The sequence below is a fragment of the Kitasatospora sp. NPDC056273 genome (assembly GCF_042268845.1).
Taxonomy (GTDB): Bacteria; Actinomycetota; Actinomycetes; order Streptomycetales; family Streptomycetaceae; genus Kitasatospora.
Window position 1 is genome coordinate 1 of the sequence record NZ_JBHJSJ010000023.1, and the last position, 57,671, is coordinate 57,671.

Consider the following 57,671-nt stretch of genomic DNA (forward strand, 5'->3'; position numbering starts at 1 on the left):
GCCCTGCCGTTCCCCGGGAAACTCCGGGAACGGCAGGGCCTCACGGCGTTCCGGCCCGTGTCCGGGCCGGCCGAGGTGTCAGCCCCGCGCGGTGTCAGCCCAGCGCGAGGTTGCGCAGCACCAGCCCGGTGGCCGGCTTCGGCCCGAAGGAGGTGGACTTGCGCGGCATGGTGACGCCCTGCTCGGCCAGCCGTCGCACCACGGACTCCCGGACCGGGTGCAGCAGGACGGCGGTGCCGCCGGTGCGCGCGGCCTCCTGTTCGGCGGCCACGGCGGTGTGCAGGTAGCCGATGTCGTCCGGGCCGTCGGGGACGTGCCAGGTGCGGTCCAGCAGGGTGGCGTGCAGGACGGTGGCGTCCAGGTGGCGCCACTCCTCGGGCCGGCCGTGCGGCACGGTGGCGTCGAGCAGGGACTCCTCGGGCTCGCCGAGCAGCCAGTAGACGCCGTCGCCGCCGGTCAGGACGAAGCCGTTGCCGCCGTGCCGCTTCTGCTCGGCGAGGGCCTGGAGCGCGGCGGACAGCGGCCCGGGGACCTCCTTGACCTTCCACTGGTCGCCGAGCCGCTCCAGCGCCTCGGCCACCGGCAGCCGGTACAGCACGCGGTGGATGGCACGGACCCGCAGCGGGTAGCGGGCGGTGTCCACCAGGAGCACCATGCCGCGGTCCCAGGGGCTGCGCGGCAGGTGGCGGTGCTCGCGCTGGAGGCGGAGGTACATCTCCCAGCGGTGGTGGCCGTCGGCGATCAGCGCCCGGCAGGTGGCCAGGTCGCGGCTGATCTCGGCGATCTCGGCCGGGGCGGTGACCGCCCACAGGCGGTGGTGGGTGCCGTCGCTGGTGGCGGTGGAGAGCAGCGGCTCGCGTTCGACCGTCCGCTCGATCACGCCGGAGGCGCCGCCGCCGCCCCGGTAGGTGAGCAGCAGCGGTTCCAGGTTGGCCCGGGTGGTGCGCATCAGGCCGACCCGGTCGGCGACCGGCCGGGGCATCACGTCCTCGTGCGGGAGCACCACGCCGCCCTCCCGACCGCTCACCGCGAGGGCGCCGATCAGGCCGCGCTGGAGCAGCTCGGGGGAGTCGGCGGTGGCCGGGAGCCGCTGCTCGTAGACGTAGATCGCGGGCTCGGGGTCGGCGGCCAGGACGCCCTCGCGCTGCCAGGCGGCCAGCAGCCGGGCGGCGTGCCGGTAGCGGGTGTCGCGGTCGGGGCGGTCGCCGGCGTCCTCGGGCTCGGGCCTGGGCAGGATCAGCCGGACCACGTTGTGCGGGTCGGCGGTCTCCAGGTCGAGCCGGCGGCCCGGGTCCACGACGTCGTACGGCGGGGACGTCACGGCGGCCAGGGTGCCGACCCGGTCGGGGACGTAGCGCAGGCCGCGGAAGGGGGACAGGGACAGGCCGGCGGTGGCGACGTGCCCGGGATCGCCGGGGCCGCCCTCGGGAGTCTCGACTCCGTCTTCTGCACTGGGTGTGCTCATTCTGGGCATCGTAACCGGGTACGCGTTGTTGAGAGATCGGAATACCCGTGCCGATCTGTGGGGCGGGTGTGCGACCGAGGGCGAGGTACGGCATGGACGACGGGCAGGAACGGGTGGACGGCGGCGGCCCGGCCGAGTCGGGCGGGCCGGTCGGTGCCACCCGCGGGGACGCTCCGGCCGACGGCGTGCCGGGCCGCGTGCCGGGCGACGGTTCGACGGCCGGTGCGGTGCCGGTCGGTTCGGAGGCGGGTCCGGAGAACGGTGTGGAGTCCGGCGCGGTGCCGGTCGGCGGGGTGCCGCGGCAGAGCCGCTCCGGGGAGCCCACCGGGGACGTCTACGACTGGTTCCGCCGGGGCGCCCAGCTGCTGGCGCAGGGGCACCCGGCGGCCGCCGAGCAGCTGCTCGCCCGGGCGGTGGCGGCCGAGCCGCACTCGCGCAGCATCCGGGAGGCGCTGGCGCGGGCCCAGTTCGACGCGGGCTCGTACGCGGCGGCGCTGGCGAACTTCCGTGCCGTGGCGCTCGCCGATCCGGCGGACGACTACGCTCAGTTCGGATGGGGCGTCTCGGCGGCCCGGCTGGGCGACTTCGAGACCTCCGCCGAGCACCTGGCGCTGGCCGTGGCGATGCGGCCGGAGTCCGACCACTACCGGCAGGCGTTGCGGCAGACCAGGGCGACCCTGGCGGCCCGCGCCGGGGCGTACGGCCCGCTGCTGCCGGGAGCCCCCGGGTACGTGGAGCCCCCGGCGGGCGCCGAGGGCCCGGCCGGCGGAACGGCGGGCACCGCCGGTGCCGACGGCGGCGCCTGACCGGTGGGCGCCGCGACCCGGCCGGACGCGGTACGAGGCGCCGGGCCGGAGGCCGTACCGGACGCCCTGACACCCTGACGCACGAGGACGTGCGACACGGACGACGCAGTGAACGACGACGCAGTGAATGAGGTAGCGCAGCCATGACCGAGACGGCCACCCCCGTGCGACGGACCGCCCCCGGAGGCAGCGAGCGGCCACTGACCGACGCGTACGACACCGCGCTGCTCGACCTGGACGGCGTGGTCTACGCCGGCGCGCACGCGATCGAGCACGCGGTGGACGCCCTGGACGCGGCCCGGACGGCCGGGATGCGGCTCGCGTACGTGACCAACAACGCCTCCCGCCCGCCGCGGGTGGTCGCCGAGCACCTGACCGAGCTGGGCGTCCCGGCCGAGCCGGCCGACGTGATCAACTCGGCCCAGGCCGCCGCCCGGCTGGTCGCCGAGAAGGTGCCGGCCGGCTCGAAGGTGCTGGTCGTGGGCGGTCTCGGGCTGGAGGAGGCGCTGGCCGAGCTGGGGCTGGTCGCGGTCCGCTCGCTGGCCGACGGGCCGCTCGCGGTGGTCCAGGGCTTCGACCCCTCGGTGGGGTGGACGGACCTCGCGGAGGCCGCGTACGCGGTGCAGAGCGGCCTGCCCTGGGTGGCGTCCAACCTGGACCTGACGGTGCCGAGGGCCCGCGGCATCGCGCCCGGCAACGGCACCCTGGTGGCGGCCGTCAGGGCGGCGACCGGGGTGGAGCCGGAGGTGGCGGGCAAGCCGCTGCCGCCGATGCACCGGGAGACCGTGCTGCGCACCGGCGCGGAGCGGCCGCTGGTGGTCGGGGACCGGCTGGACACCGACATCGAGGGCGCGTTCAACGGCGGGGTGGACAGCCTGCTGGTGTTCACCGGCGTGACCACCCCGGAGCTGCTGCTGGCGGCCCCGGTCGAGCACCGGCCGACCTACCTGGCGGCGGACCTGCGCGGACTGCTCGTCCCGCACCCGGCGGTGACGCCGGTGGACGGCGGCTTCGGGTGCGGCGGCTGGGTCGCGGGCGTCGAGGCCGGGGTGCTGCGGCTGTCCGGGGCCGGGGACCGCTGGGACGGCCTGCGGGCGCTGTGCGCGGCCGCGTGGACGGTGCTGGACGCGGGCGGCGCGCCGGTGGACGGCCGGAAGGCGCTGGCCGACCTGGGGTTCTGAGGACGGTCCGGCGGTCGGCGGGTACGGCGGCCGGGGTCAGAGCAGGGTGCGCAGCCGCAGCAGGTCGCGGAAGCCCGCCTCCAGCCTGACCCGGCCGCTCGCCCACGCGGAGGCGAAGTTGAGCCGCCCGCCGACCAGCGCGACCAGGTCGTCGCTGCTCATGGTGAGCCGGATCTCCGCCTTCCCGGCCGGGGCGCCGGGGGCCACCACCACGTCCTGGATCCGGCCGTCGCGCAGCCGCCCGGTGAAGGTCAGGTCGAGGTCGGTGATCCGGCAGCTGAGCGAGCGGTCGAGGGCCGCGGCCTTGCGGACGTCGCCGGTGGACTTCGTCATGTTCCGGCTGAGCTGCTCCAGCGCCTCCCGGCACTCCTCGGCGTTCGCCACGGGCCGGCTCCCTCCCCCGGTCGCTACGGTGCTGACTGCGGGCCACGGTACCTCAGGCGGGTTTTGGCGGTAGCGTCGTCGGTGGGGTGCCCGGAACGGCGCCCGGGTACTGAGGGCGACGGAGCGACGCCCAGAGGCGATTGGGAGGCACCCGGATGCTGCCGAGGACGGTTCGGGGAGTGGTGGAGACCGCCGCCGGCGTGGTCGAGGAGGTCGGCAAGCTGGTCGTCGGGACGGCGAGCTCGATCCTGGAGAAGGCCGGGGTCGACGTCGCCGGGGTCGAGCGCAGGCTGGGCGGCCAGTTCCCGCCGTCGGTGGAGACCCTGCAGACCCTCGCCGGGGAGGCGGTCACCGCCGGGCGGGCCGGGGTGGACCTGGCCGTCGGCGTGGCGCGCAACGAGGCGGAGAAGGTCTTCGAGAAGGTCGGCGACCAGGTGACCAAGGTCGGCGTGGTGCTGGCGTACCTGGAGACCAAGCTGCGCGAGGTCGAGGAGGAGGCCCCGGCGGCCGCGTCCGGGCCGGGGGCGTACGGGGCCGAGGAGCCGGTGCCGGCGCCGCGGGCCGGCGACCTCTTCGGGCGCGGGTGGGAGGCCGAGGAGGAGCGGTCGGCCGCCCGGACGGTGGGTGAGCCGATAGTCGCCGAGCGGGTGGAGGTGGACGAGCCGGTCGAGGTCGACCCGCCGGTCCCGCCCGTTTCGTCCGTCCCGCGGGTGTCCGCGGTCGCCCCGGCCCCGCGGGAGGAGCCCGCGGCGGAGGAGAGCGCCGCCGGGAAGAGCTCCGCCGGGAAGGCCGCCGCCGAGAAGAGCACGGCGAAGAAGGCCACCCCGGCGAAGAAGACGCCGGCGAAGAAGACATCGGCCAAGACGACGCAGGCCGGGAAGGCCGCCGCGAAGCGGACGACGACCGTCAAGAAGTCCGCCACCCCCCGGCAGGCCGAGGCCGGAACCGAGCCCGGGACGCCCGCGAAGCGTGCGGCGACCAGGAAGACCACCGTCCGCAAGGCCACCAGCACGAAGAAGCCCGGCGACCCGAAGAAGTCCGACGACGCGAAGAAGCCCGATGCCCGAGACGAGTGAACCGCCCCGGTCCGTCCGGCACGCCGGGCCGCCGGCACCGCTCGACGCGGTGCTCCCCGCCGAGCCGCTCGGCGTCGAGCTGCTCCCCACCGGCCACCCCGGGGTGGACGCCGGACTGGCCCGGCTGGAGGCCCTGGACGGGGTCCCCGCCGAGGCACACGTCGCGGTGTACGAAGATGTTCACCAGCGGCTCGTCGACACACTGGCCGCGCTCGACCAGGAATGACCCGCAGGATCCGTAGGAGCTGAAACACCAGTGGCAGTGGCACGACGTCGACTCGACGCGGAATTGGTCCGCCGCAAGCTGGCCCGATCGCGTGAGCACGCGTCCGAGCTGATCGCCGCCGGCCGGGTGACGGTCGGCGGCGCCACCGCGACCAAGCCGGCCACCCAGGTGGAGACCTCGGCGGCGGTCGTGGTGGCGAAGGACGAGAACGACCCCGACTACGTCTCGCGCGGCGGCCACAAGCTCGCCGGCGCGTTCGCGGCCTTCGTGCCGCAGGGCCTGGTCGTCGAGGGCCGCCGGGCGCTGGACGCGGGCGCGTCCACCGGCGGGTTCACCGATGTGCTGCTGCGGGCCGGCGCCGCGCACGTGCTGGCGGTGGACGTCGGCTACGGGCAGCTCGCCTGGTCGCTGCAGAGCGACGAGCGGGTCACCGTGATGGACCGCACCAATGTGCGCGAGCTGACGCCGGAGCTGATCGGCGGCACCCGGGTCGACCTGGTGGTGGGCGACCTGTCGTTCATCTCGCTCGGCCTGGTGCTCCCGGCCCTCGCCTCCTGCGCGGCCGAGGACGCGGACCTGGTGCTGATGGTCAAGCCCCAGTTCGAGATCGGCAAGGAGCGGCTGGGCAGCGGCGGGGTGGTGCGCAGCCCGCAGCTGCGCGCCGAGATGGTGCGCCAGGTCGCGGGGCAGGCGTGGGAGCTCGGGCTGGGCGTGCGCGCGGTCACCGCGAGCCCCCTGCCGGGGCCGTCCGGCAACGTCGAGTACTTCCTCTGGCTGCGCCGTGACGCTCCGCGGCTGGACCCCGCGGACGCGGACCGGGCCGTGGCGGAGGGGCCCCGGTAGGGTGCCTTGCGAGCGTCCGGCCCGTCATGTCGTATGGCGCGGCCGCCCCGGGACCAAGGGCGACCCGGCAGGCGTTAGGGAGAGGGCAGCGGCATGAGCGATGAAGAACGTACGGTCTTCCTGATCGCGCACACCGGCCGGGAGACGGCGCTGCGCAGCGTCGAGGCCCTGGTGCACGGGCTGCTGAAGGTGGGGCTCCGGATCAGACTGCTGGAAGCCGAGGCGGTGGACCTGGACCTGCCGGAGGGCGTCGAGAAGGTCACCGAGGGCCCCGGGGCGGCGGACGGCTGCGAGCTGATCCTGGTGGCCGGCGGGGACGGGACGCTGCTGCGCGGGGCGGAGCTGGCGCGCTCCCACGGGCTGCCGATGCTCGGGATCAACCTGGGCCGGGTGGGCTTCCTCGCCGAGGCCGAGCGGGACGACCTGGCCGTGGTCGTCGAGCGGGTGGTCGACGCCGACTACGAGGTCGAGGAGCGGATGACGATCGACGTCATCGTCCGCACCAACGGCGACGTGGTGCACGAGGACTGGGCGCTGAACGAGGCCTCGATCGAGAAGGCGTCCCGGGAACGGATGCTGGAGGTGGTGACCGAGGTGGACGGCCGCCCGGTCTCCAACTTCGGCTGCGACGGCGTGGTGTGCGCGACGCCGACCGGGTCCACCGCGTACGCGTTCTCCGGCGGCGGGCCGGTGGTGTGGCCGGAGGTGGAGGCGCTGCTGATGGTGCCGATCTCCGCGCACGCGCTGTTCGCCCGCCCGCTGGTGACCTCGCCGGAGTCGGTGCTGGCGGTCGAGGTGCAGCCCAAGACCCCGCACGGGGTGCTCTGGTGCGACGGGCGGCGTTCGGTCGAACTGCCCGCCGGGGCGCGGGTGGAGGTCCGCCGGGGCCGGACGCCGGTGCGGCTGGCCAGACTGCACCGGGCGCCGTTCACCGACCGGCTGGTGGCCAAGTTCGCGCTGCCGGTGACGGGTTGGCGCGGCCGGGCCGACCACCAGTAGCCGCAGTCGGCTGCGGCACGGCCGACCGCGGCCCGTACAGACACGGTTCGTCCGACTGCGGCACGGCCGGCCGCGGCCCGCGCGAACGCGCCAAAGTTCCCGCGCGCCAAGGGACTTGCCCCGCCGGGCGGCCGTCAGACCGCCAGCGGCTGGGACTCGTCCGCCGGTTCGAGGCGTCCGCCGGCCGCCGCCTGGGCGGCCAGGTCGGCGAGGCGCTCGACGGCGGCGGGGACGGTCGCGGCGGGCACGGTGACCGGGAGGCGGATGTGGTGCTCGAAGGCGCCGTCCGAACCGAAGCGGTTGCCGGAGGCGATCCGCACCCCGCTGCGCTCCCCGGCCCGGGCCAGCGCCGCGCCGGACAGGCCGTCGGTGGAGACCCACAGTGAGAGCCCGCCCGACGGCATGGTGAAGCTCCACCCGGGCAGCCGTTCGGGCAGGGCGGCGGCGAAGGCCCGCGCGGTGGCCCGCAGCCGGGTCAGCTGGTGCTCCCGCACGTCGGGCAGCGGATCGCCCAGCAGCTCGGCGGCGATCAGCTGGTCCAGCACCGGGGTGCCGACGTCGCTGTAGACCCGTTCGGTGGCCAGCCGGCGTACCAGCGCGGGCGCGGCCCGGACCCAGCCGATCCGCAGGCCGCCCCAGAGCAGCTTGCCCGCCGAGCCGACGGTGACCACCTGGGCGGCGCGGTCCAGGGCCGCCGTCGGGCGCGGCAGCGGCGTGGACGGCGGTACGCCCCAGCCGAGTTCGGCGGTGGTCTCGTCGGCCAGCACGATGCTCCCGGCGGCCCTGGCGGCGGCCAGCAGTTCGCGGCGCTGCTCCTCGTCGATCAGCGCGCCGGTCGGGTTGTGGAAGTCCGGGATCACGTACGCGACCCGGGGGCCGGCCCCGCGCAGCACCCGCCGCCACTCGTCGAGGTCCCAGGTGGGCCGCGGCGTCCAGGTGTACGGCACCGGGACCAGGCGGGCGCCGGCCAGCCGCAGCGCCTGCAGGGTGTGGGCGTAGCTGGGCGCCTCGACGGCGACCCGGTCGCCGCGGCCGACCAGCGCCCGCTGGAGCAGGTGCAGGCCGCCCATCGCGCCGGTGGTGATCAGGATCTGGTCGGGGGTGGTGGGCAGTCCGCGCTCGGTGAAGCGGCGGGCGACGGCCTCGCGCAGCACCGGGACGCCGGTGGGGTAGTGGCCGTGCCCGGCGGCGTAGTACGGCAGCTGTTCGACGGCCCGGGCGGCGGCCTGGCCGACCCAGGGCTGGGGGGCGGGCGGGGCGGCGACGCCGAGGTCGAGGATGCGGCCCTGCTCGTCCGGCGGGACGGGGTGCAGGGCCTCGCCGGGCGGCGGGGCGCCCTCGGGCAGGGCGGTCCAGCTGCCCGCGCCGCGCCGGCTGCGCAGGTAGCCGTCGCCGCGCAGGGTCTCGTACGCGGTGGCGACGGTGGTGCGGCTCATCGCCAGTGCGGTGGCCAGCTCGCGTTCGGCGGGCAGCCGGGCGCCGACCGGCAGCCGGCCCTCGGTGACCAGCAGCCGGATCTGTCCGGCCAGGGTGCGGTAGGCGGGGCGGCGGGCGGCGGCCGGCTCGGGGAGCCGGGCGGTGGTGAGCAGCCGCGCGAGTGCGGGCGGGGTGACGGTGGTGTGCCAGTCGACCATGGCTGAAAAGTCCACTTGCTCGGGATTGGCCCTGGAGCGGGCAGCTTTGGACTGGCCATCATGGCAGGGCGGCCATGCCGGCCGCCACCACCGGGCGCCCCGGTGGTGCAGCACCACCGCAGGAGCAGGCCTTGGCCACCACGACCACACCAGGATCAGCCACCCCCACCAGACCCGGACCGGCCGCCGGGCGGACGCTCGCCGTCCGGGTGTTCGGCGACACCCACGCCCTCGGCCGCCGGATACCGCAGCTGTTCGTCGGCCTCGCCCTGTACGGCGTGAGCATGGCGCTGATGCTCCGCGCCGGCCTCGGCCTCGACCCCTGGGACGTCCTGCACCAGGGCCTGCAGCGCACCATCGGCCTCTCGGTCGGCACCTGGGTGACGATCTGCGGCGCCCTCGTCCTGCTGCTGTGGATCCCGCTGCGCCAGCGCCCGGGCCTGGGCACCGTCGCCAACGTGCTGGTGATCGGCGCGGCCATGGACCTCACCCTGCGGGTCGTCGACGGCCCCGGCGCCCTGCCCGCCAGGATCGCGCTGACGGCCGCGGCGATCGCCCTCAACGGCCTGGCCAGCGGCCTCTACATCGGCGCCCGGCTCGGCCCCGGCCCGCGCGACGGCCTGATGACCGGCCTGCACCGGCGCACCGGCCGTTCGCTGCGGCTGATCCGCACCGGCATCGAGGTGACGGTCCTCACCGCCGGGCTGCTGCTCGGCGGCACCGCCGGGGCCGGCACCGTCGCGTACGCGCTGGCCATCGGCCCGCTGGTGCAGCTCCTGCTGCCCTGGTGCACCGTCCCGGTGCCCGCCGAGGACGCCCGGAAGGGATGAACTTCCGGGCACGGAGTTGCCGCGCGCCGTTGTCGCTCGTCGCGCGCCGGGGGCGGAACCTCGTAAGGTCGTCTCCGTGTTGGACGAGATGCGGATACGGGATCTTGGGGTCATCGACGACGCGGTGGTCGAACTCGCCCCCGGCTTCACCGCCGTGACCGGTGAGACCGGCGCCGGGAAGACCATGGTCGTGACCAGCCTCGGCCTGCTGCTGGGGGGACGTGCCGACCCGGGCCTGGTGCGCAACGGCACCGGACGCGCCGTCGTGGAGGGCCGCCTGGAGCTGCCCCCCGGCTCCCCGGCGGCGGTCCGCGCGCTCGAGGCCGGGGCCGAACTGGACGACGGCGCGCTGCTGATCAGCCGGACCGTCTCCGCCGAGGGCCGCTCCCGGGCGCACGTCGGCGGCCGGTCCGTCCCGGTCGGGCTGCTCGCCGAACTCGGCGAGGACCTGATCGCCGTGCACGGCCAGACCGACCAGCAGCGCCTGCTGCGCCCGGCCCGCCAGCGCGGCGCGCTGGACCGGTACGCGGGCGCCTCGGTGGCCGGGCCGCTGGCCCGCTACCGGGAGACCTACCGCGTCCTGCGGGAGGTCTCCGCGACCCTGGAGGAGCTGACCACCCGGGCCCGCGAGCGCGCCCAGGAGGCCGACCTGCTGCGCTTCGGCCTGGACGAGATCGCCGCCGCCGAGCCGGTGGCCGGCGAGGACGCCGAGCTGGCCGCCGAGGCCGAGCGGCTCGGCCACGCCGACGCGCTGTCCTCCGCCGCGACCCTCGCCCACGCGGCGCTGGCCGGCGACCCGGTCGACCCGGAGGCGCTGGACGCGGGCACCCTGCTCGCCCAGTCCCGCCGGGCCCTGGACGCGGTGCGCCACCACGACGAGCGGCTGGCCGCCCTGGCCGACCGCCTCAACGAGGTCGGCTACCTGCTCGCCGACGTGGCCGGCGACCTGGCCGGCTACGCGGACGACCTGGACGCCGACCCGGTGCGCCTGGCCGCCGTCGAGGACCGCCGGGCCGTCCTGGCCCAGCTGCTGCGCAAGTACGGCGGTGAGGAGAACTCGCTCGCCGAGGTGATCGCCTGGGCCGAGGCCAGTGCGGTGCGGCTCGCCGAGCTCGACGGCGACGACGACCGGATCGACGAGCTCGGCGCCCGGGAGAGCGAGCTGCGGGCCGAGCTGGCCGAGCTGGCCGCCGAGGTGTCGCAGGCCCGGTACGCCGCGGCCGGGCGGTTCGCCGACGCGGTCTCCGCCGAACTCGCCGAACTGGCCATGCCGCACGCCCGGGTGACCTTCGCGATCGGCCAGGTCGACGACCTGGCCGGGATCGAGGTCGGCGGGCGCACCGTCGCGTACGGGCCGCACGGCGTGGACGAGGTCGAGGTGCTGCTCGCCCCGCACCCCGGCGCCCAGCCGCGCCCGATCGCCAAGGGCGCCTCCGGCGGTGAGCTGTCGCGTGTGATGCTCGCCGTCGAGGTGGTCTTCGCGGGCGCCGACCCCGTCCCCACCTACCTGTTCGACGAGGTGGACGCGGGCGTCGGCGGCAAGGCCGCGGTCGAGATCGGCCGCCGGCTGGCCAAGCTCGCCGAGTCCGCCCAGGTCGTGGTCGTCACCCACCTCCCGCAGGTCGCCGCGTTCGCCGACCGGCACCTGGTGGTGGAGAAGACCAACGACGGCACCGTGACCCGCAGCGGTGTCAAGGTGCTGAACGACGAGGAGCGGGTGCGCGAACTCTCCCGGATGCTGGCCGGCCTGGAGGACTCGGAACTGGGCCGCGCCCACGCCGAGGAACTGCTGGCCGCGGCCCGGGCCCCGCGCCGCCGCTAGCCGGGGCCGGCGGCCCCCCGGACGTCGGCGACGCGCCCCCGTGGCGCCGACTGTCCAAGAGGGCCGCCGACCTGGCATCGTGGCGGCTGGACACTGGCTTCCCAGCCCCGAGCGCCGCCGGGCGGGCAATCCTCGCGAAGCGGCGCGCGAACCTGATCGAGTCGGATGCGAGACGACGTGGACCATTCCGCCGCCCGGGCCACCGCGGCCGTCCCCGAACCGGGGCAGCTGCACGTGGTACTCGTCCTGGCCGCCAGCACCGGCGGCATCGGTGCGCACGTGCGCTCCCTGGCCCAGGGCCTGGTCGCACACGGAGTGAACGTCACGGTCTGCGCGCCGGCCGGCACGGACGCGCTGTTCGGCTTCTCCCGTACGGGCGCCAGGTTCCACACCGTCGACATCACCCCCACCGCGGGAGCCCGCAGCGACGCCACCGCGATCGGCGAGCTGCGCCGGGCCTTCACCGGCGCCGACGTGGTGCACGCCCACGGGCTGCGCGCCGGGCTGCTGTCCGACCTGGCGCTGCGCACCGCGGGCCGCTTCCCGGGCCTGCGCCCCGAGACCCCGCTGGTGGTCACCTCGCACCACGCGCTGCTGGCCACCGGCATGGAGCGCCGGCTGCAGCGGCTGATGGAGCGCCGGGTGGCGCGCGCCGCCGACCTGGTCCTCGGCGCCTCCTCCGACCTGGTCGCCCGGGCCCGCGAACTGGGAGCCACCGACGCCCGGCTGGGCCCGGTCGCGGCGCCGCCGATGCCCGAGGGCCTGCTCGGCCGCGCCGAGGCGCGCGCCGCGCTGCTCGGCGACGGCCCGGACCGTCCGCTGGTGCTGGCGGTCGGCCGGCTCGTCCCGCAGAAGGCCTTCGGGCTGCTGCTGGACGCCACCCGAGAGCTGTCCGCGCTGGACCCGGAGCCGCTCGTGCTGCTCGCCGGGGACGGCCCGGAGGCGGGCGCGCTGCGCGAGCGGGCGGCCGCGGAGAAGCTGCCGGTTCGGCTGCTCGGCTACCGGACGGACGTGCCCGACCTGCTGGCCGCCGCCGACGTGGTGGTGGTCTCCAGCCGTTGGGAGGCCCGCTCGCTGGTGGTGCAGGAGGCGATGCGGGCCGGCGTGCCGGTGGTCGCCACCGCCGTCGGCGGCATCCCCGAACTGGTCGGGGACGCCGCCGAGCTGGTGCCCCCCGGCGACCCGGCGGCGCTCGGCCGCGCGGTGCGCGCCCTGCTGGTCGACCCGGCCCGCCGCGAGCGGCAGGTGGCGGCCGGCCGGCAGCAGGCCGACACCTGGCCGGACGAGGCCGCCACCGTCGCCCAGGTGCTCAGCACCTACGACGAGCTGGTGCAGCGGGGCTAGGTCCGCCCCTAGACCGTGGCCCGCTCGGCCCGGTCGGTGGCCGGCCCGTCCGGCTGGGCGGACAGGTACGCCGCGCCGCAGGCGGTCAGCCGCAGGGCGGTGTCGATCAGCGGGACGTGGCTGAAGGCCTGGGGGAAGTTGCCGACCTGGCGCTTGAGGCGCGGGTCCCACTCCTCGGCGAGCAGGCCGACGTCGTTGCGCAGCGCGAGCAGCCGGTCGAACAGCTCGCGGGCCTCCTGGACCCGGCCGATCATGGCGAGGTCGTCGGCCAGCCAGAACGAGCAGGCCAGGAAGGCGCCCTCGTGGCCGGAGAGGCCGTCCACGTTGTTGCCGGACTCGTCGTGGGTCGGGTAGCGCAGCACGAAGCCGTCCTCGGTGGACAGTTCGCGCTGGATCGCCTCGATGGTGCCGATGACGCGCTTGTCGTCGGCGGGCAGGAAGCCGACCTGGGGGATCAGCAGCAGCGAGGCGTCCAGTTCCTTGCCGCCGTAGTACTGGGTGAAGGTGTTGCGCTCCGGGTCGTAGCCCTTCTCGCAGACGTCGGCGTGGATGGTGTCGCGCAGCGCGCGCCAGCGCTCCAGGTGGCCGCCGGTGGGCTCGTCCTCGGGGGTCTGCTCCAGGAGCTTGATGGTGCGGTCGACGGCGACCCAGGCCATGACCTTGGAGTGGACGAAGTGGCGGCGGGGGCCGCGGACCTCCCAGATGCCCTCGTCGGGGTTCTGCCAGTGGTCCTCGAGGTAGTCGATCAGGCGCAGTTGGAGCTGGTGGGCGTGGTCGTTGCGGACGAGGCCGGTCATGTGGGCGAGGTGGAGGGCTTCGACGACCTCGCCGTAGACGTCGAGTTGGAGTTGTCCGGCGGCGCCGTTGCCGATGCGGACGGGCTGGGAGCCCTCGTAGCCGGGCAGCCAGTCGAGGGAGGACTCGGTGAGCTCGCGTTCGCCGGCGATGCCGTACATGATCTGGAGGTTCTCGGGGTCGCCGGCGACGGCGCGCAGCAGCCATTCGCGCCAGGCCTTGGCCTCGTCGCGGTAGCCGGTGCGCAGCAGGGAGGAGAGGGTGATGGCGGCGTCGCGCAGCCAGGTGTAGCGGTAGTCCCAGTTGCGTTCGCCGCCGATGTCCTCGGGCAGGGAGGTGGTGGGGGCGGCGACGATGCCGCCGGTGGGGGCGTAGGTGAGGCCCTTGAGGGTGATCAGGGAGCGGATCACGGCTTCGCGGTAGGGGCCCTGGTAGGTGCACTGGTCGGCCCAGTCGTGCCAGAAGTCGGCGGTGGCGTCGAGCATGCCCTCGGCGTCCGGGGGCTTGGGCGCGTCGAGGTGGGAGGCCTGCCAGGTGAGGGCGAAGGCGATCCGTTCCCCGGCGGTGACGGTGAAGTCGGCGTAGGTGGTGAGGTCGCGGCCGTAGGTCTCGGCCCTGCCGTCCAGCCAGACCGAGTCGGGGCCGGCCACGGCGACGGTGCGGTGGCCGCCGTCGGCCTGCTCGACGCGGTGCACCCAGGGCACCACTCGGCCGTAGGAGAAGCGCATCCGCAGTGCGGAGCGCATCCGCACGGTGCCGGAGACGCCCTCGACGATCCGGATCACCTGGGGGACGGCGTCCTTGCCGGCCAGCGGGCGCGGCGGCATGAAGTCGATCACCCGGACGGTGCCGCCCTGGGTGTCCCACTCCTGCTCCAGGATCAGCGAGTCGCCCCGGTAGCGGCGGCGGTCGGCGGGCACGGCCGGGGCGGCGGCGGTGGGCGGGGGCACCCGCAGGTCGGCGGTCTCGGCGATGCGGACCCGTGCGGGCGAGGGGGCCGGGGCCGTCGCGGGGAGGGGGACCGAGGTGACGACGGCCTCGGCCGGGCCGATCCGCCAGAAGCCGTGTTCATCGGTGCCGAGCAGGCCGGCGAACACGGCCGGCGAGTCGAAGCGGGGAAGGCAGAGCCAGTCCACCGCCCCGTCCCTGCTGACCAGGGCAGCGGTCTGCATGTCCCCGATGAGTGCGTAGTCCTCGATACGGCCGGCCACGTGGATCTCCAGTTCGCAATGTGGTCAGGGCATCGGCGAGCGGAGGGAGCGAGCGGTCTGCGGGGCCGGAGGTCCACCCCGGGACGTCCGGCCTGCCGGGGGTGGTGGCGGGCCTTGCTGGAGTGTCCGCGGGGCTCGGTCGAGCCCCTGGAGTGGGTGGGGATGAGCGGGAATACGGGGAGGTCCGGTCGCGCATCGGGGACCGGGAGTGTCCTGACCCTCCCACGCCCTCCGCGTGCTCGTGCTGTCGGCGATGCGTCCGAGCAGCTTACGACGGACGAAAGGGGCGAAGCACGCGGACGCAGCCCGTGGTGGCGCCGCAATTCGGCGGAAATGCCGTGCATCGCGAGGGCGCGGCGCAGGATGGTCCGGAAGGATCACCTCCGCCTGGCCCGGCAGGGGGAGCCGGGATGGTCCGGACGGACACCGCGCTCTGGCCCGGTCCGGCGGGTTGTGCGACCGGTGTGAAACCTGTGGCGTGTGATGCGCCGGTCGTGCGCCCCGCGCGCGCTCCCGGCGCGGTGCGCGTGCCTCGATCGGCGTCCGGGTCGCGTCACTGATACCCTGGTATCCCGTGGACCGGCGGGATCAAACGCCCCGGACCAGCCGAACCGACGACCCAGTGAGCGCCGCGCACCGAGCCGGCCTCCCGTCACGGCGAACCCCGAGCCTCCCGCCCACGTCTGCTTCGACACGCGACCCACGGGAGCCCCCTCTTGGCACAGCCCCATTCCGGCAAGGCAGCGAACGGCCGCGCCGTGACGACCAAGCACCTCTTCGTCACCGGGGGTGTCGCCTCTTCGCTCGGAAAGGGGCTGACCGCCTCCAGCCTCGGCGCGCTGCTCAAGGCCCGCGGCCTGCGCGTGACGATGCAGAAGCTCGACCCCTACCTCAACGTGGACCCGGGCACCATGAACCCGTTCCAGCACGGTGAGGTGTTCGTCACCGACGACGGCGCCGAGACCGACCTGGACATCGGTCACTACGAGCGGTTCCTGGACACCAACCTGCACGGCTCGGCGAACGTCACCACCGGCCAGGTGTACTCGACCGTCATCGCCAAGGAGCGCCGCGGCGAGTACCTGGGCGACACCGTCCAGGTCATCCCGCACATCACCAACGAGATCAAGTCCCGGATCCGCCGGATGGCGACCGAGGACGTCGATGTCGTGATCACCGAGGTCGGCGGCACCGTCGGCGACATCGAGTCGCTGCCGTTCCTGGAGGCCGTCCGCCAGGTCCGCCACGAGGTCGGCCGGGACAACGTGTTCTTCGTGCACGTCTCCCTGCTGCCGTACATCGGCCCCTCGGGCGAGCTGAAGACCAAGCCCACCCAGCACTCCGTCGCCGCGCTGCGCAACATCGGCATCCAGCCCGACGCGATCGTGCTGCGCGCCGACCGCGAGGTCCCGCAGGCGATCAAGCGCAAGATCTCGCTGATGTGCGACGTGGACGAGGAGGCCGTGGTCGCGGCCATCGACGCCAAGTCGATCTACGACATCCCCAAGGTGCTGCACGGCGAGGGCCTGGACGCGTACGTGGTGCGCCGCCTGGACCTGCCGTTCCGCGACGTCGACTGGACCACCTGGGACGACCTGCTGCGCCGCGTCCACGAGCCGCAGCACATCGTCAAGGTCGCCCTGGTCGGCAAGTACATCGACCTGCCGGACGCGTACCTGTCGGTGACCGAGGCGCTGCGCGCCGGCGGCTTCGCCAACAACGCCCGGGTCGAGATCAAGTGGGTCACCTCGGACGACTGCGAGACCCCCGAGGGCGCCCGGGCGCAGCTCGGCGACGTCGACGCGATCTGCATCCCCGGCGGCTTCGGCGACCGCGGCGTCAACGGCAAGGTCGGCGCGATCACCTTCGCCCGTGAGAACAAGGTGCCGCTGCTGGGCCTGTGCCTGGGCCTGCAGTGCGTGGTCATCGAGGCGGCCCGCAACCTGGCCGGCCTGCCCGAGGCCAACTCCACCGAGTTCGACGCCGCCGCCAAGCACCCGGTCGTCTCCACGATGGCCGAGCAGCTGGCCATCGTCGACGGCAAGGGCGACCTGGGCGGCACCATGCGCCTGGGCCTGTACCCGGCCAAGCTCGCCGAGGGCTCGATCGTCCGTGAGGTCTACGGCGGCGAGCAGTACGTCGAGGAGCGCCACCGCCACCGCTACGAGGTCAACAACGCCTACCGCGCGGACCTGGAGAAGACCGGCCTGGAGTTCTCCGGCCTCTCTCCCAAGGGCGACCTGGTCGAGTACGTCGAGTACCCGCGCGAGGTGCACCCCTACCTGGTGGCCACCCAGGCCCACCCGGAGCTGAAGTCCCGCCCGACCCGCCCGCACCCGCTGTTCGCGGGCCTGGTCAAGGCGGCCATCGAGATCAAGACCGCGGTCTCCGAGTAGTCCTCCCCGGTCGTTCACCGAACGGCGGCTCCGCGATTCCCGCGGGGCCGCCGTTCGGCGTTAGATTGTGTCGTACTGACGAAAAGGGGAGAGCGATGGACGAGCAGAGCCGCCAGGGGATCGCCGACGTGGCCGAGGAGTGGGAGGTCCGGGCCGGCGGGACGCCCTTCCAGGGCAAGGTCACCGGGGTCCGCAGCGAGGAGGTCCGGATGCCCGACGGCAGCTGGGCCCGCCGCGACTACCAGACCCACCCCGGCTCGGTCTCGGTGCTCGCCCTGGACGACGAGCAGCGGGTGCTGGTGCTGCGCCAGTACCGCCACCCGGTGCGCCAGCGGCTGTGGGAGCTGCCCGCCGGCCTGCTCGACGTGCCCGGCGAGAACCCGTGGCACGCCGCGCAGCGCGAGCTGTACGAGGAGGCGTACTGCAAGGCCGGCACCTGGCGGATCCTCGCCGACTACTACACCTCCCCGGGCGGCACCGACGAGGCGCTGCGGATGTTCCTCGCCACCGACCTGGCGCCGGCCGAGGGCGAGCGCTACGCGGCCCAGGGCGAGGAGCAGGAGATCGAGGTCGCCTGGGTGCCGGTACCGGAGCTGATCCGGCTGATCCAGGCCGGGAAGCTGCACAACCCGACCCTGGTCACCGGCACCCTCGCCGTGCACGCCGCGCTCACCGGCCCGGACGGGCTGGACGCGCTGCGCCCGGCGGACTCGCCCTGGCCGGCCCGCCCCTTCGAGGCCTGAGTCGGCCGCTCGGGGGACGGCCGGCCGCCGGTCGTTGAGTCGTTGGGGTGATTTGCGGATTCGTACGACCGGATGTCACCTCGGCTGAGCCGGACGGTCGAACTACGCTTCGCAGACAGGGCGCCCGTCCCGGGCCGCCTCCGCTGAACTCCGGAGGCCGGGCACCGGAAGCCGGGTGTCGGATGCCGAGCGCGGGATGACGTCGGGAGTGGCACGGGTGGCGAGGAAGACGGCGACGATGGACCCCGGCCCCGGCGCGCCCGCCGGGGCCGTCCCGGGCCTGGAGCGGCTGCCGGCCGCACCCACGCTGTTCGTCGGGCGGCGCGCCGAACTGGCCGCGCTGCGGGCGGCCGCCGCCCGCCCGGCGAGCGGGCGCTGCCCGGTGCTGGTGCTGGCCGGGCGCCCCGGCTCCGGACGGACCGTACTGGCCGCCCGCTTCGCCCGTACCGTCGCCGCCGACTACCCGGACGGCGTGCTGTTCGTCCGGCTGTCCGCCCCGGACGGCGGCCGGGTGCCGCCCGCCCGGGCCGCCCGGCTGCTGCTGGAGCAGCTCGACCCGCAGACCGCCGTGCCGCTGCCCGGGACGGGCGAGGACGGGCGGGACGAGCCGGGCTGCGTGGCGCTGCGCGAGGCGCTCGCCGGGCTGCGGGTGCTGCTCGTCCTGGACGACGTCCGGGACGCCGGGCAGGTGTGGCCGCTGCTCGCCGACGAACCGGGCTGCCTGGTGCTCGCCACCACGGCCGGGCCGCTCACCGGGATCGAGGACATCGACCCGGTGATCCTCGGCGGGCTGGACCGGCAGGCCTCCGGCGAGCTGCTGGCCGACCTGGTCGGCGGCACCCGGATCTCCTGCGACCCGGTCGGCGGGGCGGACCTCGCCGAGGCCTGCGCCTCCCGGCCGGCCGCGCTGCGGCTGATGGCGGGGTGGCTGCGCGGGAACCCGAAGATCGCGGTCACGGAGGCGGCGCGCGAGCTCAACCGGGTGGTGGGGGAGGAGACGGCGGTCACGGGGGCCGTCGCGGAGCCGGCCGCGGGAGGCGAGGCCGCCGCGGTTGCTTCGGCGAAGGAGAAGGAGAAGGAGAAGGGGAGGGCGCCGAAGAAGAAGGAGGGGGAGCGGGCGGCCAAGGCCTCCGGTGCCCCTTCGGCCGGGCCGGGCGGAGCAGCCGGGCCGGGCGGGGCCGCTCGGGGCCCCTCGGGGAAGGCGGCCCCGGGGAAGCCGGCGGAGGGCCGGGCCGGTGAGCCCGCCGCGGCCGCCGCCGCGGTGACCGAGTCGGCCGGTGACCCGGCGGCCTGGGTGAAGCCCGGCCCGGAGCTGGCCGAGCCGGTGCCCGTCCCCGACAACGATCCGCTGCTCGGCGCGTTCAGCCTGCTGTACCGCGGGCTGCCGGCCGCCCAGGCGCGGATGCTGCGCACCCTCACCCTGGCCCCGGCGCAGACCGCCGACCCGCGCACCGCCTCCGCCCTGGTCGGCTGCCCGGTGCCGGACGCGGCCGCGACGCTGGCCGCGCTGGCCGAGCGGGAGCTGCTCGGCGAGGAGGCGCCGACCGCCGACGGCACCCCGCGCTACCGGGTGCCCGGGCGGCTCTACCCCCGACTGGTCCGGCTGCGCGAGCAGGAGGACCGGCCCACCGAGACCGAGCTGGCCCGGGCCCGGTTGCTGGAGCGGCTGGTCCGGCTCACCGAGTCGGCCCGCGCGCTGCTCGACCCGGCGGCCGGCCCGGGCTCCGGTCAGGACCCGCTGCCCGCCCCGCTGCGGCTGCGCTCGGCCGCGCACGCCCGCGAGTGGCTGCTCGGCGAGCGGGAGCTGCTGCTCGGCGCGGTGGCCGACGCGATCGGCCAGGGCGACCTGGACGGATCGGCCGGGCGGCTGGTCACCGCGCTGCTGCGGGCCCTGCCGCTGACCGGAGCCGCCGCCCCCACCGACCTCTACCGGCTGCACGAGCTGGTGCTGACCGTCGCCGAGCGCAACGGCCGGCCCCGCCGGGCCTCGGCCGCGCTGCTCAACCTGGGCGACCTCCAGGCCTCGGCGGGCCGCTGGGAGCAGGCCGCCGCCCACTACCGGGCCGCCCTGGAGCACGCCCGGAGGGCCGACGACGAACCGCTCTGCGCCCGGGCCCTGGAGAGCGCCGCCAACTGCCACCGGGCGCTCGGCGACGCGGTGCGGGCCGCCGACTGGTACGGCCGGGCGCTCGGCCTGCGGCAGGCGCTCGGGGACCACGCGGCCGAGGCCCGGCTGCTCGCCCGGGTGGCCGAGGCGCACACCGCGCAGCGCCGCTTCGACGAGGCCGACCGAGAGTACCGGGCCGCGCTCGCGGTGCTGCGCCGGCTGGGCGACGAGCGGGGCCTGGAGGCCGTCGGGGGAGCCCTCGCGGACCTGCGGGAACGCGTCGACGCCGGGTGGTGATGGGCCTTTCGGAGGTATTGTCGGAAGTGCCCGGTTACGACGTCTTTGGTGGGTAAGTCGCAGGGGAAGCCTACGAATCTGCCAATGTGTTCGGAAAATTTATTCACTTTGGAAGGCTGACACGCCGCCTGGGCTTCATTACACTCGAACTCAGTCGCGCAGCGATCCCGGCCCCGGGCTGTCCCGGAGGCTTCCCCACGTGCGCGTCGCCCACCGGTCTTCTCCGGTCGGGACCCCCATGGCAAGAGGACGTGTTTAGCCGTGAAGGTCGGCATCCCCCGCGAGGTCAAGAACCACGAGTACCGCGTGGCCATCACGCCCGCCGGCGTGCATGAGCTGGTCCGCAACGGACACGAGGTCTACATCGAGGACAACGCCGGTGTCGGCTCCTCGATCCCGAACGAGGAGTACGTGGCCGCCGGCGCCACCATCCTCCCCACCGCCGACGAGGTGTGGGCCACCGCCGACCTGCTGCTGAAGGTCAAGGAGCCCATCGCCTCCGAGTACCACCGGCTGCGCAAGGGCCAGACCCTCTTCACGTACCTCCACCTGGCGGCCGACCGGGCCGGCACCGACGCGCTGATCGCCTCGGGCACCACCGCCATCGCGTACGAGACCGTGCAGCTGTCGAACGGCGCGCTGCCGCTGCTCGCCCCGATGTCCGAGGTCGCGGGCCGCCTGGCCCCGCAGGTCGGCTCGTACCACCTGATGCGTCCGGCCGGCGGCCGCGGCACCCTGCCGGGCGGCGTGCCCGGCACCCACCCGGCCAAGGCCGTCGTCATCGGTGGCGGCGTCTCCGGCTGGCACGCGGCCACCATCGCCGTCGGCATGGGTTACGAGGTGACCCTGCTGGACCGCGACATCAACAAGCTGCGCGAGGCCGACCGCATCTTCGGCACCAAGGTCAAGACCATCGTCTCGAACTCCTTCGAGCTGGAGAAGGCCGTCCTGGAGGCCGACCTGGTGGTCGGCGCCGTGCTGATCCCGGGCGCCAAGGCCCCGAAGCTGGTCACCAACGAGCTGGTCTCCCGCATGAAGCCGGGCTCCGTGCTCGTCGACATCGCCATCGACCAGGGCGGCTGCTTCGAGGACTCGCACGCCACCACGCACGACGACCCGACCTTCAAGGTCCACAACTCGGTCTTCTACTGCGTGGCCAACATGCCGGGCGCCGTCCCGAACACCTCCACCTACGCGCTGACCAACGCCACCATGCCGTACGTGCTGGAGCTGGCCAACCGCGGCTGGAAGGACGCGCTGCGCCGCGACGCCGCGCTCGCCAAGGGCCTGAACGTGCACGAGGGCCAGATCACCTTCCCGGCCGTGGCCGAGGCCTTCGGCCTGGAGTCGGTCTCCCTGGAGAGCGTGCTCGCCTGAACCCCCTGACCGCCCGGCGGTCGTTCGCCCCCGACCCGATCCCTTCGGGCCGGGGGCTTCGCCGTGCCCGTGAACGGCGGGTGGATCGGGTAGGTCGCTCTGTCGTCAATATCTGTCGGTCACGTCACCCGCCCGCAGAAACGTTGGGGCCGGTGACCCGCTCATCCCTTGACAGCAGCCCGCTCGATAGTCGACACATCCTGCCCACTACCGTGGATTGTGTTGCTGCGAACGCCTTGAACGGCCTAGAGTCGCAAACCGTCGGCATGCTGCCACGCTGACGAATCGACATAGAGTCCTGGATGCCCAAGGAGGTAAGACGACTTGTGAATGAGTCGACAATTGCTCCCGGGGGTGGTCAGCCAGGACTGGCGGCGCTCACCGCCGGCCAGCCGAGTGAGGAGCCCGGGGCCCGGCAGCCCTCCGTGGGCTCGGCCGAGGTCGGCTCGGTCGCACTCCGTACTTTCGAAGCACGCCAGAACACAGCACAGGTGACCACGGTGACCGATCACGACGCCGACTTGGCGGCCTACGGCCTGGCCTACGGCGAGTTCGCCTACGGCGCCTACGACGACCCGGACGCCGAGTACGAGCCGGACCCGGAGTACGCCGCCACGCTGGCCCCCGACGCCGCGCGCCAGCGCCGCGAGCGGGTCGGCCCGACCGGCCGTCCGCTGCCGTACTTCCCGATCCCCGCGCCGGTCGCCGAGCACGGCCCCGCCCAGATCATCGCCATGTGCAACCAGAAGGGTGGCGTCGGCAAGACCACGTCGACCATCAACCTGGGCGCGGCGCTGGCCGAGTACGGCCGCCGGGTGCTGCTCGTCGACTTCGACCCGCAGGGCGCGCTCTCGGTCGGCCTCGGCGTCAACCCGATGGAGCTCGACGTCACCGTCTACAACCTGCTCATGGAGCGGGGCCTGACGGCCGACGAGGTGCTGCTGAAGACGGCGGTCCCGGGGATGGATCTGCTGCCCTCCAACATCGACCTCTCCGCCGCCGAGGTGCAGCTGGTCAGCGAGGTGGCCCGGGAGTCCGCGCTGGCGCGCGCCCTGAAGCCGCTGCTGCCCGACTACGACTACGTCATCATCGACTGCCAGCCCTCGCTGGGCCTGCTGACGGTCAATGCGCTGACGGCCGCTCACAGCGTGATCGTCCCGCTGGAGTGCGAGTTCTTCGCGCTGCGCGGTGTCGCACTGCTGACCGAGACCATCGAGAAGGTCTGCGAGCGGCTCAACCCCGACCTGCGCCTGGACGGCATCCTGGCCACCATGTACGACTCGCGCACCGTGCACAGCCGCGAGGTGCTGGCACGCGTCGTCGAGGCGTTCGGCGAGCACGTCTTCCACACCGTCATCGGGCGGACCGTGCGCTTCCCGGAGACCACCGTCGCCGGCGAGCCCATCACGACGTACGCGACCAACTCGGTCGGTGCCGCCGCCTACCGCCAGCTCGCCAGGGAGGTGCTCGACCGGTGCCGCCCCGCCGAGTGAGTCTCCCGGGTGCCGACGAGCTGTTCCGGACCACGGGAGGGATGGCGCTGTCGCCCTCCCTCGCGCCGCGTCCGGCCGCCGAGGCATCCAGACCGGAGACCGCGCGGACCGTCAACGGCCGACCGGACGGCGCCGAGGGCACCGAGGCCGCCCAGGACGACCGGCAGGTGACGCCGGAGCAGCAGGTGGGCGCCTCGGTGCCGGCGCCCGCGCAGCGGTCCGGAGCGGGCGTCGGGCCCGCCGCAGGCGTCGCCGCGGCCGGACAGGCCGTCCAGGGCGGCCGGAGTGCCGCCCCGGCGGCCCGCACCCACCAGGGCGCCGCCGAGGAGCCGTCCGGTGCCGCCGGCCGTGCCCGGCCGCGCGGCCGCGCGCCGCGCCGGCCCAGCGGGCGCGAGCGGCACGACGAGAAGATCACGGTGTACGTGTCCGCCGAGGAGCTCATGGACCTGGAGCACGCCCGGCTGGTGCTGCGCGGCGAGCACGGCCTGGCCGTGGACCGCGGGCGGATCGTCCGGGAGGCCATCGCGGTCGTCCTGGCGGACCTGGAGCAGCGGGGCGAGGCCTCGATCCTGGTGCGGCGGCTGCGCGGCCGGTAGGCGGCGCGGAAGGGCGGCCGGCGGTTGCGCCGGGCGTCGAGGGGGGCCGCGGGCCCGGCGTGGGGAGGCCGCCGGAGCCGTGTCGGGCGCCGCAAGGCGCCGCAAGGGCGGCAGGAGGCCCGTGGGACGCGGGCCGGAGGGCCGGCGACGTCCCGGGTGCCGGAGGGCCGTGTCGGGCGCCGTAGGGGCGTTCCCGGGGCCCGGGGGACCCACCGTGGCCTGTTCGACGGGACGGGTGCGTGCGGAGGGGCTCGTACGGGCCGGTGAGCGCCTGCGGAGCGCCGGGCGGGCGCCGGTCCGGGGCGCGGGTGGCACGGCGTGTCGGTCGGCCCCCGGGCGGGGCCGGAGGCGGCGACGGGTGAAGATGGACCGTCATGCCCAGAACCGCCGGACCAGCCGCCACCGTCACCGCCACCACAGCCGCGAGCGCGACCGAGAACGAGTCGCGGGGCGGCTTCCGGGTACGGCTGGACAACTTCGAAGGCCCCTTCGACCTGCTGCTCAGCCTGATCGCCAAGCACCGGATGGACGTCACCGAGGTGGCGCTGGCCACCGTGACCGACGAGTTCATGGCGCACATCCGGGCGATGGGCCCCGACTGGGACCTGGACGCGGCGACCGAGTTCCTGGTGGTGGCCGCCACCCTGCTCGACCTCAAGGCCGCCCGGCTGCTCCCGGTGGCGGAGGTCGAGGACGAGGCCGACCTGGCCCTGCTGGAGGCCCGTGACCTGCTGTTCGCGCGGCTGCTCCAGTACCGGGCGTACAAGCGGGCGGCGGCGCTGTTCGGCGAACGCTGGGCGGCCGAGCTGCTGCGGCGGCCCCGGACCGCCGCCCTGGAGCCCCGGCACGCGGAGCTGCTGCCGGAGGTCGTCCTCGGCATCGGGCCGCGGCGGCTGGCCGAGCTGGCGGCCAAGGCGATGGAGCCCAGGCCCGCGCCGGTCGTGTACGTGGACCACATCCACACCCCGCCGGTGAGCGTGCGGGAGCAGGCCTCCCTGGTGGTGGGGCTGCTCACCGAGCTGGGCGAGGCCTCGTTCCGGCGGCTGGTGGAGGACGCGCCGGACGACCTGGTGGTGGTCGCCCGCTTCCTGGCGCTGCTGGAGCTGTACCGGGAGCGGGTGCTCGCCTTCGAGCAGCCGGAGGCGCTCGGCGAGCTGCTGGTGCGCTGGGTGGCCGAGGAGGGGCGGAGCGCGGTCGAGGTGACGGACGAGTTCGACCGGCCGGCCGGTGAGGCCGGTGGAGACGGCGGGGTCGGTGGAGACGGCGGGGTCGAGGAGGGTCGGCGGCGATGAGCGGACGGGACGAGGGCGGGCGGCCGGTGCGGCGCCCGCTGGGGATGCCGGGGCGGCCGAGGGCCGAGGAGTGGCTGGAGCCGGCCTTCGCGCTGCTGCCGGACCCGGTGGAGCCCGCGGGGCCGGTCGGGCCGGTGGAGCCGGCCGGGGCGGTCGTCGTGCACCAGAAGTCGGCCCCGCCGGCCTCCGGTGCCGAGGGGCCCGACGACGCCGGGCTGCGGGCCGACCTGGAGGCCGTGCTGATGGTCGTCGACGAGCCGGTGGCGGAGGAGCGGCTGGCCGGGGTGCTGGAGCGGCCCCGGGCCGAGGTGGCGGCCGCGCTGCGCGAGCTGTCCGCCGAGTACACGGCCCAGGGCCGCGGTTTCGACCTGCGGCTGGTCGCGGGCGGCTGGCGGTTCTACAGCCGGGACACCTGTTCCGCGGCCGTCGACCGCTTCCTCCTGGACGGCCGGCAGGCCCGGCTCAGCCAGGCCGCACTGGAGACCCTGGCGGTGATCGCCTACCGGCAGCCGGTGTCCAGATCCCGGGTTTCCGCCGTCCGTGGTGTGAACTGTGACGGCGTGATGCGTACCCTGGTACAGCGAGGACTGGTGGAAGAGGCCGGATCCGAGCCCGAAACAGGTGCGATCCTGTATCGGACGACGAACTACTTCCTGGAACGGATGGGGCTCCGCGGCCTGGACGAGCTGCCGGAGCTCGCTCCCTTCCTGCCCGAGGTCGACGACGTGGAAGCGGAGTCCCTGGAGGGCACGATGATCGCGGAGGCGGTCGCCGCCGCTGCCGCGCAGGCCGCGGACGGCAGTGGCGAGGCCGGTCGGGCCGGGCCCGATCGGTAGGGGGCGGTGAGGTCGGCCGAAACGACCGCACATCCCAGACGGAACGACGTACGGACACTTTGATGCGTAGCAGTGGCAACGGCAGGAACAGCAGCGGCGGCGGTAGCGGTCGCGGCGGACAGGGCGGGGGCCGGGGCGGCGGCTCCTCCTACGGCAGCGGCAGCGGTGGCGGCGGTAGCCGCGGCGGCTCGGGCTCGCGCGGGGGTTCGTACGGCGGCGGCAGCGGTGGCGGCTCCTCGTACGGGGGCGGCCGTGGCGGTTCGGGCTCGGGTTCGAGCGCGGGTTCGCGCGGCGGCTCGTTCGGCCGTGACGACCGGCGCGACGACCGCCGTCGGGACGACCGTCGGGACGACCGCCGCTACCCGGACCGCCCGCTGCGGCCCGAGGAGCGCCGGTACGACCGCCCCGAGTACGGCGGCGGCCCCAACGCCACCCCGGCCCGCGGCGGCTACGCCGGCCGGCGCCCCAGCCCGGCCCCGCGCCCGCGCCGTGAGGGCCAGGGCGCCCCGGGCGACCCGCGCCGTCAGCCGCAGCGCTCCCGCGAGCTCCAGGCCAAGATCGAGGACGCCGTCCTCGCCCGGCACGACAAGCCGGCCGTCAAGCTGCCCAAGACCTTCGGCGAGCCCGAGGGCGAGCGCCTCCAGAAGGTGCTGGCCCGGGCCGGCATCGGCAGCCGCCGCGCCTGCGAGGAGCTGATCGAGCAGGGCCGGGTCGAGGTCAACGGCAAGCGCGTCACCGAGCAGGGCAAGCGGGTCGACCCGCAGAACGACGAGATCAAGGTGGACGGCCTGACCGTCGCCACCCAGTCGTACCTGTTCTTCGCGCTGAACAAGCCGGCCGGCGTGGTCTCCACCATGGAGGACCCGGACGGCCGCCAGTGCCTGGGCGACTACGTGACCAACCGGGAGACCCGGCTGTTCCACGTCGGCCGCCTGGACACCGAGACCGAGGGCATCATCCTGCTCACCAACCACGGCGAGCTGGCCCACCGCCTCACCCACCCGCGCTACGGCGTGACCAAGACCTACCTGGCCGCGATCCAGGGCCCGATCCCGCGCGACCTGGGCAAGCGGCTGGCCCAGGGCGTGGAGCTGGAGGACGGTTACGCGCGCGCCGACAGCTTCAAGGTCATCTCCAACATCGGCAAGAACTACATGGTCGAGGTGACCCTGCACGAGGGCCGCAAGCACATCGTCCGCCGGATGCTGGCCGAGGCCGGCTTCCCGGTCGAGAAGCTGGTGCGCACCCACTTCGGCCCGATCGCCCTGGGCGACCAGAAGTCGGGCTGGCTGCGCCGCCTGACCAACCCGGAGGTCGGCCAGCTGATGCGCGAGGTCGGCCTGTAGGCCCCGTCCGCTCCACCGGAGCCCCCGGTCGCACGTGCTGCGGCCGGGGGCTCCGGCGTTCCCGCGGCGGGGTCGGGTCGGCGCGCGGGCGTCCGTGCGCGGACGCCCGGTGCGGATGTGCTGTGGGGATGTCCGGGGGCGGATGTCCACGTTTCGGACGGGTCGTGTGAGCCGGGACGCAACCGCTGGTCACGGCCTTGTCAGCGCCATGATCCGTGGCCGAGGATGGCCACCGGAGCGCCGCCCCGCCCGGTGGCGGGACTGCGCCAGCACGGGGTGCGCGGGTCGGGGCGGGAGCGGCCGACGGAAACGGGCGAGCAGGGGGAGAGGGCGTCGTGTCCGATGCAGCACTGGGGCGGGCCGGCGGACAGGCCCTCGGCGCGCTGGGACTGGCGGAGCCGGACGGGCAGGTCTACGCGGCCCTGGTGGCCAGCCCGCAGTCCACGGCGGAGGAGCTGGCGGAGAGCTGCGGGCTGACGTTCCAGCAGAGCGTGCGGGCCCTGGACCGGTTGGCGCAGCAGGGCATGGCCACCCGGGCGCCGGTGGACCGGCACCGCTACCTGCCCGTCCCCCCGGACGTCGCGATCGGCACCCTGATCGGCCACCGGGAGTCGGAGCTGCGCTACGCCCGGGCCGAGATGCACCGGCTGATGGACGCCTTCCGGGAGGCCTCGCGGTACACCGACCCGGCGCACTCGGTGGAGGTGCTGACCGGCGGCGAGGCGATCGCCCAGCGGCTGGAGCACATCACCGAGACCAGCCAGTACCAGGTGCGCGGCTTCGACCGCCCGCCGTACATCCAGGACCCGGTGGCGCCGTTGACCCTGCAGCGGCGGCGGCTGCGCGAGGGCGTGAAGTTCCGGACGGTCTACGACCGGGAGGCGGTGGCCTGGCCGGGGCGGCTGGAGAAGAACATCCTGGTCGGCGTCGAGGACGGCGAGGAGGCGCGGGTCCGGCCGACGCTGCCGATGAAGATGATCATCTCGGACGACCGGATGGCGATCATCCCGATCAGCGTCGGCGACAGCGTGCTGGACGCCGCGTACGTGATCCACCCCTCGGCGCTGCTCCAGGCGCTGGACACGCTGTTCGAGGCGGAGTGGGAGCGGGCCGTCCGCCTGCAGGCGGCGGTCGGCACCGAGGACGCCGGGTCGGAGCCGGAGACCGACCACCGCAAGCTGCTGGGCCTGCTGGCGGCCGGGCTCACCGACGAGTCGATCGCCCGGTCGCTCGGCTGGAGCGCCCGGACCACCCAGCGCCGCCTCCAGAGCCTGATGCGCTCGCTGGGCGCCACCACCCGCTTCCAGGCCGGGATGGCGGCCCGGGAGCGGGGGTGGCTGTAGCGGGGACGGGCGGCTCCGTCAGCTCCAGGGGCTGAGCGAGGCCCAGCGGCCGTCCGGGCCGCGCTCGACCTTCTCCAGGCCGACCACGGCGGTGCGGTTCAGCCGCCCGTAGATGTGCGGGAACAGCACGCCCGGAGTGGCACCCGGCGGCGGGGCGCCGTGCGGGGCCTCCCACTTCACCATCGGCTCCACCAGCGACTCCTCGATCAGCAGCGCCATCAGCGGGTCGGGGGTGTCGGAGAAGAAGGCGTTGGCCACCGCGAGCGCCGTCCGCTCGTCCGCCGAGCAGTGGATGAACCCGTCGGTGAGCAGCGACGCGGTGGCGTACGGGCGGCCGGGGTCGGACAGCCAGTCGTCCAGGGGGGCGAGGTGGAGGATCATGGTTCCTTTTCTACCCGTTGTCTCCGGATTGGTCCTGGGGTGCCGCCCGCGGCGGTCAGAGCCCGGCCACCTTGGCGGAGGCGGACACCTCGTACACCAGGGTGAGGGTGCGCCGGGCGCCGGGGGCGAGCGGGACGTCCCAGCGGACGATCCCCTCGGCGTCGAAGGAGTCCGGCGCCGGGGAGCACTCCTCCTTGCGCAGCCGCACCTCGACCGCCGACACCTCGGAGACCGGCACCCGCTCGCGCACCGTGACGATCCGCTCGTCCCGCTCCTCCGGGCCGGAGAAGCGGGACAGGTGCAGCCGGACCGTCCGGGTGGTGGTCTGGCGGCCGGTGAGGCCGGCGGTGGCCTGGCGCTCCTCGCTCTCCCGCACCACCCGGTAGCCGTCCGAACTGCCGAAGGACAGCTCGGCCTCGGCACCGGCGGCGGTGAAGCGCAGCTCGCCGCGGCCGGTGAAGCCGCTGCCGCGGACCAGCTCGACCGGGCCGGACAGCAGCGGGTGCCCGGCCGCGTTGCGGAACCGGACCACCTGGGTGACCAGCGGGGACAGCTCCGGGGCGCAGGCGTACTCGCTGCCCGCCGGGCCGGTGAAGGCGCCCAGCGGCACCCGGTGCGCGCGGCCGTCGGAGGGCACGGTCGCGGGGGCGGGGGCGGGCAGCACCCGGACCTCGCCGCCGTCGTCCACGCCCGGCACCCGGGAGGCCGGGCCCAGGACGGCGACCGCCTCCTCGCGCAGCTCGACCTCGACCGTGCGGCGCTCCTCGTCGGTGCGCTCGCGCAGCACCAGGACGTCCTCGGCCACCGCGGGCGGGGCGGTGGCGAGGGCGGAGCGGGCGGTGGAGAAGGTGAGCCGGGCGTTCGTCCAGTCCTCGCCGGTGCGCTGCCAGACCACCGCCTCCGACTCCAGGCGCAGCTCGCCGCCGTCCAGGGTCGCCCGGTAGGAGGGCCGCCACAGCGCGCAGGGCACCAGGTGGGAGACGGTCAGCTCGGCGGGGCCGGGCCGGGCCGCCTCGACGGTGAGCTCCAGGTGGGCGGTCAGCTCGGCCGGGTCCTCCTCGGCCTCGTCCAGGGCGGTCAGGGCCTGCGAGCGCTCCTCCTCCAGGCGGCGCAGCCGGGAGTGGGTGGCGCGCAGCTCCTCGCCGTAGCGCTCGCGCTCGGCGTCCACCCGGTCGAGCTCCCGGGCCCAGCGGTTGGGTTCGAGCTCGCCGAGGCCCGCCGCCTCGCCGATCTCGCGCAGCAGGTCCGCGGAGAGCTGGGCGAGCAGGGCCAGCCGGGCCTCCAGCCGGGCCCGGGCCTGGTCGGCCAGCCGGCTCTCGGCGTCCAGCCGGTGCAGCCGGTGGCGCAGGTCGGAGTCCTCCGGGCCGGGCGGCAGCGGGGCGCGCGGGGCCCAGCCGCGCACCAGCCGGGACTCCAGCACCCGGACGCCGTCGGTGCCGGACTCGACGCGCAGGGTGCGGTCGACGGCGAGGGCGGTGAGCGGGCCGAGGCGCAGCCGCTGCACGCCCGCGGCGAGCGCGACCGTCGTGCCGCGCTCGACCTGGCCGCGGTCCTCCAGGCAGGTCACGGCGGTGACGGGGAGGGGAAGGGTGACGGGGAGGGGACGGGTCTCGACGGTCATCGCTCAGTTCCTCCGGTTTCCGCCGACGATGGCCTTTCCGGCCGGGATCTTGATCAGGTAGCCGCCGTCCAGTTCGGTGCGTCCGCCCGGCGGCAGGTCGACCCGCCAGAGCCGGGTGCTGGGCGGGCAGTCCGGCGTGGAGACGGTCGGGGCGTGCCAGTCGGCCCGCTCCTCGATCCGGATCTCGGCGTCGGAGCCGACCGGCACCCGCTCGCGGACCTCCACCGTGACGGCGCGTCCGAGCCGGTTGGCCAGCTGGACGTGCACCCGGTGGTCGAGGACGGTGCTGTTGCCCTTCAGCATGCCGGTGGTGGACTCGTGCAGCTCGGTGCGGCGCGCCACCTCGATGCTCTCGGCGACACCGATGCCCAGCCGACGGGTGCCGCCGGGGGCCAGCGTGGGCAGGGCGGCGGTGAGCAGGAACTCGTCGTCCACGGTGACCTCGGCCGGGCCGGCCAGGACGGCCTGGTCGGTGCGGTTGGCGAGCACCAGGGTCGCGTACACCTTCTCCTCGACGGCGGGGACGGTGACGTACTCGGGGCGGACGGCGAGCGGGATCTCACCGACGGTGACGGTGTGCCAGGTGCCGTCGGACGGGATGTCGGCGGGGGCGGCGGCGTCGAAGCGGTGGTCGAAGGAGCCGGCCGACTCGCGGGGCGGGACGGCGTGCCGGGGGAGGGCGAGGGTGCGGAGCTGCGCGGTGCCGCTGCCGCCGGGTGCTGTCCAGGCGGGTTCCTCGTACTCGAATCGCTCGAACTGTGCGGGCCGTGCGATGTGGCCGGTTCGTTCGGGGCGGGGGTGCAGGGTGCCGCGCCGGGTGGCGGGCTCCTCGGGGCCGGCCAGGACGAGGTCGGGGTAGTCGAGCAGGGTGGCGTCCGGGGCGAGGCCGGGTGGCGGCGGGGGCGGGGCGGCGTGGCCGACGCGGCGGCGGGCCTCCCCGGGCGGGAAGCCGCCCGGGCCCTGCGGCGGCGGCGCGGCGGCGGCGACCGGGTAAGGGGTGGGCGGCGGGGCGCCGTAGCCGGCGAAGCCACCGGGGGCGATCGGGGCGCCCGGCTCGATCGGGGCGCCCGGTGGCGCGGGCATCGGCTGGTCGGCGTTCAGCAGGCCGCCTGCGCCGTACGGGACGGTGGGGGCGAACTGCTCCTCGGCCGCGAAGGCCTCGGCCCGGGAGCCGCCCGGACGGACGCCGCCGAGGCGGGCGGAGCGGGGCGCCACGGCGGCCGACACCGCGATCGGGGTCTCGCGTCGCGGGGCGGGGCGGTCGGCGCCGGCCGCGTCGTAGCCGGTGAAGAGGTCGGCCAGGCCGGCCGGGGGCTCGCGCCAGCCGGAGGGCGGCGGGGCGGGCTGGCTGCGGCCGATCCGCAGCGAGGCGAGCCGGGGCAGGTCGGTGCGGCGGTCGAGGTCGGCGGTGGACAGGGCGAGGCGCACGCCCGTCCAGTCCTCGCCGGTGCGCTGGGCGACGGCGGCGCGCAGGACCAGGTGGGCCGTGTCGGCGCCGGTCCGGTAGGACAGCCGGTAGGCCGGGACCCAGCGGGCGGCGGGGACGCCGTACTCCAGTTCCAGCTCCATGGCCTGGACCTGGTCCTGGTCGTGGTCGTGGCCCTGGTCCTGGGCGGGGTGGGTGCTCGCGGTGGTGAGGGTGAGCAGGACGGTGGTGCTGGTGCCGACCGGTTCGGTCCGGTCGGCGGTGGACGCCCGCTCCAGCCGGTCGGCGGCCAGGTCGCGCTCGTGGTCGGCGAGTTCCAGCTGCCGGGTGAGCTCCTCGGCGCGCTCCTGGAGCCGGGCCAGCCGCTCCTCGACGAAGTCGGCGAGCTCCAGCCAGGCGTCGGCGGGCGTGCGGCGCAGCGGTTCGTCGCGTCGGCGCTGCGGGGGGACGGCGCGCAGCGCGGCGGTCTCGGCGATCGAGGCCTGGACCAGTCGCAGGCGTTCGCCGAGCGCGCTACGGCGCTCGTTGGCCTCGTCCAAGTCCCGCTTCAGTTCCGGGAGTTCGCCCGGTTCACGGAGTTCGGCGAGCAGCTCCAGCCGGGCCTCGGTGACGGCGGCGCCGGCCGGTCCGGCGAGCACCCGGGCGCGCAGCGAGCGGCCGTCCAGGGCGGCGGGCAGGCCGGTCAGCCGCAGCCGTCCGCCGGGCGGGACCGGGACGGTCGCCCGTCGGCGGCACACCGCGCCCTCGGCGTACACGACGACGGAGTCCAGGACCGACGGGTGGGCCGGTACGGCCGGCGGTTTCGACTGCCCGCTCCGGCCGCTGTGCTGATCGTCCATGCGCAACCCCTTCGTTCGCGTGTCGCCCGCCGCGTGGCGCTCGTCGTGCCGTCCTGCTGTTCCCGCGGTGCTCGCCCGTGCCTTCCCCTTTCCCGGGCGGCCAGTCTGCCCGGCTTCGGGGCGGACGTCGCAGGATTTCCGGGTGCGGCGCGTGCACTGTGTGGGACGGGGGCGGGCGCGTCGCGGTTGCCGGTGCCGGAAGCTGCCGGGGCCGCCCCCGTGGTTGCCGGGTGGCGGGTGGGGACTTGGGCGGGGCGGATGAGGGAGGATGGGGCGCGGGTGCTCCCGGACGGTTCCGGCACCTGTCGAGAATCGTGATGAGGAGAGCGACCCGCCATGCGCACTGCCGTCGTCGTCGGCACCGGACTGATCGGCACCTCCGCCGCGCTCGCCCTGACCGCTCGCGGGCTGACCGTCCACCTGGAGGACGCCGACCCGGACGCGGCCCGCACCGCCGAGTCACTCGGCGCGGGCATCACCGACCCGGTCGACGGCCCGGTGGACCTGGCGATCATCGCCGTGCCGCCCGCGCTGGTCGGCAAGGTGCTCGCCGACTGCCAGCGCCGCAACCTGGCCCACTGGTACACCGACGTCGCCAGCGTGAAGGCCGGCCCGGGCAGCGAGGTCGCCGAGCTCGGCTGCGACACCGTCCACTACATCGGTAGTCACCCGATGGCCGGCCGCGAGCGATCCGGCCCGCTGGCCGCCCGCGCCGACATCTTCGAGGGCCGCCCCTGGGTGCTCACCCCGACCGCGGACACCGACACCGAGACGCTCAACGCCGCGCTGGAGCTGGTCGCGCTCTGCGGCGCGGTGCCGATCGTGATGGACGCCGCCGAGCACGACCGGGCGGTCGCCCTGGTCTCGCACGCCCCGCAGCTGGTCTCCTCGCTGGTCGCGGCCCGCCTGGAGAACGCCGACGAGACCGCCATAAGGCTCTCCGGCCAGGGCGTGCGCGACGTCACCAGGATCGCCGCCTCCAACCCCGGTATGTGGGTCGACATCCTCTCCGCCAACGCCGGCGCGGTCGCCGACGTGCTGGAGGGGGTCGCCCGCGACCTCGGCGAGACCGTCACCGCGCTGCGCGCCATGCAGGCCGACGAGGAGGGCGAGCGCCGGGTGGGCGCGGCCGGGATCGAGGCGGTCATGCGGCGCGGCAACACCGGCCAGGCCCGCATCCCCGGCAAGCACGGCGCGCCGCCCACCCGCTACGAGACCCTGGCGGTCGTCCTGGGCGACCAGCCGGGCGAGCTGGGCCGGCTGTTCGGGGAGGTCGGCGAGGCCGGGGTCAACATCGAGGACGTCGTCATCGAGCATTCGACCGGGCAGCAGGTCGGCTTCGTCCAGCTGTCGGTGGCGCCGACGGCGGTGAAGCGGCTGACCAAGGCGCTGCGGGCGAGCGGCTGGAGCGTACGGGACTGAGGTGCGGGGCGTGCGGGGCTGAGGTGCGGGGCCGGTCGGGGCGGGCCGGAGGGGCCTGGCGGTCGGGCCTGGTTTCGGGCTTGGTCCCGGGCCCGGAGGTCGGCCGACCGGCGGCGGAGCGGGTCACGGCGGCGGTCCATTAACCTTGAGGGAGACATCCCCGGCCGTCCGCCTGCCCAGGCTCCGGCTCCCATGCTCAGAGAGAGGTTCGCCCGTGGACACTGCCGACCGAGCGCACGCCCCGGTCGTCGTCGCCATCGACGGACCTTCCGGCTCCGGCAAGTCGACCGTCTCGCGGGCGGTCGCCGCCCGGCTGGGCCTGAGCTTCCTGGACACCGGCGCCATGTACCGGGCGATGACCTGGTGGATGCTGGTCAACGAGGTCGACGTCGAGGACCCGGAGGCGGTGGCCGTCGCGTGCGGCAAGCCCGTCATCGTGTCGGGGACGGACGCCGACGGCCCCACCATCACGGTGGACGGCCAGGACGTGTCCGGCCCGATCCGCGGCCCCGAGGTGACCGCCAAGGTCAGCGCCGTGTCCGCGGTGCCGGCCGTACGGTCCCGGCTGGTGGACTTGCAGCGCGGCTGCGCCGAGGTCGCCGAGCGCGGCATCGTCGCCGAGGGCCGGGACATGGGGACCGTGGTGTTCCCACAGGCCACCGTCAAGGTCTTCCTGACCGCCTCCGTGGAGGCCCGGGCCGCGCGCCGGGCGGCCGAGCTGCGGGCCAAGGGCGTGGACGAGGCGACCATCACCGCGATGGCCGCCGACCTCGCGCGCCGCGACGCCGCCGACTCCTCGCGGGAGACGGCCCCGCTGGCCCAGGCCGCGGACGCGGTGCTGGTGGACACCAGCGAGCTCACCCTGGAGCAGGTGATCGACCGGATCGCCGGGCTGGTGGAGGAGCGGGCCGGGCTGTCGTCGGTCTGACCGACCGATCGGCCGATGGTCCGACCGACTGATCGGCTGATCGGCCGACCGGACGTCGGACCGGCGCTGATCGACCGGGTACCGGAGCGGCCGTGGAGGCCGGTCCGACCCACTGAACGAACCGCGGGCCGTCGAGGCGCCGCGGCGGAAACCATCGCGCTGCCCCGAGCGGGGCAGGTACGCACGGCACGCCCCTGGGAAGGGCCGGGCCGGGAAACGGAACAGACGAACATGACCGCAGAGCACGACACCGCCGATCACGGCGGGCTGGACGCCGCCGACTACGCCGAGTTCATGGCCCTCGCGGCCGAGGAGGGCATCGACCTCGACGGCTTCGACGCCGAGGACGGCGGCGCGCACGTCCGGCTGCCGGTGCTGGCCGTGGTCGGCCGCCCGAACGTCGGCAAGTCGACCCTGGTGAACCGCATCATCGGCCGCCGCGAGGCCGTCGTCGAGGACAAGCCGGGCGTCACCCGCGACCGGGTCACGTACGAGGCCAGCTGGAACGGCCGCCGCTTCAAGGTGGTCGACACCGGCGGCTGGGAGATCGACGTCCTCGGCATCGACGCCATGGTGGCCGCCCAGGCCGAGCTCGGCATCGAGCAGGCCGACGCGGTGCTGTTCGTGGTGGACGCCAAGGTCGGCGCCACCGACACCGACGAGGCCCTGATCAAGATCATCCGCCGGGCCGGCAAGCCGACCGTCCTGTGCGCCAACAAGGTCGACGGCCCCTCCACCGAGGCCGAGGCCGCCTACCTGTGGTCGCTGGGCCTGGGCGAGCCGTACCCGGTCTCCGCCCTGCACGGCCGCGGCTCCGGCGACCTGCTGGACGCCGTCATGGACGCGCTGCCCGAGGCCCCGCCGCAGACCTTCGGCGACGCCGCCCCCGGCGGCCCGCGCCGCATCGCGCTGATCGGCCGGCCCAACGTCGGCAAGTCCAGCCTGCTGAACAAGGTCGCCGGCGAGGAGCGGGTCGTCGTCAACGAGCTGGCCGGCACCACCCGCGACCCGGTCGACGAGATGATCGACCTCGGCGGCAAGACCTGGAAGTTCGTGGACACCGCCGGTATCCGCCGCCGGGTCCACCTGACCGCCGGCGCCGACTTCTACGCCTCGCTGCGCACCTCCTCCGCGCTGGAGAAGGCCGAGGTCGCGGTCGTCCTGATCGACGCCAGCGAGACCCTCGCCGAGCAGGACACCCGGATCATCTCGATGGCCGTCGAGGCCGGGCGCGCCGTCGTCGTCGCCTACAACAAGTGGGACCAGCTCGACGAGGAGCGCCGCTACTACCTGGAGCGCGAGATCGAGCGCGACCTCGTCCAGGTGCAGTGGGCCCCGCGGGTCAACGTCTCGGCCAAGACCGGCCGGCACATGGAGAAGCTCGTCCCGGCGATCGAGACCGCGCTGGAGGGCTGGGAGACCCGCATCCCGACCGCGCGCCTGAACGCCTTCCTCGGCGAGCTGGTCGCCGCCCACCCGCACCCGATCCGCGGCGGCAAGCAGCCGCGTGTCCTGTTCGGCACCCAGGCGGGCACCCGTCCGCCGCGCTTCGTGCTGTTCGCCTCGGGCTTCCTGGAGGCCGGCTACCGGCGCTTCATCGAGCGCCGGCTGCGCGAGGAGTTCGGGTTCGTCGGGACGCCGATCTCGATCTCGGTGCGGGTCCGGGAGAAGCGCAAGAAGAAGTAGTAGGAGCAGCAGCAGTCGGTAGGACCGGTCGGTCCGCCGACCGATGGCCGGAGGGCCTCGCCACGGTGGTGGCGGGGCCCTCCGGCGTGTCCGGGGTGGGTTTCCCGGTCGGGGCCGGTCCGGGGTGCGGGCCGGGGTGCGGGCCGGGTGTCAGCGGTGGTCGACGGTGGGGCCCGGGGGGAGGGAGAGCATCTGGCGGTGGCGGCCGCCGCTGGACGGCGCGGGGGCGAGACCGGTGGCCGTACCCATCACCGGGGAGGGCGCGGGCGGCGCCGGCGGTGCGGGCGCGGGCACCGGCATCGGGTGCGGAGCCGCGCCCAGGTAACCGGCCGCGACCCAGCCCTGACCGTCGGTGAACTGGGCGGCGGGGACGGCGGGTTGGTCCTGGACGGGGGCCGGGGCGGCGGGGCCGAGGTTGTCGCCGGTGGGGGGCTCGGGGTGGTGGCCGTGGTGGTGGCCGGTGCTGTGGGTGCCGGGGTGGGCGCTGCTGGTGTGACGGCCGGTGTGGCTTCCGGCGTGCGTGCCGGGGTGGCCTCCGCCGGTGTGGTTGCCGGTGTGGGAGTTGCTGTGGGGGGTGGTGTGGGCGCCGGTGTGGCCCCCGCTGTGGCTGTGCTGCTGGCCGCCGGTGGGGCCGGAGCCGTGGTGCTGGGAGCCCGGCATGAACTGGGGGAGGCCCGGCGTCTGGCCCGGGAGGGTGTGGAAGGTCTGCTGCTGGGGCGGGTACGGGCGCTGCTCGCCGTGCAGCGGGTAGCTGTCGCGGACCGCGAAGCCGGTGAACTTCAGGTCCTCCTCGTTCGAGCGGTCACCGGGCAGGGCGCGGAAGAGGCGCCGGTACTCGGAGTACAGCTCGTCGTAGATCGGCGTCGCGGAGTGCGGGTGCTCGGCGTCGTACGAGGGGCGCATGCCCGGGATCGAGCGCGAGGCGCTGGCGGACCGGCCGGGGGACGCGGAGACGTCGTAGCTGTACACGTAGGGGCCAACGAGCGAGAGGGGCGGGGGATGCGGGCCCTGGGGGCGGGGGTGCGCCTACACGCCGGAGTGCGCAACGGGTGCGCGCGCCGGGCGGGGTGTGGGCACGCCGGGGCGGACGCGGGCACGGCGGAGTGAAGCGGGGCGCGCAGGGTGCGGGCGGGGTGCGGCGGGGTGTTCCCGGGCATGGCGCGCGGCGGGGTGTCGCGGGCGTGCGCCCGCCGGACGGCTGCCGTGGGGGTGGGCGGCGGCCGTCCGGCGGGTCGGGGCGCGGAGCCGGATCAGGTGCCGGCGAGCGGGAGGGAGGCGGCGACCACCTGGCCCAGCGCCACCGCCCGTTCCAGCGCCTGGCGCAGCAGGTCCTCGCGGGGCTGCCGGCCGACCATGCCGGCCGGCACGGCGTACATCGTCACCTCGGAGAGCTGGCTCGCGGCCATCCGCCAGGCGTCGGTGACCTGGAGCGGCTGGTGCGCCTGCCACCAGCCGGTGCTGCCGCCGGCCGCGGCGGGCTGGAGGATCGCGTGCAGCTTGCCCATCGCGACCAGGACGGACCAGCCGGGCAGCTGGTCCGGGGTCTCGTCGAGGTCGGTGACGGGCTGGAAGCCGGCGTCCTGGAGCAGGTCGAGGAACTCGTCCTCGCCCGAGGTGCTGCCGGGGCGGCCGACCGGCCCGGTCGGCTCGACCACCAGCGAGGCGTGCCCGACCTTGCCGTGCAGGACCAGCCCGCAGGTGATGCCGAGGATGGCGGCCTGGCCGGGGGCGGCCGGCTGGGTCGGGGCCGGGCCGACGGGCGCGGCCGGCGCGGGGGCGCTCGGCACGGCGGCGGGGACGGCGAGGTCCGGGCCGCCGGGCTGGGTCTGGCTGATGCTGCGGACGGCGCCCGCCAGCTGCTCCTCGGAGACCGGGACGACCTGGGAGGGGATGCAGCGGGCGTGCGCGAAGGCGAGGACGGCGGTCTCGTCGCCGACGAACAGCACGGTGCTGGTGGGCTCCACGTGCGTGTCGCCGGGGGTCCGGCAGGAGGTGCACTCGTAGCCGTCGGGGGCGCGGTCGCCACCTAGCAGGCGGTCGGCTTCGTCGTCGCCGATCTCGGACCGGACCTCGTCGCTGACGTCGAGCATGCGCGGCACAGGGTCTCCTCGGATGGGTGTGGATGGGGTGCTGGGGCGGACACGGAGAGGTCGCCATGCCCAACGGGCCCTTGTGTCAGGCGTCACGGGTGCCCCTGGAGGCTGACGTGAATTGCCTCGGATCCGACCGCACCGCGTGTTCTCGTGGTCGCAATCTGTCGATGTCGGTGCCGGGACTGCCGGAATCAAACAGTGAGGTGAGTCACGGAGTCCGGATGTTTGATCTAGGAATCGACGGTTAAAGCGGACAATTCGGGCATGATTGCATGGTCGTTACCGCTGGTAACCCTTGGCTGAGCTGGGCAGACCGTCGAAGTTTTGGATTCCCCGTTGATCGGCTCGTAGCTTCTTGGACGGCGCAACGAGCGCCACCCGGGTTCACCCCCGACGCACAGCCCCCCGGTCCGCCGGGCGTGGCAGGTGCCCGCCGACGCGATCGCTCGAACACGTCGTCGGCGAGCGGCTGGGTGGCCGGGGCGGCAAGCGGCACGTCCGACACGTGCCCGGCCGCCCGACGGACGCAGCGAGTGATCACGGCCCTTCCCGGGGTCTGGTTCCGCATGCCCGCCCGGGGCTGTCGAGAGGAACCTCATGACCTTCCGTAACGAGACCGCCGCTGCCACCACCTCCACCGCCACCAAGCGCAACCGCGTTCGGATGGCTGTCGTGGCGGGCGCCGCTGTCGCGGCCCTGCCGGTGGCCGGCCTCGTCACGGCCACCTCGGCCTCCGCCGCCTCCGTCTCCACCTGGGACGCCGTCGCCCAGTGCGAGAGCGGCGGCAACTGGGCCATCAACACCGGCAACGGTTTCTACGGCGGTCTGCAGTTCACCTCCAGCACCTGGGCCGCGTTCGGTGGCACCGCCTACGCGTCGCAGGCCAACCAGGCCACCAAGGCGCAGCAGATCGCCGTCGCGGAGAAGGTCCTCGCCTCGCAGGGCCCGGGCGCCTGGCCCGTCTGCTCCGTCAAGGCCGGCCTGACCAAGGGCGGCGCCCCGGCCGCCGTCGACACCTCGGCGGGCTCCGCCGCCGGCTCGACCGCCGCCAAGCCGGCGCAGACCCCGAAGCCCGCCGCCAAGCCGGCCGAGGCCCCGAAGGCCGCGCCCAAGGCCCAGGCCGCGCCGAAGGCTCAGGCCGCGCCGAAGAACGACGCCGCCGCGCCGAAGGCTGCCGCCCCGAAGGCCGACGCTCAGAAGTCCGCGCCGAAGGCCGACCAGGGCGCCAAGTCCTGGAACCGCTCGAACGACGCCAAGCCGGCCGCCAAGGGCGACTACACCGTCAAGGCCGGTGACACCCTGAGCTCCATCGCCGCCGCGCAGGGCCTGGACTGGCACGACCTGTACCAGAACAACGCCAAGGTCATCGGTGGCAACCCGGACCTGATCTTCCCGGGCCAGACCCTCAGCATCTGAGGTCTGCCCAGCTGAGGCCTCCTCGAGCACGTGAGGCCCCGTGCGCAGCCGGCATCGGCTGCCCGGGGCTCACCGTGCCGGTGCCCGACCGGGTGCCGATGTGCTGACCTGTCGGTTCGCTGATCTGTCGGTGTGTCGGCTGTCGGTGCGTCGACGTACGGATGTGCGTACCGATGTGCACGGCTTTCACGGCCGCTTCTCCGCCGCGCGGGTTCCTCCGCCGGCCGGGGGAGCGGCCGTCGGCGTTCCCGCGGGCAGGAGTCGGGGTCGCGCGGGGGTGCGCCCGCCTTCGGCGGCGACCGGGCTGGGCGCGGGGCTGGGCCCGGGTGGGCGCGGGTCGGCCCGGGTGGGCGCGGTGCGGGAGGATGGTGGGGTGATCCAGGGCGAGCTGTTCGGTGATCCGGGCGGGTCCCCGGGCGCGCGCGAGCGCTCCCAGCCGGCCCCCGGCGCCGTCCTGCTGCCCGGTTGGCTGGACCTCGACGCGCAGCGGCGCCTGGTCGCCGCCTGTCGGGAGTGGGCCCGCCCGCCGGCCGGTCTGCACGCCGTGCGGATGCCCACCGGCGGGATGATGTCCGTCCGGATGGTGAGCCTCGGCCTGCACTGGTACCCGTACGGGTACCGGGAGGTCGCCGAGGACGGCGCGCCCGTCAAACCGTTCCCGCGGCTGCTCGGGGACCTGGCGCGCAGGGCCGTCGCCGAGGCGTACGGGGCCGCGCTGGGGGAGGTCGCGGGGGCGGCGTCGTACGCGCCGGACATCGCGATCGTCAACCACTACGCGCACGGCGCGAAGATGGGCCTCCACCAGGACCGCGACGAGCGGGCGGACGCGCCGGTGGTCTCGCTCTCGCTGGGCGACGGCTGCGTCTTCCGGCTGGGGAACACCGAGACCAGGACCCGGCCGTGGATGGACCTGGAGCTGCGCAGCGGCGACCTGCTGGTGTTCGGCGGCCCGGCCCGGTTCGCGTACCACGGGGTGGTGCGGACGCTGCCGGGGACGGCCGATCCGGCGCTGGGGCTGCTCGGGCGGCTCAACATCACGGTGCGGGAGTCGGGGCTGGGGGCGTAACCGGAGGTCGTGCGGCCGGTGGGGGCCTCCTGGCCGACCGGGCCGTCCCGTCCGTCACCTGCTCGTCGGCTCGCCTACTCGTTCGAGTGAACTGGGCGTTCCGGACCGCTGCGCGGGAATGACCCGGGTCGCCAAAGGATTCGATTGAGCTGGAGAATTGTTCGGAGTCCGGAGAGGAAACGTGCCCATGGGTACCCCCGTCGACGACCTTGTCGATCTGCTCGACCTTGAGCAGATCGAACTCAACATCTTCCGTGGGCGCAGCCCCGAGGAGGCGCTGCAACGGACGTTCGGCGGCCAGGTCGCCGGGCAGGCGCTGGTCGCGGCGGGGCGCACGGTGGACGACGAGCGCCCGGTCCACTCGCTGCACGCCTACTTCCTGCGCCCCGGGGTCCCCGGCGTGCCGATCGTCTACCAGGTCGACCGGATCCGCGACGGCCGGTCCTTCACCACCCGCCGGGTGCTCGGCATCCAGGGCGGCCGGTCGATCTTCGCCCTCACCGCCGACTTCCACAGACCCGAGGAGGCCGGCATCGAGCACCAGTACCCGATGCCGTCCGTCGCCGCCCCCGAGGACCTGCCCAGCGCCCTGGACGAGGTCGGCTCCCGGCTCGGCGAGCTACCCCCGTTCATCAGCCGCCGCCAGCCCTTCGACATCCGCTACGTCGACCGGCTGCGCTGGACGAAGGAGGAGCTGGAGGGCGTCGAGGCGCGCAGCGGCGTCTGGCTGCGCACCAACGGCCCGCTGCCGGACGACCCGCTGATCCACGTCTGCGCCCTCACCTACGCCAGCGACATGACGCTGCTGGACGCCGTCCGCGCCCCGGTCGAGCCGCTGTGGGGCGAGCGGAGCTTCGACATGGCCTCGCTCGACCACGCGATGTGGTTCCACCAGCCGTTCCGGGCGGACGACTGGCTGCTGTACCAGCAGGAGTCCCCGATCGCGCACGGCGCGCGCGGCCTGGCCCGCGGGCAGATCTTCGACCGGCACGGCCGGCTGGTGGTGTCCGTGGTGCAGGAGGGGCTGTTCCGTCCGCTGAAGCGCCGCGAGGGGTAGGTGTGTGGCCGGAGTGGTGCCCCGTGTTGTGCCCGGTGTCGGCGCGTTGCCGCCGTGTTGCGGTTTCGGCGACATCGGGCCGACGGGAATGATCCGTCCGCGCGGACGGTGTTCTGGATGACGGAGGACGGGCGGCCCGAACAGCGGGCCGTCCACGGACCGACCGGGAGGGTGGACCGATGACGGAGACGGCCGCGGAGGACTGGAAGCACTGGAGTGACGGCCGGGCGGCGTCGGTGAGCGCGCAGCACGGCCAGCTCGCACTCACCGGCACGCACTGGCTGGAGCCCGAGCCCGCCGAGATCCCCGGCCTGCCCGGGCGCTGGTGGGCCGACGCCGAGGGCGTCCGGGTCCGGGCGGCGGCGTCCGACGACATCACGGTCGACGGCGCCGACGCACCGGTGGACGGCGAGGCGCTGCTGCGCCCGGACAGCGACCCGGCCGCCGACACCGCCGTCCTGGGAGGCCTGCTGCTCGTCCCGATCGAGCGCGAGGGCGAGCTGGCCCTGCGGGTCTTCGACCCGGCCGCACCCCGTCGGACGGCGTTCGCGGGCATCTCCGCCTTCCCGTACGCGCCCGAGTGGGCCGTGCCCGCCGTCTTCACCCCGTTCGAGGACGACGACGCCCGATCGGTCGTCGTCCCGAACGCCGACGGCCGGGAGCGCCCGCTGGCCGTCTCCGGGCAGATCGCCTTCACGGTGGCGGGCGAGCACCGCACCCTGACCGTCAGCCGGTCGGGCGAGCGACTCAGCGGCGTGATCGCGGACACGACCAGCGGCATCGACACCTACCGCTTCCGCTTCATCACCCTGCCCGCGCCCGACGCCGAGGGCCGCACCGTCCTCGACCTCAACCGGGCCTACCTGCCGCCGTGCGCCTTCTCGGACCACTTCATCTGCCCGTTCCCGCCGCCGGGCAACCGGCTGGACTTCGCGGTGGAGGCGGGGGAGAGGCAGGTGCTGAGCCGGTAGCGGGGGCCTCGCGGGTGGGGCCGGGGCGTCGCGGGCAGGGGCGGGCTTTCGCTGGGGCGGCCCCGGTGCGGGGACGTCCGGGGGCGGAGCGGAGCATGAGGGACTATGTCGAACAATCAACATTCCATGCCGTCCCCCGCGCCCGGCCCGTCCTCCGTGCCCTCCGCCGCTGATCCCGAACCCGAACCGGAACCCGGACCGGGGGACGGACCCGGGGCAGGGGACGGACCCGGGCCGGAGGCAGCCGCCGGCTCACCCTGGTACCGGCGGGCCTTCGCCGACCTCAGCCCGCTGCGCGACCACCCCGACTACCGCCGGGTCTGGGCCGGGCAGGCCGTCTCCTCCATAGGCCAGCAGATGACGGCCGTCGCCGTCTCCGTCCAGGTCTACGACCTGACCGGCTCCGCCTTCGCGACCGGCCTGGTCGGCATCTTCTCCCTCGTCCCGCTGGTCGCCTTCGGCCTCTACGGCGGCGCGATCGCCGACACCGTCGACCGGCGCCGGCTGGGCCTGCTCGGCTCGGCCGGTCTGGCGGTCGTCTCCGCCGCCCTGGCCGCGCAGGCGCTGGCCGGCCTCGGCCTGGTCGCCGTCCTGTACGCCGCCGTCGCCGTCCAGGCCGGCTTCTTCGCGATCAGCTCGCCCGCCCGCTCCGCGATGATCCCCCGCCTGGTGCCCAGCCACCAGCTCCCGGCGGCGAACGCCCTGAACACCGTCAGCATGAACCTCGGCCTCACCGTCGGCCCGATGCTCGGCGGCGTCCTCATCGGCGCCTACGGATCCCAGGCCGCCTACCTGGTCGACACCGTCGCCTTCACCGGCACCCTCTACGCGATGTGGCGCCTGCCCGCCATGCGGCCGCTCGGCGAGCGCAAGGGCCGCGCCTCCGTCCTCGACGGCCTCCGCTTCCTGCGCGAGCAGCCCAACCTGCGCACCAGCTTCCTCGCCGACCTGGCCGCGATGGTCTTCGGCATGCCGCGCGCCCTCTTCCCGGCCATCGCGGTCACCTTCTATGGCGGCGACGCCGGCACCGTCGGCCTGCTGGTCTCCGCCCCGGCCGTCGGCGCCCTGATCGGCGCGCTCTTCTCCGGCTGGGTCGGCCGCGTCCACCGCCAGGGCGTCGCCGTCCTCGCCGCCGTCGCCGCCTGGGGCCTGGCCATCGCGGCCTTCGGCGCCCTCCACAACCTCTGGCTCGGCCTCCTGCTGCTCGCGGTCGCGGGCTGCGCCGACACCGTCAGCATGATCTTCCGCAACACGATGATGCAGGTCGCTGCCCCGGACGAGATGCGCGGCCGCCTCCAGGGGATCTTCATCGTGGTCGTCGCCGGCGGCCCCCGCCTCGGCGACTTCGAGTCCGGCACCGTCGCCGCCCTCACCAACCCCGCCACCTCCGTGATCACCGGCGGCCTCGCCTGCGTCGCCGCCGTCCTCCTCCTCGCCGCCCGCCGCCCCGCCTTCCTCACCTACGACGCCCGCCACCCCACCCCCTGACCCACCCCACCCCCCGAACCTGGCAGCGAGCACCCCCCGACGTGCTGTATTGTTTTCCACGTCGCCGGGACAACCGGAGACAAGGTCGAGAAGCCCACAGCAGAGCCCCCCAGGCCCCGCTGCAGGCACCGAGACCACGGGACGTGGCGCAGCTTGGTAGCGCACTTGACTGGGGGTCAAGGGGTCGCAGGTTCAAATCCTGTCGTCCCGACAGTATGTCGGAAGGCCGTTGGCCGGGAGAAATCCCAGGTCAACGGCCTTTTTGTTGATGGCCCGACAGGTGATGGGCGGCTGTGATGCCGCCGCTTTGCGATCTTGCTGGGGACCAGCCAGGGACCGCAGCCATCGGCCGAGGGGCCGCCGCAACCCCGTGCGGCGGCCGTGGGTTCGCGCCTACACGAGGTCGCCGGCCTGCCAGCCCGGGGGGACCTTGGGTAGTCCGATCAGGGCGTCGATGTTCAGGTGTTCGGCGAGCAGGGCCTTGAGGTTGCGGCCGTCGATGAGGCGGAGGCGGCCGTTGCGGTGGGCGAAGTCGTAGCTGTCCTTGCCGAACCACGAGGTGGTGACGACGATGCCGTAGCCGGCGTCCTTGTCCTGCATGACGCCGGACATGGCGCGGACGGTGTTCACCGGGACCACGTTCTTGGAGCGTTTGGCCTGGATGGCGAAGATGGTGGATCCGGTCGGGTCGGCCAGTGTCGCGACGGCGTCCACACCGTCGTCGCGGGAGCCTTGAGTGCGCCAGGTCTCGTAGCCCATGGCTTCGAAGAGTTCGCGCACCAGGCGTTCGAAGTCGTAGGGGTTCATCTGGAGCAGGTCGGGCCGGCTGTCCAGGGTGGCGACCACGGCGGTGTCGGTGGTGATGCGGTAGCGGGACAGGTCGGCCTCGACGACGGGTGTGACCGGCTCCAGGTCGTGGGGGTGCTTGGAGACGGTGGCGCCGAGGCGGTGGAGGCACTGCTGCGGGTCGAGCCTGGGCTCGTCCAGGACCAGTTCGGCGAAGTCCTTGCGCTCGGCGACGACGCTGACGACGCAGGCCCGGACGGTCTGGCCGGTCGCCCGGTCGGTGGTGTTGACGCGGCCGTTGAGGATGACGGTCTCCACGAACGAGGCCGGGGTGGCGGAGAACGCCTCGTCCAGCGCGCGCAGGGCCAGGCGGGCTACCAGTCGGGCGTAGGCCTCGTGGATCTCGGCTTGCTTGGCGGGCTGGGGGACGACCTCGGCACGCTGCGCGACGTAGCGGTAGGAGGCCGCCGCGGGGACGATCTCATGGTTGGGTAGCTCGACGTCGATCAGGAGCTGCTGGGCCTCGGGGACGTAGACCGCCTGGGCCGCGGTCCGGCAGCCCAGGGGGACAGGGGAGCGCCGCAGCAGGTCCTCGATCCGCTCCGCGACGCCCTGGGGACCTTCTTGAGCGAAGGCCTCTTCGATGTGAGGGTGCCACGCCTCCAGGCCTTCGGGGCGCAGCAGCAGGACTGATTCCAGTTCCTCACGGCGCCGGTTGCACTCGGCGGTGCTCTCCTCGGCCTGGGCCTTGAGTCGGGCCGTCTCGGCTTGCCGGGCTTGCCGTTCGGCTTCCTTCGAGGCCTGGGCGTCCGCGCGCTTCTTCGCCTCCTCCTCCCGGCGGCGAGCTGTCTGGCGCTTGGCCAACTCGGCTTCCACGCGGGCGGCTTCCTTGGCGCGGGCGGCCTCCTCGCGTTGGAGGTGCTTCTCGCCGGCGGCCAGGAGCCGGGCGTGTTCGACGGCCGGGTCCACCTTCCGCTTCCTGGGGCGGGGTTGAGCCGCCGGGGCGGCAGCGCGGCCGGTCGCCTGTTGGGCACCGCCCTGCGTCTGCGCGGCTCTCGCCTGCTGCTTCAAGCGGTACGCCTCGGCGAGGATTTCCGCCACGGTCTTCCGGCGTGCCACCCAGTCCACCCCCTGGTCCACGGCAGCGCGGATCCGCATGGGGGTCCGCGCTGCCTGCGCGATATGCCAGCAGCCCTACCCGGCTGGGGCCACCGGAAATCCGCCGCGCGGTGCGAGCGAAGGCCGAACCAAGCGACACTGGGGCGCAACGTGCGGGCACCACCGAGGAGATGGAACGCTCATGCGGGCGGGAGCCGGGAAGAGCCACCGTCGTGCGTCTCCACCGGGAGGTTGCACCGGTCGAGGACGGCGTCCAGTGGCACGGTGATTCCAGAGGCTCGGAGGCTGCCATGGATGTTGCGTGCCGTCTGCTCGCGGCGCAGCAGCCGGACCCAGGGTTCCGTAGCTTCTTCATCGTCTTTCACAAGCCACTTCTATAGCAGGGTGGTTGACGATGACGGGATCGCTGCTGTGCGGCGCTGGCCAGTGGGGACTTCCGATGGATGCCGGGTGAGGACGCCTACTGGACGAGACGCAGATGGCGCACTGGCGCTTCTGCTGCCGCCGATGGGTTGTGCCGGTCGGCCGACAGGTGCCTGCTGAGGGTCTGGCCGGCCTTCTCGATGGAGCTCTTGTCCGGGTGGAGGTATCGCTGGGTCGTGGTGATGTGCCCGTGCCCGGCGATCTTCTGGAGGACGTGGATGGGGACACCGGCGTCGGCGAGCCAGGTGAGGCCGGTGTGCCGGAGGTCGTGTCGGCGCAGGTACTCGTAGCCGAGGCAGACGACGACTTCGTCCCAGTGGGTGGCGTCGCGCAGGATCGCGGTGGTGATGCGTCCGCCGCGAGGTCCGGTGAACAGGCGGGCCATGGGGTCGTTGCCGACCACGGTCATGCGCCAGCTCACGAGATCGCGGATCTCTTCGATGATGGGGACGGTGCGCCGCCGCTTGCCCTTGGTGCCCTTGTCGATGAGGCCGCCGGGGCCGGTGGTGGTCTGGCGGCACAGGTCCCAGGTCCAGTCGAAGCGGTTGATGTCCTTGACGCGGACGCCGGAGACTTCGCCGATGCGGGCGGCGGTGCAGGCGGCGAAGCGGACGATGTCACCCCAGCCGCGGTAGTGGTTGTGGGAGCGCTCGACCAGGGCGTTGGCGAGTGCGTCGAGGGCGTCCCAGTCGGCGAGGGCGAGGGATCGGGGATCGTCGAGTTCGTCCTCGGCCCTCTTGTAGAGGCGCTGCCAGCCGCTCATGCGGGAGGGGTTGGAGTCGATGAGGCCGTCGCGGACGGCTTGCTCCATGATGCGCACGAGCGGGGCGAGGCTGTTCTTGACGGAGGAGATGCTGAGCCCGTCGGCGATCCATGAGTGCAGGGCCCGGTCGGTGATGCCGTTGGTGATGCTGGTGACGGGTATGTGGCCGAGGACCGGGGTGACGCGCAGCTTCCAGCCGGCGGTGTAGGGGTCGAGGGTGGTGGTCTCCAGGCCGCGCATCGCCAGGTCCCAGTTCTCGTCGCCGTAGTCGGCGAGGGGCATGGTGAGGGTCTTGGGGGTGATGCCGCGTGCTGCTGCCCGCTTCATGCGGGCGATCCAGGCCTTGGCTTCCTCCTCCGTGGGGAGGGAGGAGGAAGCCGACTTGCGGCCTCCGCCGTTGGGGTCCGTCCAGCGCACACGGGCGCGGTAGCGGAACTGCGGGCGGCGGTCGGGGCGGTGCTCGATGTCGTCGGTGAGGTCGACACCCATGGGGATGAGCTGGGTGTGGTCGGGCATTCAGGCTGCCTCGGATGGGTCGGTGCGCTTCTGGGCGAGCCACAGCTGGGTGTCGGGGATGCTGTAGAGGTAGAGGCGGGGCGCGATCTGGATGAAGGGCGGGCCCTGCGGGGGAGTGGCGGTGCGCCAGCGCCGCAGGGTCGAGGGGTCGACGTTCAGCAGCGTGGCGAGTTCCTCGGTCGAGTACCAACCGCTGTGCAGGAGGTCGAACTCCGGTGCCGGATCGGCCTCGTGCGCGGGTGTTGCGGCGACGGCCGGGGTCGGAACCGAAAGCCGGCTGGCGGTGGGAACGTGGGGTCGAATGCGCATGGTCTCCCTCTGGTGGGGTGGAGCCGCTCGGGCTCGGCCGGGCACGCCCACAGTCACCTGTCCGCCTGGACGGGCGGAACAGGGTTTGGCGTGCTGAACGGGGCAGACCGTATGCGCGTGTCGTTCTTCGAGGCGCGTCGAGATCCGGTGGGCATGCCGGGTGGAAGGCCACCTGACGTCTTCGACCGCTGAGGTGGGTCAGCCGCTGCCGGGAGTCTGCGCAGGTCAGTCGAGGGCGAGGAGGCGCTTCTCGGCGGCGGCCGCGATGCGTGCCGCGAATGGCGCCCTTGCCCGGTGGGTCGCGGCCGGAGCGCCGGGGAAGGACCCGGAGTACCCTGAAAGTGACGGCAGGCGCGGGACGGCAGCTACGGTCTGTGACGAACGTAAGGAGTCCATGGCCGTCGGTCCCCTACGTCGCGCCGACGCTAACTCAAGAGCTGCGGACTTTTAATCCGTAGGTTCAGGGTTCGAGCCCCTGGCGCCCCACCAGCGAGAGAGCCAGGTCAGATACCAACTGACCTGGCTCTTTTCGTATTTGGAGCTTCCTCGCCGTCTGCGCCGGCGCTCTGCCTGGCCTTCAATTTATCCCTTTTATCCCTGAGCGGGGACGAAGCGGGGATAGTGCCCCCGAAGTGCCCCCTTCGGGCCCCATTCCACCCACGTACGTGGCCGTCCACCTGGCTCTGCCGGCAGGCGCAGAATCACGTTCCGTGAGCACTGAGTGCCGACGTCCATCGGGGAGGTGCATGTGGAGGGCGCCGCCGTCAGCCGTGGCCAGAACCATAAATCTCGGCCTTTGCCCACCCTCGTGCTCGTCCGTGGCCCGGGTGTTTGCCCGGGCCACCGGCGTTTCCAGTGGAGACCGCCAGCCAAGCCCCTGGTGGCTGCTGCTGTCACGGGGGATCGCCCCGTGGACCTCCCGGTTGAGTTCGTCCAATGGGGGGAACATTGTCGAGCACCGTCTTGCTGGTGCGGTGCCTTGGTAGCGTGAACGAGGACGGACAATCGGGGGCCCGATGACCACCTTTCACGTCAAGCCGACGGAGATGATCGTCGCGGCCGCTGGGTTCAGCGACCTGCAGATCACGGCCAGGCAGATCTATCGCAGCCTTGTGTTCTCCATGGACGAGGTTGCGGGTATGGCCGGTGACGACGACGCCGGCAAGGCGTTCGCCGCCAAGTACGACCCGGCCGCGCAGAAGCTCGTCGACGCGATGGCGCAAGCCGTCGGCCAGCTCGGAGGCACCGCCAACGGCCTGCACACCATGGCAGTCGCCTACCTCCAGGCCGATGTCGACGTGGCCGCCGAGATGATGGCCCCGCAGAAGCTCCCGGCGTCCGCCAGCCCGGAGTGCGACGAGGAAGTCGCGAAGGCCAAGCTCCACTCCGCCGTCGGCCACAACAACAGCGGCGCCATCCACGACTTCCTCAAGAAGTTCTGGCCGCAGGGCGACCCGACCAGGCTCCGCCAGGCCGCAGCGGGCTGGAAGAACTTCGCCGCCCTGGTCAGCCGGCTGGGCGTCGAGGGCGACAAGCGCGTGCACCGGGTCACCGCGTCCAGCACATCCAGCGCCGTCACGAGCTTCGCGCAGAACTGGTCGAAGATGCACGACGGCTGCGCCACGCAGGGTCCGCTGCTGAACAGCATCACGAACGCGGCCTTCAAGCTCGGGCAGGCCTGCGAGGCGTACGCGAAGGAGGTCGAGGACCTTCGGGACACCCTGGAGGACCTCGCCATCGGGGCGGGCATCGTCGCGGGTGTCGGCATCGCGCTGACCGTCTTCACGCTCGGCGGCTCCGACGTCGCCGCGGCCGGGGGCGAGGCCGCGATCGCGGCCGAGGCCGGCACCGCGGCGGTCGCGATGGCCGCAGCGGTGGAGGGCAGCGCGGAACTCGCCGTGCTGGCCGAGGCCGCGGCCGTGGTCGACACCGCGGCAGCCGGCCTGATCCCGGTCGGAGCAGGAGCCCTTGCCACGGCCACTGCCGCGGGCGTCGTGCTGGCCGGGGCGGGCGACGCTGCGGCAGCGCCGACTCCGAAGCCGCCGCCGTTCACCGTCACCCCCGGCATGCCGCCCCTGCCGCACGACCCGACCAGTGCCTTCCCGCTGCTGCCCCCTCAGCAGCAGGCCGCGATCCGGGCGTGGATGACGCAGATGGAGCAGGACGGCAGGACTGTCCAGGCCAACGGCCCCCACGCGCCGGCGCCGCCAGCGAAGGCGGACCCGAAGATCAACGCGAGGCGGGCCTACCAGGTCAGGGTGGCCGGGTCGACGGAGTACCGGCTGTACACCGACGTCACAGACCCGGCGACCGGGCGGGAACTGGGCATGGACGCCGACGGTGTCCGCCCGGAGGACGGCGCCGCGATCGACGCCAAGTACATCGGCCAGCAGAACAGCTGCAAGTCCCCGTTCCGCCTGGACAACGCCGACGGGGTCTTCGAGTTCGCGTACGAGAACACCATGGAGGGGGAGTCCAAGAAGCTGGAGAAGTACGCGTCGGCCCTGAAGGACCCCCGCAACAAGGTCACCCACCTCGAACTCATCACGAACGACCCCAAGGCCTCCGCCTACTTCCAGTCCCTCATGACGGCCCAGGGCGTCACCGGCCGCGTCCGCATCGAACCCTGACCGGCCGGACCCGGCCGCACCACCGAGAGAAACGAGAGCACCCCGTGGGATCCAGCTTCTACGTCAGCGCCGACCGCGAGCACGCCGGGCCGTGGGCCTTCACCGGCGAGCAGGTGCAGGAGATCGTCCTGAGGCACTGGCCGGACGCCACGGTGAGCAGCGCGTACGAAGGCTTCCTGGAGATCGTGGCGGACACCGGGGCCGACCGGCCGGCGGAACTGTCGTTCAACCGCCGCCACGGTGTGTTCGGCTTCGAGGACCGCGGGTCGCCCGCCGGGCCCCTGACCGTTATCTACGAAGTGGTGCACGAACTCGCCCCGGAGGTGCCCGTCGTGTGGTGGATCGACTACGACGTGGACCTCCAGCCCCTCGACCTGACCGGAGGCCGCGAAGCGTTCATCGGCAGCTTCCCGGCATAGGCGGACCATGGCCCGAGCTGCCAGCGCGGCGGTCGTCGGCGCCTGGCAGGGGCCGACGCCCAGCCGGCTCCTTGGCCGCCGGACCATCGGCCCACAGGCAGTCCGGTCGACTGCCTCACGCTGCCGTTCGGGCGGCCTTGACGCTCAGCAACAGCTTGTCGACACCGACGACTGACCGGTGGTTGTGGAGCCGGTCGCTGATCTGAGCAACCTGTTCGGTGCACCTGGTCGCGCCGATCTGCCGGGCTGTCTCAAGTGCGCTGGAAAGTACGGATGTGGCTTCCTCGACCTGGCCTTGATGAAGCAGAGCCTCGGCACGGTAGGTCTGGAACACGGCATACGTCTTCGAGCGGGGCTTGGTGAGTAGGGACAGCCCGCGGTCGATGCGCTTCATGCCCGCACCAGCGTCACCAAGATCGATGAGGCACCGGCCGCCGTCGATCTCGATGTCCGCTTCGCTCATCCACGCTGCCCAGCTCGGAGGGGCGTCAGCGTTGGTGCGGGCGAGTTCGGCTTCGGACTTGGTCAGGTGGTGCCGGCAGGACGCGGTTTCGCCGAGGGCCGCGTGGGCGCGGGCCTTGCGTAGGTGCAGGAGTGAGCGCACCGTCGCGTGCATGGGCCGAGCGAGCGCGCGTTCGAGCAGGCGCACGGACTCCTCCGCGTTGTTGGTCCAGAGCCCCTGGTAGGCGAAGTCGGCGATGACACTGCTGATCATGTCGCGGTCGCCGGCGGCCTTGGCGTGTTCGAATGCCTGGTTCCACAGCGCGGCGGCCTGGTCCTGGCGTCCGATGTCGAAGCGAGTCCAGCCGCAGGTCTGTGCGAGCTGGCCGGCAAGCCGGTTCAGCGCCACACCGGTACGGGTGTCGTAGCGGGCGGTCTCCAGCAGGCCGGTGACGGTGGTGAGGCTGGAGTCGAGGAGGGGGACCACGTGCTGGCGTTCGACGGTTGGCATGGTGGTCAGCGGGAGCGCAACGGTCCGCAGGTATTGGACGGTCTCGGTACCCACCAGCGGGCGTTCGGTGGCGGAGGCCGGGGTCGCGGCGATCGCCGGTAGGGCGGCGGCCATCCCGGTGACGACAATGAAGTCCCGTCGGTTGAGCGACATGTTCCCCTCTTCCTCGTCGGGGTGGGGCAGCCAGTTCGGCCAGGGGTGCGTCACCAACATAGCCTCGGGGACGTCGAACGCGTCCGCCAGCAGGATTTGGGACTCCCACGTCGGGCGCTTCTTGTCCAATTCCCAGTCAGATATGAGCTGGCGCGTTGATCCTGACCGCCGATCACGTCGATTCGCTGCTTCTCTCATCCGACTGGCCAGGTCCGCGCCGCTCCAGCCGTACATCTCCCGGGCCGCCCGCAGGCGCCGCCCTCCTGGATCAGCCATTCGACCATGACAGCACCCCTTCGGGTGTCATCACAACGGGTATGCCGTATGACAACAGAGTGACACCAAACATCTTTTCGGATGGGCGAGTTGGCGGCACTCTCGTACTCAGCCGGCCACCGAGCCGGACACGGAAAATCCCCCTGTGGAGGCAGAGATGGACATCGTGATCAAGGACACCGCCGAGTACGTGACGCCGGCGCTGGACGAGCTGGGCACCGTCGTCGAGGTCACCCTCGGCTCCGCCGGCAACAACAACGCCGACGACACCCAGTACTGGTCGTAAGACCTACGACGGGTGCCCGCACCTGCCGCGCGCTATGCGGCGGGTGCGGGCACCCGCTTGCTTCATACCCATCGAGCCGAGGGAGGGCACAGCATGGCCGTGATGCGGTACGTGACGGGGGCTTTCGACACCGGGCAGCAGGACCCGGGCCAGGTTGGCTGGAAACCGCGCGGCGGAGCCGCGCTCCCCGTCACCCGCGCGCTGGGGACGGTGTGGGCCGTCGGCTTCGAGGACTGGGAGACCTCCGCCGACGCCGCCCCGGACGGTCGGGCCGAGCTGGTGACGGTCGGCTGCTGCCTGGCGGCCGACGCCGAGCGCAGCGAGGCCCTGGCGCAGACCGCGGCGGGCCGCTGGCACCGCGCTGCCCGCCTGCCCGGCAGCTACCTGGCCGTGGTCCGCGACGGCGAGCGGGTCCACATCGCCGGTGACCGGGCCGCCACGGTGGTGGTGCACTGGCTGCTGGACGGCGGCACCGTGCTGTGGTCCACCTCGGCGCTCGCGCTGGCCGCCTACCGGCAGTGCGAACCGGACCTCGCCCGGGTGCTGGCCGCGTTCGCCGTGCGCGGCGTCGACCTGCTCGGCGAGCACAGCTGCTTCACCGGCGTGAACCGGGTGCCGCCCGGCCAGGCGCTGGTCCTGGAGCCCGGCCGGGCGCCGCGCACCGAGCCGCTGCCCTCGGCGGGGCCGTTGGACTTCATGGCCGGTACCGGGCTGCTGGAGGAGCGGCTGACCGTCGCGGTCGAGCGCCGCGCGCTTCTCCCGGGCCGCCTGTCGGCCGACCTGTCGGGCGGGATCGACTCCAGCACGCTGACGGCGCTGGCCGCGCAGTTCACCGACCTGCTGGCGGTCACCTACACCGACCGGCACATGGAGGACGAGGACGACGGCGTGTACGCCCGCCGGATTGCCGCGGACTACCCGGCCATCACCCACCGGATCGTCCACGGCGACACGGAGAAGGTCCGCCAGTTCGACGGCCTCACCGGCCTGCTGCCGGTCACCGACAGCCCGTCCCTCAGCGTGGGCGTGCTGGCCGTGAAGGGCGCCCAGCTCGCCCCGGTCCGCGCCTGGGAGAGCGGGGCGCACCTGACCGGTCGCGGTGGGGACGACGTCCTGGACGCCGTCCCCACGGCCGTGCTCGACCTCTACCGCACCGGCCGCCGCGTCGAGGCTGGCCGCCGTCTGGCCGCGTTTGCCCGGGAACGCCGCTGTTCCACGGCCGCCGTGCTGCGCCAGGCCCACACGACGCTGCGCACCCCGTACGGCCACGCCCTCGACGCGCTGGCCGACACGATCTGCGGCCGCGCGCCGTTGGATCGCAGCCAGCTCGTCGCGCCCTGGGAGTCGCTGTCCTGGTGCGGAACGCTGCCGGCCGCCGCGTGGCTGACCCGCGACGGCCGCGCCCAGGTCGCCGCCCTGCTCACTACGCCGCCCGGTTCCGAGACCGGCCCGGCGCAGCTGCACGAGCGGCTGTTCCTGGAGCGGATGGGCGAGGAGCACGCCACCTACGACCAGATCGCCCGCCAGCTGTTCCAGGTGCCCATCCACGCCCCCTACCTGGACAACCAGGTGGTGGACGTCTGCCACGCCGTGCCCGGCTGGCAGCGGCGCGTCCCGGGCGACTTCAAGCCGCTCGTGCGGGCCGCGTTCACCGGCCGCGTCCCCGGCTACCTGCTGGGGCGCCGTACCAAGACGGCGATGACCCGCACCGTGGCGACGGGGATGCGCGCCAACGCCCCGTTCATCCGGGCGTTGTTCAACACCTCGCTGCTGGCCGGCGCCGGGCTGATCGACCCCCGCCCGGCCAGGGTCGCGCTGGAGGCCGCGCTGCGTGGGGAGCCGGCCGCGCTGGCCTGCCTGCACTACCTCATCGCCACCGAGCTGTGGCTGGCCACCATCCCGACGGGCCGGGACACCTGGTGGGAACCGAACGAGGAACACGAGGAGATCACGTGGTGACGCCGACCGGCGCGGTCCACTCCTGCACCAGTGCCTGGGGTACCGCTCTGATGGACACCCGCCACGGGCCCGGCACGTGGCGCTTCCTGGACCCGGTCGGCGCCGATCTGTGGCGGGCGGTCACCAGCGGGGTGCCCGCCGAGCAGGCCATCGACCGGCTTGCCGCGCACTGGCAGCAGCGTGGCCAGGATCCGGACACCGTCCGGGCCGACCTCGCTGCCGTGCTGGCCGCTCTCCGGAAGGCCGATCTCCTCACCCCGGCCGACCGGCCCACCGAGGCGGACGACGCCGAGCCGACGGTGCACTTCGCCGCCCCCGTACCCACTGGCCTGGGCCTGCGCCTGGCCGCGCCGGTGGCACTGGCGGCCGCGCTGGTGCTGCTGCGCCTGCCGATCCGGTACGGCGTCGCCGCCGCCCGCCGCACCGCCACGCTGCCGGCCCGCCCGGCCACTGTCGCGCAGGCGCAGGCCGCGCACCACGCGGTGCGGCGGGCGGCGCGCTGGTGGCCGGGCCGGGTGGCCTGCCTGGAGGAGTCGCTGGCCGCGTTCCTGACCGGCGCGCTCACCGGCCGCCGGGTGCGCTGGGTCCTCGGCGCCACGTTCCTGCCCCGCGGCGCCCACGCCTGGACCGAGGCGCACGGCGAGATCATCGGCCAGGAACCGGCCGACCGGGTGTGGCACTACCTGCCGGTCCTCCAAGTCGGCCCGGCCGCTTGAGGATTCGCCACCCCGAAGACCCGTTACACCCGTTCGGGTGAATCGTTGGCCCCGGCATGACGACCACCCGACAGCCCGAGGCCGACCCCGGCCAGCGGCGACGCTCCCTGTTCCGTACGCGCCGTCCCGACCTCGCCGACCAGGCGCTCCCGCAGTACAGCGTCGCCGCCGAGCGGCACGACAGCGCCGGCACCGACGGCCTCGCCACCGTCCTGCGGCGCCTGCCGCACCTGTGCGCCATCGTGATCCGGCTCGCCTGGCAGGCCGACCGGCGCGCGGTCAAGCTTCTGGCCGCCCTGCTGCTCCTCGGCGGGATCCTCACCGCGACCACGCTCTACGCCACCCGGGGCGCACTGATCCCGTTGTTCACCACCGGCGCGCTGGACGAGCGGCTGCGAGGCGCCGCCCCGGCCCTCGTGCTGATCGCCGCCGTCGGCATCGCCCGCTCGCTCGCGGCCGCGGGCACCACCGCCATCACCGCCCGGATCGGGCCGCGCGTGGACGGCCTGGCCGAGATGCGCTACCTGGACGCCGCCACCCGCGTCCCGCTCGCGGCCTACGACGACCCCGACTGGTGCAACCACGCCGAAGCCGCGAACAGGGCCAGCAAGGACACCCGGCTGATGGTCGACTCGATCGCCGCCACCGCCGCCGGCCTGCTCGGGCTGCTGGCCGCCGTCGGCATCCTCGCCGCCCTCCACCCGCTGCTCGTCCCGCTGCTGCTCCTGGCGGTCCTGCCCCGTGGCGCGGCCGCGGTGCGCGCCGCCCGCGCCGAGCACCTGGCCGAGCGGCACACCCTGGCCGACCGGCGCCTTCGGCACACGCTGATGTTCCACACCGCCGGGCGGCCGACCGCGCTCGACGTACGCGCCAACACCATGCGGCCGTGGCTGCTCGGCCAGTTCTCCACCCTCGTGGACCGGCTCGACCAGCACGCCCGCCGCGTCGGCGCCACCACCGCCCGCTACCAGCTCACCGGCGACGCACTCGCCGGCGGCGCGATGCTCCTGGTGTACGGGACGCTGCTGTGGCTGGTGGTCGCCGGACACGTCCCGCTCGCCGCCGCCGGGACCGCGGTCGTCGCCGTCCAGACCAGCCGAATCCTGCTGGCCAGCCTGGTCGCAGGCCTCAACACCACCTACAGGGTGGGCCTGTATCTCGGGGACTGGGAGGACTTCATCCACGACGCCGAGCAGCGGGCCCGCCCACTGCTGGAGCCGGTCGACGTGCCGGCCGACCCGCAGGTGATCCGCGCCGAGGGTGTCACCTTCTCCTACAACGGCTCGGCGACTCCGGCGCTGCGCGACGTGAGCGTGACGGTCCGCCAGGGCGAGGTGCTGGCGATCGTCGGCGCCAACGGGTCGGGCAAGTCCACCCTGGCGAAGGTGCTGGTGGGGCTCTACCACCCGGCCGAGGGCGCCGTCACCTGGGACGGCGTGGACCTGGCCGCCGCGCCACCGGAGCAGATCTGGGCCCGGCTGGCGATCCTGCCCCAGGACATCGCCCGGTGGCAGACCGACGCCCGCCA

General features: G+C 74.1%; 46 protein-coding genes and 1 tRNA gene (1 of these 47 running past the window's edge). 34 read left to right on the plus strand and 13 right to left on the minus strand.

Annotation, left to right across the window (positions count from 1 at the left end; all coding sequences use genetic code 11):
* Window positions 1–94: 94 nt before the first annotated feature.
* Window positions 95–1,465 carry a DUF1015 family protein gene (locus ACFCY1_RS21250; RefSeq protein WP_082345921.1) on the minus strand — a complete coding sequence of 457 codons (1,371 nt, stop codon included), beginning with the start codon at window positions 1,463–1,465 and terminating at the stop codon, window positions 95–97.
* Window positions 1,466–1,557: 92 nt separating this feature from the next.
* Between ACFCY1_RS21250 and ACFCY1_RS21255 the strand changes: the two genes are divergently transcribed.
* Both ACFCY1_RS21255 and ACFCY1_RS21260 read left to right on the plus strand, forming a co-directional pair.
* Entirely contained in the window at window positions 1,558–2,271 is a 714-nt protein-coding gene (locus tag ACFCY1_RS21255) for a tetratricopeptide repeat protein (RefSeq protein ID WP_375875570.1), read from the plus strand.
* A gap of 143 nt (window positions 2,272–2,414) precedes the next feature.
* Window positions 2,415–3,452: an HAD-IIA family hydrolase gene (locus ACFCY1_RS21260; protein WP_049654729.1), complete on the plus strand. Its 1,038-nt coding sequence runs from the start codon at window positions 2,415–2,417 to the stop codon at window positions 3,450–3,452.
* 36 nt (window positions 3,453–3,488) lie between these two features.
* Here ACFCY1_RS21260 and ACFCY1_RS21265 read toward each other — a convergent pair whose 3' ends face one another.
* Window positions 3,489–3,836 (minus strand): SCP2 sterol-binding domain-containing protein, encoded by a 348-nt coding sequence (locus ACFCY1_RS21265; protein ID WP_049654726.1) that lies wholly within the window; start codon window positions 3,834–3,836, stop codon window positions 3,489–3,491.
* A gap of 179 nt (window positions 3,837–4,015) precedes the next feature.
* Here ACFCY1_RS21265 and ACFCY1_RS21270 point away from each other — a divergent pair, with 179 nt between their 5' ends.
* The 4 genes from ACFCY1_RS21270 (at window position 4,016) to ACFCY1_RS21285 (ending at window position 6,980) form a co-directional block, all read left to right on the plus strand.
* Complete coding sequence (locus ACFCY1_RS21270; RefSeq protein ID WP_375875571.1) at window positions 4,016–4,912, plus strand: hypothetical protein; 897 nt, start codon at window positions 4,016–4,018, stop codon at window positions 4,910–4,912.
* On the plus strand, window positions 4,896–5,138 hold the full coding sequence (locus ACFCY1_RS21275; RefSeq protein ID WP_074004682.1) for a hypothetical protein: 243 nt from the start codon (window positions 4,896–4,898) through the stop codon (window positions 5,136–5,138). The genes ACFCY1_RS21270 and ACFCY1_RS21275 overlap by 17 nt, the downstream gene beginning before the upstream one ends.
* A gap of 36 nt (window positions 5,139–5,174) precedes the next feature.
* On the plus strand, window positions 5,175–5,981 hold the full coding sequence (locus tag ACFCY1_RS21280) for a TlyA family RNA methyltransferase (protein ID WP_074004683.1): 807 nt from the start codon (window positions 5,175–5,177) through the stop codon (window positions 5,979–5,981).
* Between the two features lie 93 nt (window positions 5,982–6,074).
* Complete coding sequence (locus tag ACFCY1_RS21285) at window positions 6,075–6,980, plus strand: NAD kinase (RefSeq protein WP_049654720.1); 906 nt, start codon at window positions 6,075–6,077, stop codon at window positions 6,978–6,980.
* A gap of 134 nt (window positions 6,981–7,114) precedes the next feature.
* Here the strand turns inward: ACFCY1_RS21285 and ACFCY1_RS21290 are convergent, their stop codons facing one another.
* Window positions 7,115–8,614, minus strand: coding sequence for a PLP-dependent aminotransferase family protein (locus tag ACFCY1_RS21290; RefSeq protein ID WP_375875572.1), 1,500 nt, complete (start codon window positions 8,612–8,614; stop codon window positions 7,115–7,117).
* A 131-nt stretch (window positions 8,615–8,745) separates the two neighbouring features.
* On the opposite strand from ACFCY1_RS21290, the gene ACFCY1_RS21295 reads away from it, so the two are divergent.
* From ACFCY1_RS21295 to ACFCY1_RS21305, 3 genes are all read left to right on the plus strand, one after another.
* Entirely contained in the window at window positions 8,746–9,444 is a 699-nt protein-coding gene (locus ACFCY1_RS21295; RefSeq protein WP_074004685.1) for a hypothetical protein, read from the plus strand.
* 88 nt (window positions 9,445–9,532) lie between these two features.
* Window positions 9,533–11,266, plus strand: coding sequence for a DNA repair protein RecN (gene recN / locus ACFCY1_RS21300; RefSeq protein WP_198959457.1), 1,734 nt, complete (start codon window positions 9,533–9,535; stop codon window positions 11,264–11,266).
* Window positions 11,267–11,431: 165 nt separating this feature from the next.
* Window positions 11,432–12,610, plus strand: a complete 1,179-nt coding sequence (locus tag ACFCY1_RS21305) for a glycosyltransferase family 4 protein (protein WP_375875573.1) — start codon at window positions 11,432–11,434, stop codon at window positions 12,608–12,610.
* A gap of 8 nt (window positions 12,611–12,618) precedes the next feature.
* On the opposite strand, the gene ACFCY1_RS21310 is transcribed toward ACFCY1_RS21305, so the two are convergent.
* Entirely contained in the window at window positions 12,619–14,616 is a 1,998-nt protein-coding gene (locus ACFCY1_RS21310; protein ID WP_375875574.1) for a glycoside hydrolase family 15 protein, read from the minus strand.
* A gap of 716 nt (window positions 14,617–15,332) precedes the next feature.
* On the opposite strand from ACFCY1_RS21310, the gene ACFCY1_RS21315 reads away from it, so the two are divergent.
* From ACFCY1_RS21315 to ACFCY1_RS21360, 10 genes are all read left to right on the plus strand, one after another.
* Window positions 15,333–17,012 (plus strand): CTP synthase, encoded by a 1,680-nt coding sequence (locus ACFCY1_RS21315; RefSeq protein ID WP_375875575.1) that lies wholly within the window; start codon window positions 15,333–15,335, stop codon window positions 17,010–17,012.
* Window positions 17,013–17,107: 95 nt separating this feature from the next.
* Complete coding sequence (locus tag ACFCY1_RS21320; RefSeq protein ID WP_117490101.1) at window positions 17,108–17,755, plus strand: NUDIX hydrolase; 648 nt, start codon at window positions 17,108–17,110, stop codon at window positions 17,753–17,755.
* A 217-nt stretch (window positions 17,756–17,972) separates the two neighbouring features.
* Window positions 17,973–20,159, plus strand: a complete 2,187-nt coding sequence (locus ACFCY1_RS21325; protein WP_375875576.1) for a tetratricopeptide repeat protein — start codon at window positions 17,973–17,975, stop codon at window positions 20,157–20,159.
* A gap of 261 nt (window positions 20,160–20,420) precedes the next feature.
* Window positions 20,421–21,536 carry an alanine dehydrogenase gene (gene ald, locus ACFCY1_RS21330; RefSeq protein ID WP_049659955.1) on the plus strand — a complete coding sequence of 372 codons (1,116 nt, stop codon included), beginning with the start codon at window positions 20,421–20,423 and terminating at the stop codon, window positions 21,534–21,536.
* A gap of 425 nt (window positions 21,537–21,961) precedes the next feature.
* Window positions 21,962–23,029 (plus strand): ParA family protein, encoded by a 1,068-nt coding sequence (locus ACFCY1_RS21335; RefSeq protein ID WP_369808367.1) that lies wholly within the window; start codon window positions 21,962–21,964, stop codon window positions 23,027–23,029.
* 41 nt (window positions 23,030–23,070) lie between these two features.
* Window positions 23,071–23,625, plus strand: a complete 555-nt coding sequence (locus ACFCY1_RS21340) for a hypothetical protein (RefSeq protein WP_375875577.1) — start codon at window positions 23,071–23,073, stop codon at window positions 23,623–23,625.
* 374 nt (window positions 23,626–23,999) lie between these two features.
* The gene (locus tag ACFCY1_RS21345) at window positions 24,000–24,917 is read left to right on the plus strand and encodes a segregation and condensation protein A (protein ID WP_375875578.1); all 918 of its coding nucleotides are present in this window, start codon (window positions 24,000–24,002) and stop codon (window positions 24,915–24,917) included.
* Window positions 24,914–25,753, plus strand: coding sequence for an SMC-Scp complex subunit ScpB (scpB, locus tag ACFCY1_RS21350; protein WP_375875580.1), 840 nt, complete (start codon window positions 24,914–24,916; stop codon window positions 25,751–25,753). Before ACFCY1_RS21345 ends, scpB begins: the two co-directional genes overlap by 4 nt.
* Window positions 25,754–25,815: 62 nt before the next feature.
* The gene (locus ACFCY1_RS21355; RefSeq protein WP_375875581.1) at window positions 25,816–27,099 is read left to right on the plus strand and encodes a pseudouridine synthase; all 1,284 of its coding nucleotides are present in this window, start codon (window positions 25,816–25,818) and stop codon (window positions 27,097–27,099) included.
* A 335-nt stretch (window positions 27,100–27,434) separates the two neighbouring features.
* Entirely contained in the window at window positions 27,435–28,442 is a 1,008-nt protein-coding gene (locus ACFCY1_RS21360) for a helix-turn-helix domain-containing protein (protein ID WP_049659479.1), read from the plus strand.
* Window positions 28,443–28,460: 18 nt separating this feature from the next.
* Here the strand turns inward: ACFCY1_RS21360 and ACFCY1_RS21365 are convergent, their stop codons facing one another.
* Genes ACFCY1_RS21365 through ACFCY1_RS21375 form a run of 3 tightly spaced genes read right to left on the minus strand, consistent with a single transcriptional unit; the run spans window position 28,461 to window position 32,709 of the window.
* Entirely contained in the window at window positions 28,461–28,823 is a 363-nt protein-coding gene (locus ACFCY1_RS21365) for a DUF952 domain-containing protein (protein WP_049659481.1), read from the minus strand.
* Window positions 28,824–28,878: 55 nt separating this feature from the next.
* Window positions 28,879–30,444, minus strand: a complete 1,566-nt coding sequence (locus tag ACFCY1_RS21370) for a mucoidy inhibitor MuiA family protein (protein WP_074004694.1) — start codon at window positions 30,442–30,444, stop codon at window positions 28,879–28,881.
* 3 nt (window positions 30,445–30,447) lie between these two features.
* Window positions 30,448–32,709, minus strand: coding sequence for a DUF4139 domain-containing protein (locus ACFCY1_RS21375; protein ID WP_375875583.1), 2,262 nt, complete (start codon window positions 32,707–32,709; stop codon window positions 30,448–30,450).
* A 336-nt stretch (window positions 32,710–33,045) separates the two neighbouring features.
* On the opposite strand from ACFCY1_RS21375, the gene ACFCY1_RS21380 reads away from it, so the two are divergent.
* From ACFCY1_RS21380 to der, 3 genes are all read left to right on the plus strand, one after another.
* Entirely contained in the window at window positions 33,046–34,131 is a 1,086-nt protein-coding gene (locus tag ACFCY1_RS21380) for a prephenate dehydrogenase (protein ID WP_049658411.1), read from the plus strand.
* Between the two features lie 214 nt (window positions 34,132–34,345).
* Entirely contained in the window at window positions 34,346–35,059 is a 714-nt protein-coding gene (cmk, locus tag ACFCY1_RS21385) for a (d)CMP kinase (protein WP_049658412.1), read from the plus strand.
* A 231-nt stretch (window positions 35,060–35,290) separates the two neighbouring features.
* Window positions 35,291–36,745 (plus strand): ribosome biogenesis GTPase Der, encoded by a 1,455-nt coding sequence (gene der, locus ACFCY1_RS21390; protein WP_049658414.1) that lies wholly within the window; start codon window positions 35,291–35,293, stop codon window positions 36,743–36,745.
* 150 nt (window positions 36,746–36,895) lie between these two features.
* Here the strand turns inward: der and ACFCY1_RS21395 are convergent, their stop codons facing one another.
* Together ACFCY1_RS21395 and ACFCY1_RS21400 are read right to left on the minus strand one after the other, a co-directional pair.
* Complete coding sequence (locus ACFCY1_RS21395) at window positions 36,896–37,714, minus strand: hypothetical protein (protein ID WP_375875584.1); 819 nt, start codon at window positions 37,712–37,714, stop codon at window positions 36,896–36,898.
* A 281-nt stretch (window positions 37,715–37,995) separates the two neighbouring features.
* Window positions 37,996–38,844, minus strand: a complete 849-nt coding sequence (locus ACFCY1_RS21400) for a hypothetical protein (RefSeq protein ID WP_375875585.1) — start codon at window positions 38,842–38,844, stop codon at window positions 37,996–37,998.
* A gap of 591 nt (window positions 38,845–39,435) precedes the next feature.
* On the opposite strand from ACFCY1_RS21400, the gene ACFCY1_RS21405 reads away from it, so the two are divergent.
* The 6 genes from ACFCY1_RS21405 to ACFCY1_RS21430 all read left to right on the plus strand — a co-directional run bounded on the left by ACFCY1_RS21405 (window position 39,436) and on the right by ACFCY1_RS21430 (window position 45,047).
* Window positions 39,436–40,254 (plus strand): transglycosylase family protein, encoded by an 819-nt coding sequence (locus ACFCY1_RS21405; protein WP_117490113.1) that lies wholly within the window; start codon window positions 39,436–39,438, stop codon window positions 40,252–40,254.
* 376 nt (window positions 40,255–40,630) lie between these two features.
* A complete protein-coding gene (locus tag ACFCY1_RS21410; RefSeq protein WP_375875690.1) occupies window positions 40,631–41,320 on the plus strand; it encodes an alpha-ketoglutarate-dependent dioxygenase AlkB in 690 nt (229 codons plus the stop codon).
* Window positions 41,321–41,507: 187 nt separating this feature from the next.
* Window positions 41,508–42,377, plus strand: a complete 870-nt coding sequence (locus ACFCY1_RS21415; RefSeq protein WP_375875586.1) for an acyl-CoA thioesterase — start codon at window positions 41,508–41,510, stop codon at window positions 42,375–42,377.
* Window positions 42,378–42,556: 179 nt separating this feature from the next.
* Window positions 42,557–43,348 (plus strand): DUF1684 domain-containing protein, encoded by a 792-nt coding sequence (locus tag ACFCY1_RS21420; RefSeq protein WP_375875587.1) that lies wholly within the window; start codon window positions 42,557–42,559, stop codon window positions 43,346–43,348.
* Between the two features lie 126 nt (window positions 43,349–43,474).
* Window positions 43,475–44,836, plus strand: coding sequence for an MFS transporter (locus ACFCY1_RS21425; RefSeq protein ID WP_198959452.1), 1,362 nt, complete (start codon window positions 43,475–43,477; stop codon window positions 44,834–44,836).
* 137 nt (window positions 44,837–44,973) lie between these two features.
* Window positions 44,974–45,047: transfer RNA gene (locus ACFCY1_RS21430), tRNA-Pro, on the plus strand.
* Window positions 45,048–45,229: 182 nt separating this feature from the next.
* On the opposite strand, the gene ACFCY1_RS21435 is transcribed toward ACFCY1_RS21430, so the two are convergent.
* From ACFCY1_RS21435 to ACFCY1_RS21445, 3 genes are all read right to left on the minus strand, one after another.
* Complete coding sequence (locus tag ACFCY1_RS21435; RefSeq protein ID WP_375875588.1) at window positions 45,230–46,591, minus strand: restriction endonuclease; 1,362 nt, start codon at window positions 46,589–46,591, stop codon at window positions 45,230–45,232.
* Between the two features lie 610 nt (window positions 46,592–47,201).
* A complete protein-coding gene (locus ACFCY1_RS21440) occupies window positions 47,202–48,443 on the minus strand; it encodes a tyrosine-type recombinase/integrase (RefSeq protein WP_375875590.1) in 1,242 nt (413 codons plus the stop codon).
* Window positions 48,444–48,752: a helix-turn-helix domain-containing protein gene (locus tag ACFCY1_RS21445; RefSeq protein WP_375875591.1), complete on the minus strand. Its 309-nt coding sequence runs from the start codon at window positions 48,750–48,752 to the stop codon at window positions 48,444–48,446.
* A 1,016-nt stretch (window positions 48,753–49,768) separates the two neighbouring features.
* Here ACFCY1_RS21445 and ACFCY1_RS21450 point away from each other — a divergent pair.
* The gene (locus ACFCY1_RS21450) at window positions 49,769–51,382 is read left to right on the plus strand and encodes a restriction endonuclease fold toxin-2 domain-containing protein (RefSeq protein ID WP_375875592.1); all 1,614 of its coding nucleotides are present in this window, start codon (window positions 49,769–49,771) and stop codon (window positions 51,380–51,382) included.
* A 44-nt stretch (window positions 51,383–51,426) separates the two neighbouring features.
* Window positions 51,427–51,801 (plus strand): hypothetical protein, encoded by a 375-nt coding sequence (locus tag ACFCY1_RS21455; RefSeq protein ID WP_375875593.1) that lies wholly within the window; start codon window positions 51,427–51,429, stop codon window positions 51,799–51,801.
* Between the two features lie 115 nt (window positions 51,802–51,916).
* Here the strand turns inward: ACFCY1_RS21455 and ACFCY1_RS21460 are convergent, their stop codons facing one another.
* Window positions 51,917–53,035, minus strand: a complete 1,119-nt coding sequence (locus ACFCY1_RS21460; RefSeq protein WP_375875594.1) for an XRE family transcriptional regulator — start codon at window positions 53,033–53,035, stop codon at window positions 51,917–51,919.
* 304 nt (window positions 53,036–53,339) lie between these two features.
* Between ACFCY1_RS21460 and ACFCY1_RS21465 the strand changes: the two genes are divergently transcribed.
* From ACFCY1_RS21465 to ACFCY1_RS21480, 4 genes are all read left to right on the plus strand, one after another.
* On the plus strand, window positions 53,340–53,468 hold the full coding sequence (locus ACFCY1_RS21465) for a lasso RiPP family leader peptide-containing protein (RefSeq protein WP_375875595.1): 129 nt from the start codon (window positions 53,340–53,342) through the stop codon (window positions 53,466–53,468).
* Between the two features lie 93 nt (window positions 53,469–53,561).
* Window positions 53,562–55,427, plus strand: coding sequence for an asparagine synthase-related protein (locus tag ACFCY1_RS21470; protein ID WP_375875596.1), 1,866 nt, complete (start codon window positions 53,562–53,564; stop codon window positions 55,425–55,427).
* Window positions 55,421–56,143 carry a lasso peptide biosynthesis B2 protein gene (locus ACFCY1_RS21475; RefSeq protein ID WP_375875598.1) on the plus strand — a complete coding sequence of 241 codons (723 nt, stop codon included), beginning with the start codon at window positions 55,421–55,423 and terminating at the stop codon, window positions 56,141–56,143. The genes ACFCY1_RS21470 and ACFCY1_RS21475 overlap by 7 nt, the downstream gene beginning before the upstream one ends.
* Before the next feature lie 56 nt (window positions 56,144–56,199).
* Window positions 56,200–57,671, plus strand: partial view of an ATP-binding cassette domain-containing protein gene (locus ACFCY1_RS21480; protein WP_375875599.1) — the 5' portion only. The gene runs 463 nt beyond the window's last position; 1,472 of the gene's 1,935 nt are visible here — the first part of the coding sequence; the start codon lies at window positions 56,200–56,202; its stop codon lies off the right edge, out of view.

Excerpts from the sequence above, each read along its gene's own strand:
- ACFCY1_RS21250 (WP_082345921.1), bottom strand. The coding sequence starts at position 1,465 with ATGAGCACACCCAGTGCAGAAGACGGAGTCGAGACTCCCGAGGGCGGC.
- ACFCY1_RS21255 (WP_375875570.1), top strand. The coding sequence starts at position 1,558 with ATGGACGACGGGCAGGAACGGGTGGACGGCGGCGGCCCGGCCGAGTCG.
- ACFCY1_RS21260 (WP_049654729.1), top strand. The coding sequence starts at position 2,415 with ATGACCGAGACGGCCACCCCCGTGCGACGGACCGCCCCCGGAGGCAGC.
- ACFCY1_RS21275 (WP_074004682.1), top strand. The coding sequence starts at position 4,896 with ATGCCCGAGACGAGTGAACCGCCCCGGTCCGTCCGGCACGCCGGGCCG.
- ACFCY1_RS21285 (WP_049654720.1), top strand. The coding sequence starts at position 6,075 with ATGAGCGATGAAGAACGTACGGTCTTCCTGATCGCGCACACCGGCCGG.
- ACFCY1_RS21290 (WP_375875572.1), bottom strand. The coding sequence starts at position 8,614 with ATGGTCGACTGGCACACCACCGTCACCCCGCCCGCACTCGCGCGGCTG.
- recN (WP_198959457.1), top strand. The coding sequence starts at position 9,533 with ATGCGGATACGGGATCTTGGGGTCATCGACGACGCGGTGGTCGAACTC.
- ACFCY1_RS21305 (WP_375875573.1), top strand. The coding sequence starts at position 11,432 with ATGCGAGACGACGTGGACCATTCCGCCGCCCGGGCCACCGCGGCCGTC.
- ACFCY1_RS21320 (WP_117490101.1), top strand. The coding sequence starts at position 17,108 with ATGGACGAGCAGAGCCGCCAGGGGATCGCCGACGTGGCCGAGGAGTGG.
- ACFCY1_RS21340 (WP_375875577.1), top strand. The coding sequence starts at position 23,071 with ATGGCGCTGTCGCCCTCCCTCGCGCCGCGTCCGGCCGCCGAGGCATCC.
- ACFCY1_RS21345 (WP_375875578.1), top strand. The coding sequence starts at position 24,000 with ATGCCCAGAACCGCCGGACCAGCCGCCACCGTCACCGCCACCACAGCC.
- scpB (WP_375875580.1), top strand. The coding sequence starts at position 24,914 with ATGAGCGGACGGGACGAGGGCGGGCGGCCGGTGCGGCGCCCGCTGGGG.
- ACFCY1_RS21355 (WP_375875581.1), top strand. The coding sequence starts at position 25,816 with ATGCGTAGCAGTGGCAACGGCAGGAACAGCAGCGGCGGCGGTAGCGGT.
- ACFCY1_RS21365 (WP_049659481.1), bottom strand. The coding sequence starts at position 28,823 with ATGATCCTCCACCTCGCCCCCCTGGACGACTGGCTGTCCGACCCCGGC.
- ACFCY1_RS21370 (WP_074004694.1), bottom strand. The coding sequence starts at position 30,444 with ATGACCGTCGAGACCCGTCCCCTCCCCGTCACCCTTCCCCTCCCCGTC.
- ACFCY1_RS21375 (WP_375875583.1), bottom strand. The coding sequence starts at position 32,709 with ATGGACGATCAGCACAGCGGCCGGAGCGGGCAGTCGAAACCGCCGGCC.
- ACFCY1_RS21380 (WP_049658411.1), top strand. The coding sequence starts at position 33,046 with ATGCGCACTGCCGTCGTCGTCGGCACCGGACTGATCGGCACCTCCGCC.
- der (WP_049658414.1), top strand. The coding sequence starts at position 35,291 with ATGACCGCAGAGCACGACACCGCCGATCACGGCGGGCTGGACGCCGCC.
- ACFCY1_RS21405 (WP_117490113.1), top strand. The coding sequence starts at position 39,436 with ATGACCTTCCGTAACGAGACCGCCGCTGCCACCACCTCCACCGCCACC.
- ACFCY1_RS21415 (WP_375875586.1), top strand. The coding sequence starts at position 41,508 with ATGGGTACCCCCGTCGACGACCTTGTCGATCTGCTCGACCTTGAGCAG.
- ACFCY1_RS21420 (WP_375875587.1), top strand. The coding sequence starts at position 42,557 with ATGACGGAGACGGCCGCGGAGGACTGGAAGCACTGGAGTGACGGCCGG.
- ACFCY1_RS21425 (WP_198959452.1), top strand. The coding sequence starts at position 43,475 with ATGCCGTCCCCCGCGCCCGGCCCGTCCTCCGTGCCCTCCGCCGCTGAT.
- ACFCY1_RS21440 (WP_375875590.1), bottom strand. The coding sequence starts at position 48,443 with ATGCCCGACCACACCCAGCTCATCCCCATGGGTGTCGACCTCACCGAC.
- ACFCY1_RS21445 (WP_375875591.1), bottom strand. The coding sequence starts at position 48,752 with ATGCGCATTCGACCCCACGTTCCCACCGCCAGCCGGCTTTCGGTTCCG.
- ACFCY1_RS21450 (WP_375875592.1), top strand. The coding sequence starts at position 49,769 with ATGACCACCTTTCACGTCAAGCCGACGGAGATGATCGTCGCGGCCGCT.
- ACFCY1_RS21465 (WP_375875595.1), top strand. The coding sequence starts at position 53,340 with ATGGACATCGTGATCAAGGACACCGCCGAGTACGTGACGCCGGCGCTG.
- ACFCY1_RS21470 (WP_375875596.1), top strand. The coding sequence starts at position 53,562 with ATGGCCGTGATGCGGTACGTGACGGGGGCTTTCGACACCGGGCAGCAG.